Annotated in this window: 61 protein-coding genes (1 of these 61 only partly in view); 30 read left to right on the top strand and 31 right to left on the bottom strand. The window is 63.1% G+C overall.

Annotated features, from left to right (window positions below):
- Together puuE and uraD are read left to right on the top strand one after the other, a co-directional pair.
- On the top strand, positions 1–825 hold the 3' portion of the coding sequence (puuE, locus tag BM190_RS33125) for an allantoinase PuuE (protein WP_092261790.1). The gene continues 111 nt to the left of window position 1, outside the view; 825 of the gene's 936 nt are visible here — the last part of the coding sequence; the start codon falls outside the window, past its left edge; it ends in the stop codon at positions 823–825.
- Between the two features lie 6 nt (positions 826–831).
- Positions 832–1719: a 2-oxo-4-hydroxy-4-carboxy-5-ureidoimidazoline decarboxylase gene (gene uraD / locus BM190_RS33120; RefSeq protein WP_092261789.1), complete on the top strand. Its 888-nt coding sequence runs from the start codon at positions 832–834 to the stop codon at positions 1717–1719.
- A gap of 67 nt (positions 1720–1786) precedes the next feature.
- Here uraD and BM190_RS33115 read toward each other — a convergent pair whose 3' ends face one another.
- Together BM190_RS33115 and BM190_RS33110 are read right to left on the bottom strand one after the other, a co-directional pair.
- Positions 1787–4528 carry a molybdopterin-dependent oxidoreductase gene (locus BM190_RS33115; protein WP_092261788.1) on the bottom strand — a complete coding sequence of 914 codons (2742 nt, stop codon included), beginning with the start codon at positions 4526–4528 and terminating at the stop codon, positions 1787–1789.
- The gene (locus BM190_RS33110) at positions 4525–5352 is read right to left on the bottom strand and encodes an FAD binding domain-containing protein (protein WP_092261787.1); all 828 of its coding nucleotides are present in this window, start codon (positions 5350–5352) and stop codon (positions 4525–4527) included. The genes BM190_RS33115 and BM190_RS33110 overlap by 4 nt, the downstream gene beginning before the upstream one ends.
- 147 nt (positions 5353–5499) lie before the next feature.
- On the opposite strand from BM190_RS33110, the gene BM190_RS33105 reads away from it, so the two are divergent.
- A complete protein-coding gene (locus BM190_RS33105; RefSeq protein ID WP_177237441.1) occupies positions 5500–6849 on the top strand; it encodes an 8-oxoguanine deaminase in 1350 nt (449 codons plus the stop codon).
- Between the two features lie 94 nt (positions 6850–6943).
- On the opposite strand, the gene BM190_RS33100 is transcribed toward BM190_RS33105, so the two are convergent.
- From BM190_RS33100 to BM190_RS33085, 4 genes are all read right to left on the bottom strand, one after another.
- Positions 6944–8020, bottom strand: a complete 1077-nt coding sequence (locus BM190_RS33100; protein ID WP_177237440.1) for a BMP family ABC transporter substrate-binding protein — start codon at positions 8018–8020, stop codon at positions 6944–6946.
- A gap of 77 nt (positions 8021–8097) precedes the next feature.
- Complete coding sequence (locus BM190_RS33095) at positions 8098–9015, bottom strand: ABC transporter permease (protein ID WP_018319150.1); 918 nt, start codon at positions 9013–9015, stop codon at positions 8098–8100.
- A complete protein-coding gene (locus BM190_RS33090; RefSeq protein WP_092261784.1) occupies positions 9002–10093 on the bottom strand; it encodes an ABC transporter permease in 1092 nt (363 codons plus the stop codon). The genes BM190_RS33095 and BM190_RS33090 overlap by 14 nt, the downstream gene beginning before the upstream one ends.
- A complete protein-coding gene (locus BM190_RS33085; RefSeq protein WP_409362448.1) occupies positions 10077–11666 on the bottom strand; it encodes an ABC transporter ATP-binding protein in 1590 nt (529 codons plus the stop codon). The genes BM190_RS33090 and BM190_RS33085 overlap by 17 nt, the downstream gene beginning before the upstream one ends.
- Positions 11667–12213: 547 nt before the next feature.
- Here BM190_RS33085 and BM190_RS33080 point away from each other — a divergent pair.
- Positions 12214–13317, top strand: a complete 1104-nt coding sequence (locus BM190_RS33080) for a hypothetical protein (protein WP_092261782.1) — start codon at positions 12214–12216, stop codon at positions 13315–13317.
- Between the two features lie 134 nt (positions 13318–13451).
- On the opposite strand, the gene BM190_RS33075 is transcribed toward BM190_RS33080, so the two are convergent.
- Positions 13452–13937, bottom strand: coding sequence for a nucleoside deaminase (locus tag BM190_RS33075; RefSeq protein WP_092261855.1), 486 nt, complete (start codon positions 13935–13937; stop codon positions 13452–13454).
- Between the two features lie 361 nt (positions 13938–14298).
- Between BM190_RS33075 and BM190_RS33070 the strand changes: the two genes are divergently transcribed.
- Positions 14299–15558, top strand: coding sequence for an allantoate amidohydrolase (locus tag BM190_RS33070; RefSeq protein ID WP_092261781.1), 1260 nt, complete (start codon positions 14299–14301; stop codon positions 15556–15558).
- Positions 15559–15667: 109 nt separating this feature from the next.
- Entirely contained in the window at positions 15668–17041 is a 1374-nt protein-coding gene (locus tag BM190_RS33065) for a hypothetical protein (RefSeq protein ID WP_092261780.1), read from the top strand.
- 11 nt (positions 17042–17052) lie between these two features.
- Here BM190_RS33065 and BM190_RS33060 read toward each other — a convergent pair whose 3' ends face one another.
- Both BM190_RS33060 and BM190_RS33055 read right to left on the bottom strand, forming a co-directional pair.
- Positions 17053–18372 carry a dicarboxylate/amino acid:cation symporter gene (locus BM190_RS33060; protein ID WP_092261779.1) on the bottom strand — a complete coding sequence of 440 codons (1320 nt, stop codon included), beginning with the start codon at positions 18370–18372 and terminating at the stop codon, positions 17053–17055.
- Positions 18373–18574: 202 nt separating this feature from the next.
- Positions 18575–18796 (bottom strand): hypothetical protein, encoded by a 222-nt coding sequence (locus BM190_RS33055; protein ID WP_018319158.1) that lies wholly within the window; start codon positions 18794–18796, stop codon positions 18575–18577.
- A 352-nt stretch (positions 18797–19148) separates the two neighbouring features.
- Here BM190_RS33055 and BM190_RS33050 point away from each other — a divergent pair, with 352 nt between their 5' ends.
- Positions 19149–19331, top strand: coding sequence for a hypothetical protein (locus tag BM190_RS33050; RefSeq protein ID WP_092261854.1), 183 nt, complete (start codon positions 19149–19151; stop codon positions 19329–19331).
- Between the two features lie 19 nt (positions 19332–19350).
- Here the strand turns inward: BM190_RS33050 and BM190_RS33045 are convergent, their stop codons facing one another.
- The 3 genes from BM190_RS33045 to BM190_RS33035 form a co-directional block, all read right to left on the bottom strand.
- Complete coding sequence (locus BM190_RS33045) at positions 19351–20730, bottom strand: VWA domain-containing protein (protein WP_092261853.1); 1380 nt, start codon at positions 20728–20730, stop codon at positions 19351–19353.
- 5 nt (positions 20731–20735) lie between these two features.
- Positions 20736–21683 carry an AAA family ATPase gene (locus BM190_RS33040; RefSeq protein ID WP_177237439.1) on the bottom strand — a complete coding sequence of 316 codons (948 nt, stop codon included), beginning with the start codon at positions 21681–21683 and terminating at the stop codon, positions 20736–20738.
- Between the two features lie 163 nt (positions 21684–21846).
- Entirely contained in the window at positions 21847–22047 is a 201-nt protein-coding gene (locus BM190_RS33035) for a hypothetical protein (protein ID WP_018319162.1), read from the bottom strand.
- Positions 22048–22271: 224 nt separating this feature from the next.
- Between BM190_RS33035 and BM190_RS33030 the strand changes: the two genes are divergently transcribed.
- Entirely contained in the window at positions 22272–23246 is a 975-nt protein-coding gene (locus tag BM190_RS33030) for a quinone oxidoreductase family protein (protein ID WP_092261777.1), read from the top strand.
- 14 nt (positions 23247–23260) lie between these two features.
- Here the strand turns inward: BM190_RS33030 and BM190_RS33025 are convergent, their stop codons facing one another.
- Together BM190_RS33025 and BM190_RS33020 are read right to left on the bottom strand one after the other, a co-directional pair.
- On the bottom strand, positions 23261–23536 hold the full coding sequence (locus BM190_RS33025) for a hypothetical protein (protein ID WP_018319164.1): 276 nt from the start codon (positions 23534–23536) through the stop codon (positions 23261–23263).
- A gap of 111 nt (positions 23537–23647) precedes the next feature.
- Complete coding sequence (locus tag BM190_RS33020; RefSeq protein WP_018319165.1) at positions 23648–24256, bottom strand: S24 family peptidase; 609 nt, start codon at positions 24254–24256, stop codon at positions 23648–23650.
- Between the two features lie 164 nt (positions 24257–24420).
- Between BM190_RS33020 and BM190_RS33015 the strand changes: the two genes are divergently transcribed.
- Positions 24421–24951, top strand: a complete 531-nt coding sequence (locus tag BM190_RS33015; protein WP_092261776.1) for a GcrA family cell cycle regulator — start codon at positions 24421–24423, stop codon at positions 24949–24951.
- A gap of 42 nt (positions 24952–24993) precedes the next feature.
- Complete coding sequence (locus BM190_RS33010; protein WP_018319167.1) at positions 24994–25569, top strand: hypothetical protein; 576 nt, start codon at positions 24994–24996, stop codon at positions 25567–25569.
- Positions 25570–25615: 46 nt separating this feature from the next.
- Here BM190_RS33010 and BM190_RS33005 read toward each other — a convergent pair whose 3' ends face one another.
- Positions 25616–25972, bottom strand: a complete 357-nt coding sequence (locus BM190_RS33005) for a hypothetical protein (protein ID WP_018319168.1) — start codon at positions 25970–25972, stop codon at positions 25616–25618.
- Positions 25973–26566: 594 nt separating this feature from the next.
- Between BM190_RS33005 and BM190_RS33000 the strand changes: the two genes are divergently transcribed.
- Both BM190_RS33000 and BM190_RS32995 read left to right on the top strand, forming a co-directional pair.
- On the top strand, positions 26567–26752 hold the full coding sequence (locus BM190_RS33000) for a hypothetical protein (protein ID WP_028174427.1): 186 nt from the start codon (positions 26567–26569) through the stop codon (positions 26750–26752).
- A gap of 154 nt (positions 26753–26906) precedes the next feature.
- Positions 26907–27248 (top strand): phasin, encoded by a 342-nt coding sequence (locus tag BM190_RS32995; protein WP_092261775.1) that lies wholly within the window; start codon positions 26907–26909, stop codon positions 27246–27248.
- Positions 27249–27473: 225 nt separating this feature from the next.
- On the opposite strand, the gene BM190_RS32990 is transcribed toward BM190_RS32995, so the two are convergent.
- The 3 genes from BM190_RS32990 to BM190_RS32980 all read right to left on the bottom strand — a co-directional run bounded on the left by BM190_RS32990 (position 27474) and on the right by BM190_RS32980 (position 30893).
- On the bottom strand, positions 27474–27791 hold the full coding sequence (locus tag BM190_RS32990) for a c-type cytochrome (protein ID WP_092261774.1): 318 nt from the start codon (positions 27789–27791) through the stop codon (positions 27474–27476).
- A 320-nt stretch (positions 27792–28111) separates the two neighbouring features.
- Complete coding sequence (locus BM190_RS32985) at positions 28112–28942, bottom strand: alpha/beta hydrolase (RefSeq protein WP_018319173.1); 831 nt, start codon at positions 28940–28942, stop codon at positions 28112–28114.
- A gap of 154 nt (positions 28943–29096) precedes the next feature.
- Complete coding sequence (locus BM190_RS32980; protein ID WP_092261773.1) at positions 29097–30893, bottom strand: ShlB/FhaC/HecB family hemolysin secretion/activation protein; 1797 nt, start codon at positions 30891–30893, stop codon at positions 29097–29099.
- A 132-nt stretch (positions 30894–31025) separates the two neighbouring features.
- Between BM190_RS32980 and BM190_RS32975 the strand changes: the two genes are divergently transcribed.
- The gene (locus BM190_RS32975) at positions 31026–32231 is read left to right on the top strand and encodes a FecR family protein (RefSeq protein WP_092261772.1); all 1206 of its coding nucleotides are present in this window, start codon (positions 31026–31028) and stop codon (positions 32229–32231) included.
- A gap of 58 nt (positions 32232–32289) precedes the next feature.
- Positions 32290–35031, top strand: a complete 2742-nt coding sequence (locus tag BM190_RS32970) for an EAL domain-containing protein (protein ID WP_177237438.1) — start codon at positions 32290–32292, stop codon at positions 35029–35031.
- Between the two features lie 16 nt (positions 35032–35047).
- Here BM190_RS32970 and BM190_RS32965 read toward each other — a convergent pair whose 3' ends face one another.
- Complete coding sequence (locus BM190_RS32965; protein WP_018319177.1) at positions 35048–35308, bottom strand: hypothetical protein; 261 nt, start codon at positions 35306–35308, stop codon at positions 35048–35050.
- A gap of 261 nt (positions 35309–35569) precedes the next feature.
- Between BM190_RS32965 and rocF the strand changes: the two genes are divergently transcribed.
- Together rocF and BM190_RS32955 are read left to right on the top strand one after the other, a co-directional pair.
- Entirely contained in the window at positions 35570–36547 is a 978-nt protein-coding gene (gene rocF / locus BM190_RS32960; RefSeq protein WP_092261770.1) for an arginase, read from the top strand.
- 146 nt (positions 36548–36693) lie between these two features.
- The gene (locus tag BM190_RS32955) at positions 36694–36978 is read left to right on the top strand and encodes a hypothetical protein (RefSeq protein ID WP_018319184.1); all 285 of its coding nucleotides are present in this window, start codon (positions 36694–36696) and stop codon (positions 36976–36978) included.
- Between the two features lie 55 nt (positions 36979–37033).
- Here BM190_RS32955 and BM190_RS32950 read toward each other — a convergent pair whose 3' ends face one another.
- From BM190_RS32950 to BM190_RS32935, 4 genes are all read right to left on the bottom strand, one after another.
- Positions 37034–38326, bottom strand: coding sequence for an NRAMP family divalent metal transporter (locus tag BM190_RS32950; protein ID WP_092261769.1), 1293 nt, complete (start codon positions 38324–38326; stop codon positions 37034–37036).
- Positions 38327–38571: 245 nt separating this feature from the next.
- Positions 38572–38757: a hypothetical protein gene (locus BM190_RS32945; protein WP_020508701.1), complete on the bottom strand. Its 186-nt coding sequence runs from the start codon at positions 38755–38757 to the stop codon at positions 38572–38574.
- A gap of 580 nt (positions 38758–39337) precedes the next feature.
- Positions 39338–39964, bottom strand: a complete 627-nt coding sequence (locus BM190_RS32940; protein ID WP_018319187.1) for a hypothetical protein — start codon at positions 39962–39964, stop codon at positions 39338–39340.
- 25 nt (positions 39965–39989) lie between these two features.
- Positions 39990–40310, bottom strand: coding sequence for a hypothetical protein (locus tag BM190_RS32935; protein ID WP_018319188.1), 321 nt, complete (start codon positions 40308–40310; stop codon positions 39990–39992).
- Positions 40311–40638: 328 nt separating this feature from the next.
- Between BM190_RS32935 and BM190_RS32930 the strand changes: the two genes are divergently transcribed.
- The 4 genes from BM190_RS32930 (at position 40639) to BM190_RS32910 (ending at position 42655) form a co-directional block, all read left to right on the top strand.
- Positions 40639–40941 (top strand): hypothetical protein, encoded by a 303-nt coding sequence (locus tag BM190_RS32930; protein WP_244550801.1) that lies wholly within the window; start codon positions 40639–40641, stop codon positions 40939–40941.
- A gap of 338 nt (positions 40942–41279) precedes the next feature.
- Positions 41280–41507: a hypothetical protein gene (locus BM190_RS32920; RefSeq protein ID WP_091965624.1), complete on the top strand. Its 228-nt coding sequence runs from the start codon at positions 41280–41282 to the stop codon at positions 41505–41507.
- A gap of 496 nt (positions 41508–42003) precedes the next feature.
- Complete coding sequence (locus BM190_RS32915; RefSeq protein WP_018319193.1) at positions 42004–42252, top strand: hypothetical protein; 249 nt, start codon at positions 42004–42006, stop codon at positions 42250–42252.
- A 133-nt stretch (positions 42253–42385) separates the two neighbouring features.
- Complete coding sequence (locus BM190_RS32910) at positions 42386–42655, top strand: DUF6894 family protein (protein WP_092261767.1); 270 nt, start codon at positions 42386–42388, stop codon at positions 42653–42655.
- Here BM190_RS32910 and BM190_RS32905 read toward each other — a convergent pair.
- Both BM190_RS32905 and BM190_RS32900 read right to left on the bottom strand, forming a co-directional pair.
- Positions 42649–42855 carry a hypothetical protein gene (locus BM190_RS32905; RefSeq protein WP_018319195.1) on the bottom strand — a complete coding sequence of 69 codons (207 nt, stop codon included), beginning with the start codon at positions 42853–42855 and terminating at the stop codon, positions 42649–42651. The two genes, BM190_RS32910 and BM190_RS32905, sit on opposite strands and share 7 nt — an antisense overlap.
- On the bottom strand, positions 42852–43052 hold the full coding sequence (locus BM190_RS32900; protein ID WP_018319196.1) for a hypothetical protein: 201 nt from the start codon (positions 43050–43052) through the stop codon (positions 42852–42854). The genes BM190_RS32905 and BM190_RS32900 overlap by 4 nt, the downstream gene beginning before the upstream one ends.
- Before the next feature lie 330 nt (positions 43053–43382).
- Between BM190_RS32900 and BM190_RS40790 the strand changes: the two genes are divergently transcribed.
- Complete coding sequence (locus tag BM190_RS40790; protein ID WP_177237437.1) at positions 43383–43553, top strand: hypothetical protein; 171 nt, start codon at positions 43383–43385, stop codon at positions 43551–43553.
- A 159-nt stretch (positions 43554–43712) separates the two neighbouring features.
- On the opposite strand, the gene BM190_RS39940 is transcribed toward BM190_RS40790, so the two are convergent.
- The 3 genes from BM190_RS39940 to BM190_RS32890 all read right to left on the bottom strand — a co-directional run bounded on the left by BM190_RS39940 (position 43713) and on the right by BM190_RS32890 (position 44826).
- A complete protein-coding gene (locus BM190_RS39940; RefSeq protein WP_143109132.1) occupies positions 43713–43931 on the bottom strand; it encodes a hypothetical protein in 219 nt (72 codons plus the stop codon).
- A 209-nt stretch (positions 43932–44140) separates the two neighbouring features.
- Complete coding sequence (locus BM190_RS32895; protein ID WP_092261766.1) at positions 44141–44452, bottom strand: hypothetical protein; 312 nt, start codon at positions 44450–44452, stop codon at positions 44141–44143.
- A 158-nt stretch (positions 44453–44610) separates the two neighbouring features.
- The gene (locus tag BM190_RS32890) at positions 44611–44826 is read right to left on the bottom strand and encodes a dodecin family protein (protein WP_026202140.1); all 216 of its coding nucleotides are present in this window, start codon (positions 44824–44826) and stop codon (positions 44611–44613) included.
- Between the two features lie 342 nt (positions 44827–45168).
- Here BM190_RS32890 and BM190_RS32885 point away from each other — a divergent pair, with 342 nt between their 5' ends.
- Both BM190_RS32885 and BM190_RS32880 read left to right on the top strand, forming a co-directional pair.
- Positions 45169–45363, top strand: a complete 195-nt coding sequence (locus BM190_RS32885; RefSeq protein WP_092261765.1) for a hypothetical protein — start codon at positions 45169–45171, stop codon at positions 45361–45363.
- A 176-nt stretch (positions 45364–45539) separates the two neighbouring features.
- Complete coding sequence (locus BM190_RS32880) at positions 45540–45767, top strand: hypothetical protein (protein ID WP_026202141.1); 228 nt, start codon at positions 45540–45542, stop codon at positions 45765–45767.
- A gap of 66 nt (positions 45768–45833) precedes the next feature.
- Here BM190_RS32880 and BM190_RS32875 read toward each other — a convergent pair whose 3' ends face one another.
- The gene (locus tag BM190_RS32875) at positions 45834–46313 is read right to left on the bottom strand and encodes a GNAT family N-acetyltransferase (protein ID WP_244550800.1); all 480 of its coding nucleotides are present in this window, start codon (positions 46311–46313) and stop codon (positions 45834–45836) included.
- Between the two features lie 233 nt (positions 46314–46546).
- Positions 46547–46798 carry a hypothetical protein gene (locus tag BM190_RS39935; protein ID WP_143109131.1) on the bottom strand — a complete coding sequence of 84 codons (252 nt, stop codon included), beginning with the start codon at positions 46796–46798 and terminating at the stop codon, positions 46547–46549.
- Positions 46799–46995: 197 nt separating this feature from the next.
- On the opposite strand from BM190_RS39935, the gene BM190_RS32865 reads away from it, so the two are divergent.
- The 6 genes from BM190_RS32865 (at position 46996) to BM190_RS32845 (ending at position 52347) form a co-directional block, all read left to right on the top strand.
- The gene (locus BM190_RS32865) at positions 46996–47217 is read left to right on the top strand and encodes a hypothetical protein (RefSeq protein ID WP_026201980.1); all 222 of its coding nucleotides are present in this window, start codon (positions 46996–46998) and stop codon (positions 47215–47217) included.
- A gap of 828 nt (positions 47218–48045) precedes the next feature.
- A complete protein-coding gene (locus BM190_RS32860) occupies positions 48046–48231 on the top strand; it encodes a hypothetical protein (protein WP_092261851.1) in 186 nt (61 codons plus the stop codon).
- 584 nt (positions 48232–48815) lie between these two features.
- On the top strand, positions 48816–49004 hold the full coding sequence (locus tag BM190_RS40785; RefSeq protein WP_177237436.1) for a hypothetical protein: 189 nt from the start codon (positions 48816–48818) through the stop codon (positions 49002–49004).
- A 35-nt stretch (positions 49005–49039) separates the two neighbouring features.
- Positions 49040–49426, top strand: coding sequence for an ABC transporter substrate binding protein (locus BM190_RS41975; protein ID WP_502687015.1), 387 nt, complete (start codon positions 49040–49042; stop codon positions 49424–49426).
- Positions 49427–49669: 243 nt separating this feature from the next.
- Positions 49670–51256 carry a tetratricopeptide repeat protein gene (locus tag BM190_RS32850; RefSeq protein WP_092261762.1) on the top strand — a complete coding sequence of 529 codons (1587 nt, stop codon included), beginning with the start codon at positions 49670–49672 and terminating at the stop codon, positions 51254–51256.
- Between the two features lie 182 nt (positions 51257–51438).
- Complete coding sequence (locus BM190_RS32845) at positions 51439–52347, top strand: transglycosylase SLT domain-containing protein (RefSeq protein WP_244550799.1); 909 nt, start codon at positions 51439–51441, stop codon at positions 52345–52347.
- A 235-nt stretch (positions 52348–52582) separates the two neighbouring features.
- Here the strand turns inward: BM190_RS32845 and BM190_RS32840 are convergent, their stop codons facing one another.
- The gene (locus tag BM190_RS32840) at positions 52583–54316 is read right to left on the bottom strand and encodes an adenylate/guanylate cyclase domain-containing protein (RefSeq protein ID WP_177237434.1); all 1734 of its coding nucleotides are present in this window, start codon (positions 54314–54316) and stop codon (positions 52583–52585) included.
- Positions 54317–54773: 457 nt separating this feature from the next.
- Here BM190_RS32840 and BM190_RS32835 point away from each other — a divergent pair.
- The coding region (locus BM190_RS32835) for a hypothetical protein (protein WP_092261850.1) at positions 54774–55101 on the top strand (328 nt) is incomplete at its 3' end.

The following is a 55101-nucleotide window of genomic DNA, read 5'->3' as shown; positions in this document are numbered from 1 at the left end:
GAAGGCGGCGAGAACAACATCCTGCACGGCGACCGCGCCTCGGAAGCGTTCCTGTCCGACGTGCTCGGCGCGCAGCCCTGGCCGGGCCAGCGCCACGCCAATATCGAATCGATGTTCGAATATGGCTCGCGCGCCGGCTTCTGGCGGCTGTGGCGGATGTTCACCGCACGCAACTGGCCGACCACCGTGTTCGGTGTCGCCACCGCGCTGAAGCGCAACCCCGAAATCGTCGCCGCCATGAAGGAAGCGGGCTGGGATATCGCCAGCCACAGCCTGAAATGGATCGAGCACAAGGACATGACCGAGGCGCAGGAGCGCGCCGAGATCGCGGAAGCGATCCGCGTCCACACTGAGGCCACCGGATCGCGGCCGCTCGGTTGGTACACCGGGCGGTCCTCGATCAACACCAACCGTTTGCTGATGGAGGAGGGCGGCTTCCTCTATCTCTGCGACTCCTATGCCGACGATCTGCCCTATTGGGTCAAGAGCGCGGGCGGCAAGCAGCTCATCATTCCCTATACGCTAGACGCCAACGACATGCGCTTCATCAACCCGCAAGGCTTTGCCGAGGGCGAGCAGTTCTTCACCTATCTGAAGGACGCCTTCGACGTGCTCTATGCGGAGGGCGAAACCGCGCCGAAGATGATGTCGGTAGGTCTGCACTGCCGTCTCGCCGGCCGACCCGGCCGCGCTGCGGGCCTGATGCGCTTCCTCGATTATATCGGCAAGCACGAGCGTGTCTGGGTGCCGACGCGTTTGCAGATCGCCCAGCACTGGCACGACAAGCATGCTCATCTTGCGGCCGACGCATTCGAGATCGGTTGAAGGACGATGTCGCAGATCTCGCTCGCCGATCTCAATGCCGCAAGCAAGGCCGATTTCGTCGCGGCGCTCGCCAATGTCGTCGAATATTCGCCGTGGATCGCTGAGCAGCTCGCCGACAAGCGGCCGTTTGCGGGCGTCAACCAGTTGCACGCAGCGCTGATGGCGGCGATCCAGAGTGCCGAACCCGACGCCCAACTGGCGCTGATCCGGGCGCATCCCGATCTCGCCAGCAAGACCCAGCGCGCGGCGGGGCTGACGGCGGAATCGACCGACGAGCAGAACAGCGCCGGCCTCGACCGGTTGTCGGATGCGGAATACGCGGCGTTCGAGCGCGTCAACAGCGCCTATCGGGACAAGTTCGGTTTCCCCTATATCGTCTGCGTGCGTCGTCACACCCGGGATTCCGTGCTGCGCGACTTCGAGACGCGATTACGCAATATCGCCAAGACCGAGACGCGGCGCGCGATCGAGGAGATCGGCCGCATCTCCGCGCTGCGGCTGGATCAGCTCGTCATGGCCGACGACAGGCTGAAGGTGCACGGCCGGCTCTCGACCCATGTGCTGGACAACCACGTCGGCAAGCCGGCGTCCGGCATCCCGGTCGAGCTCGTGGAGCTCGCAAGCCTCGGCGAGAGCCGTGTAATCGCGCGCGCGGTCACCAATGCGGACGGCCGCACCGATCAACCGCTGATCGGCGGCCGTCCGCTGCCGATCGGCCGCTATGAGCTCAAATTCAGCGTTGCCAGATACTACGCCGAGCGCAACGTGCCGCTGTCGGATCCGCCGTTCCTCGACGAGATCCCGCTGCGCTTTGCCGTCAGCGAGCCAGAGGGGCACTATCACGTGCCGCTGTTGGTCACGCCATGGAGCTATTCGACCTATCGCGGCAGCTAAATGCGAGGCGCGCTCTTCACCTCTCCCCGCAAGCGGGGCGAGGGAGAACAGCGTCGCCGTGGTCGAGCTATCGCGTCCCAGTGGAGTCGCCAAACTTGTCGAGCAGCGCCGGAAACAGCCGGTCCGGCTTGAACGGTGGCGCGGTGAAGCGGATGCCGGTGGCATTCGCGATCGCGTTGCCGAGCGCGGCTGAGACCGGATTGTACGGGCTCTCGCTCATCGACTTCGCACCCAACGGACCGATCGTGTCGGACGTCTCGGCGAAGAACACTTCGGTACGCGGGACGTCGGCGAACGAAGGCAGGTGGTAGTCGCGGAATTTCGGGTTGGTGACCCGGCCGGTCGCGTCGATCACCATCTCCTCGTAGAGCGCGGCGCCGAGCGCCTGCGCAACGCCGCCTTCGACCTGACCGCGGCACTGCATCGGATTGGCAACGATGCCGGCGTCCGCGGCGTGGACGCTCCGGAGTATCCTGAGCTCGCCGGTGGCCTTGTTCACGGCGATGCGAAAACCCTGGACGTTGAAGCCGACCGAGCGCGGCGTGCCGGTGGAATTGCCGCTGCCTGCGAACGGCTGTCCGTGCTCGCGCGCGAGCTTCGCCAGCTCCGTAAACGGCATGCGCCGGACGCCGCTGACGACGGCATTGTCCTCGAGCACGCAGCTCCCGATGTCACAGAGCCACGCGCCGGCGGCGGCCGCCTTCAGCTCGGTCGCGAGCTGAATGGAAGCCGCATGCGTCGCCTTGCCGGCGACGAACATGCCTGCGCTGCCATAGGCGCCGGTGTCGTGGCCGCCATGGGCGGTGTCGGACTGGCGCAAGCGGATCCGGTCGACGGTGGTCGCCAGCGTGGTCGCGGCGATCTGCCGGTGCACGGTGCTGGTGCCGTTGCCGAATTCGGCGGTGCCGACGCTGAGATCGAAGCCGCCGTCGTCGTTGAGCGTAATCGTCGCGTCGGCGAGGTGGCCCGCCGGCGGCACGGTGTCGATCATGGTCAGCGCGACGCCGTCGCCGATCAGCCAGTCCGGCGACAGGTCCGGCTGCAGGCCGTCAGCCTGCATCGCGCGCTCGACGAGGTCGAGGCACTGGTCGAGACCGTAGGAGCCGTAAAGCACGTCGTGAAATTCGGACGGCGGCGGCGACAGCATGGGATCGCCGTCCCTCACGATGTTGCGCCGGCGCATCTCGTAGGGGTTGATGCCGAGCTGCTTGCCCAGCTCGTCGATCGCGGCCTCGATCGCGATCAACGTCTGCGGCAGGCCATAGCCGCGAAACGCACCCGCCGGCACCGTGTTGGTGTAGACGGCGTAGCCGTCGACCCGCTTGTTCGGGCAATTGTAGACTGCGATGGACTCCGACAGGGAGTGGAACATCACCGGGCCGGCGTGATTGCCGTAGGCGCCGGTGTTGGAGAGCACGTCGAGCTGGAGCGCGGTGAGCTTGCCGTCGGGATCCGCTCCGGCCTTGATGTGGACCCGCATCGGGTGCCGCGTCGAGGTCGCGATGAACTGCTCCTCACGGGTGAGCTCCAGCTTCACCGGACGTCCCGTCTTGAGCGCAGCGAGCGCCAGAATGTCCTCGACGAACATCTCCTGCTTGCCGCCAAAGCCGCCGCCGACGCGCTCGCAGAACACGCGGACCTTGTCGGGCGGGAGCTTGAAGATGTCCGACAGCGCGCGCCGGGTCAGGAACGGCACCTGCGTCGAGGTGCGGACATTGAGCACGCCGGAAGTATCGAGCCAGGCGAGGCCGCCATGGGTCTCCAGCGCCGCATGCTGGACGCGATGACTGTGGAAGGTGGCCTCGTAGGTGACGGCAGATGTCGCGAGCGCCGCCGCGACGTCGCCGAACTCGCCATGTGTCTCCGCAGCGAGGTTGCGCTGGGCGTCGGCGATGCGGTTCGCGGTGGTGCGGTCGGGATGAATGATGGGCGCGCCGGGCGCCATCGCCTGCTCCGGATCGATCAGCGCAGGCAAAATCTCATAATCGAGCTTCAGCCGGCGGCAGGCCTCCTCGGCGGCGGCCTCGCTCTCGGCGACGATGGCGGCGACCCTCTGGCCGATGAAGCGGACGACGTCGTCGAGAACGCGGGTGTCCTCGGGGTCCATCCAGTCCATCTCGTGCCGCGCGGTCGAGATCAGCATGGAAGGTGCGTCTTCATGCGTCAGCACCGCGTGCACGCCGGGAACCTTCAGCGCTTCCGACTTGTCGATCGCGACGATCCTGGCGTGGGCATGCGGCGACCGCACCAGTTTGACGTGGAGCAGTCCGTCGATGGCAGTGTCGAAGGTGTAGCGCGCCTCGCCGCGCACGATGTCGGGGCCTGCGGGCGCCGGCAGGCTGCGGCCAAACGCGGCTCCGGCCTCGACGCTTGCCTCGACATTGGTGTTGCCGAGCAATGCGTCCTCGATCGAGCGATAGCCGGTGCAGCGGCAGATATTGCCCTTCAGCGCCGCGCCGAGATCGGTGCGCTGCGCCTGGTTCAGCGAGGCGCAGGTCAGGATCATGCCGGCCGTGCAGAAGCCGCATTGAAAGCCCTGCGCGTCGAGGAAAGCCTGCTGCATCGGATGCGTGCCGTGGTCTCCGCCCAGACCTTCGATCGTGGTGATGGCGCGTCCCTCGGCCCGGAACGCCGGGATCAGGCAGCTGTGCACCGGCTCGCCGTCGAGCAGCACGGTGCAAGCGCCGCAGTCACCGGCGTCGCAGCCCTTTTTCACGCCGAAATGGCCGAGCTCGCGCAGGAACGTGCGCAGGCACTGGCCGGCGCGCGGTTCCTGCGCAAACGGTTTGCCGTTGATCTCGAAGCTCATGACGGCATTGCCCCCAGCAACTCGCGGCGAACCTCTTCGGCGAGCCGCAATGTCATGTGCTTGCGCCAGAGCGGCTGGCCGTGGATGTCGGTGTGGTACAGGTCATCCGTGATCTGCTGGACGATCGCGTCACGCAGCACGCTCGCGTCCGGGGCCCGGCGAAAGGACAGCTGGATCGGCCGCGCCGTCGATGCGGTGACCGTCAGCGTCAGCGTGCCATCGGCATCGAGGCTGCCGATCAGGAGCGCCGCCGAGCGGCCGACCGGCGCCAGCGAGATCTGGCGATATGCCGTGCGGCGCTTCAGCGCGGCAATCGGAATATCGATCTGGCGAAGCAGGTCGCCCGGCGTCAGGCGATTGCGCTGGTTGCCGGTGACGAAGTCGACAACAGGAATCTTCTGCTCGCCGCCGCCGGCCTTCCAGATGGTGCAGACGCCGCCCAACGCTGCGGTGAGCGAGATCATCGGTCCCGCCGGCAGCGACATGCAGAGATTGCCGCCGACGGTTGCGGTCTTCCAGATCTTGAACGAGGCAAGGAAGGCGCGGCAGCACTGGTTGATCAGCGGCGCGGCGAGCCAGTCGGACGGGCAGGCAAGTCCGTCGAGCTGCGCGACCGTGCAAGTGGCGGCGATGGAGAGATGGCTGTCTGTGATCGTCAGCGCCGGCCATTTCAAATCGGTCAGATCGATCAGCCGCTTCAGATGGACCTGCGGCTCCGAGAACAACCACGTGCCGCCCGCGAGCCAGGCGTCGCCTGCCGTCCAGGCCGGCAATTGTGTCCGTGTTTGCGGACGGGCCACTGTCGTGATGGTATTCAAATCCATGGCTGCGCCAAAGCTTCCGCCGGTGAATCGTGTCGATGATTCTTGCAAGACCGGAGCCAAGTCGCAACAAGCAAGTCGTGGCGCGAAGGTGATCGAGCCAGCGTTTACTCGGCTGGCCTGTCAGCGGGTATGAGGAGAATCGGGATCATGAGCGACACAAAGCCGATCTGGATCAGGGATCCCCTGGCCGTCCTCGCCGACGGTGCCGAGCGCGGGGTCGTCGTGACGGACGGCCGTATCGTCGAGCTGGTGCCGGCCGGCGCCACGCCTGCGACCGCCGACGTCGCGGTATTCGATGCGAGCGCACATGTCGTGCTGCCGGGCCTGATCAACACCCATCATCATTTCTACCAGACCCTGACCCGGGCGCTGCCGGCGGCGATGGATCGGGAGCTGTTCCCCTGGCTCAAGGCGCTCTATCCGGTGTGGGCGAGGCTGACGCCTGAGGCGCTCGAGCTCGGCGTCACCGTGGCGATGTCCGAGCTGTTGCTCTCGGGCTGCACCACCACGACGGATCATCACTACGTCTTCCCCGCTGGTCTCGAGGACGCCGTCGATATCGAGGTCGGCGTCGCAAGTCGTCTCGGCGTGCGGGTGCTGCTGACGCGCGGCTCGATGAACCTGTCGCAGCGGGACGGTGGCCTGCCGCCTGACAGCGTCGTGCAGGACGAGGACACGATCCTCGCCGACAGCGCGCGCGTGGTGGCGAGGCACCACCAGCGCGGCGCCGATGCGATGGTACAGATCGCGCTGGCGCCGTGCTCGCCGTTCTCGGTGACGACGTCGCTGATGCGCGCCACCGCCGATCTCGCCGACAAGCTGGACGTGCGCCTGCACACCCATCTCGCCGAGACCGAGGACGAGAACAAATTCTGCCAGCAGATGTATGGCTGCCGTCCGCTCGACTATCTCGAGCAATGCGGCTGGCTCAATGCGCGGACCTGGCTCGCCCACGGCATATTTTTCAACACCGACGAGATGAAGCGGCTGGGCAAGGCGAAGACGACCATCAGCCATTGCGCGTGCAGCAACCAGTTGCTGGCGTCCGGCTGCTGCCCGGTCTGCGAGATGGAGGAGGCCGGCGTCGGGATCGGGATCGGTGTCGACGGCTCGGCCTCGAACGACGGCTCGAACCTGATGCAGGAGGTGCGGGCTGCGTTCCTGCTGCAACGGGCGCGTTATGGCGTGGCCAAGGTCAGCCACAAGGACGCGCTGCGCTGGGCCACCAAGGGCTCCGCGGCCTGCGTCGGCCGGCCGGAACTCGGCGAGATTGCGGTCGGCAAGGCCGCGGACCTCGCGCTGTTCAGGCTCGACGAATTGCGCTTCTCCGGCCATGGCGACCCCTTGGCCGCGCTGGTGCTGTGCGGGGCGCATCGGGCCGACCGGGTGATGGTGGGGGGACGATGGGCCGTGATCGACGGCGCGATCCCCGGCCTCGATGTGGCAGACCTCATCCGCCGCCACAGCTCGGCGGCGCGGCTCATGCGGATGGGATGAAAGAGGGGGCGACCACAAGTGCCGGGTGCTTCTGGCCACCCCCTCCGAACCTCCTCCGGGAGGAGCAGGTGATCTAGCCTAAGCAAGAAGCGTGCTACTTGCCCGGCAGCTTGTCGTCGATGCCTTTGACGTAGAAATTCATGCCGAGGATCTGGCCGTCGTCGAGGTGATCGCCGCCTTTGCACTCGACCGGCTTGCCGTCCTGCCCAACGATCGGGCACTTGAACGGATGTAGCTTACCTGCAGTGATCGCGGTCTGGGCATCCTCGGCGAGCTTTTTTACCTCGTCGGGCATGTTGGTGTAGGGCGCCATCGCGAACATGTGACTGTCGAGGCCGCCCCAGCTGTCCTGGGACTTCCAGGTGCCGGCAAGCTCGGCCTTGACCCGCTCGATGTAATAGGGGCCCCAGGTGTCGAGGATCGAGGTCAGCTGGGTCTTGGGCCCGAACTTGATCATCTCGGAGTCCTGGCCGAAGGCGAGCTTGCCGCGTTCGCTGGCGATCTGCATCGCGGCGGGCGAATCCGTGTGCTGCATGATCACGTCGGCGCCCTGGTCGATCAGCGCCTTGGCGGCGTCGGCCTCCTTGCCCGGGTCGAACCAGGTGTTGGCCCAGATGATCTTGACCTTGATGTCAGGCTTGATGGTCTGCGCCGCCAGGATCGTCGCATTGATGCCGGAGACGACCTCCGGAATCGGGAACGAGCCGATATAGCCGAGCACGCCGGACTTCGACATCTTGGCGGCGATCAGCCCCTGGATGTAGCGGCCCTGATACCATCTGGCCGAGTAGGTCGACATGTTCGGATTGCGCTTGTAGCCGGTCGCGTGCTCGAAATGAACGTTCGGATATTTTTTCGCGACCTTCAGCGTCGGATCCATATAACCGAACGAGGTCGTGAAGATCAGCTTGTTGCCGGCACGGACGAGCTGCTCGATGGAGCGCTCGGCGTCCGGGCCTTCTGGCACGTTCTCCAGATAGGTGGTCTCGATCTGGTCGCCCAATTCCTTCACCAGCGCCTGCCGCGCCAGATCGTGCTGATAGGTCCAGCCCAAATCTCCGATCGGACCCAGATAGATGAAGCCGACCTTCAGCTTGTCGGCGGCGGAGACTGCACTGACGCTGCCGGCGAGCAGGAGTCCGGCGGCCAGCGCAAGAAGTGATTTCCTCATCATCGATCTCCAAACATCAGGGGAAAGCCACGATCCGCAACGTGCGCGCCCCATCGCGCGCGCCGCGGAAATGAAATTCAGCGGTCCGGCACGAACACGGTGCCGAGCGCGGCGGGTGCGGTCGAGCCGCCGCTGCGCGCGCGGGAGAGCAGGACCAGCACGATGATCGTCGCAAGATAAGGCAGCGCCGACATGAATTGCGAGGGAATGCCGATGCCCCAGCCCTGCGCATGCAATTGCAGGATCGTCACGGCCCCGAAGAGATAGGCGCCGATCACGAGCCGGCCCGGCCGCCAGGACGAGAACACCACCAGCGCCAGTGCGATCCAGCCGCGGCCCGCGGTCATGCCGGGAATGAAGAACGGCGTATAGGCGAGCGGCAGATAAGCGCCGGCAAGGCCGGCGCAGGCGCCGCCGAACATCACGGCGAAGGTGCGGATACGCAGCACGGGATAGCCGAGCGCATGCGCGGAGACGTGGTTGTCGCCGCAGGCGCGCAGGATCAATCCCGCCCGCGTGCGGTACAGGAACCACCAGACGCCGACGACGAGTGCAATCGAGAAGTAGACGAAGCCATCCTCGCCGAACAGCACGCGCCCGACCAGCGGGATGTCGGTGAGGCCCGGAATGGCGAGATGGACCGCCGGCGTGATGCGCTCGCCGACGAAGCCGGCGCCGATCAGTCCGGACAGCCCGACGCCGAGGATGGTCAGTGCGAGTCCCGTCGCCACCTGGTTGACGGCGAGCCCGAGGGCCATCAATGCGAAGATCAGCGACATCATCGTGCCCGCGATGATGCCGAACAGCGCGCCGACGAAGACCGATCCGGTGAGCCAGGCGCCGGCAAAGCCGCAGGCCGCGCCAACGATCATCATGCCCTCGACGCCGAGATTGAGCACACCGGAGCGCTCGGTCACGAGCTCTCCGGTCGCAGCGATCAGGAGCGGCGTGGACGCGGCGAGCACGGCCAGGATGATGGCTTCAATGAGTTCCACTGGCCACCTGACGGTTCGGGAAGCTCAGCTTGAAGCGATAGAGAATCAGGGAATCGCAGGCGAGCACGTAGAACAGCAGAATGCCTTGAAAGACCTTGGTGACATCCAATGGAATCTTCATCGCGATCTGCGCCTGCTCGCCGCCGATAAAAGTCAGCGCGAGGAAAAGGCCTGCAATTAATATTCCAAGCGGGTTCAGCCGGCCGAGGAAGGCGACGATGATCGCAGTAAAACCGTAGCCGGGTGAGATGCCGGGCTGGAGATGTCCGACCGGACCTGCCACCTCGATGATGCCGGCGAGCCCTGCGAGCGCGCCTGATATCGCGAAGGTCAGGATGATCAGTTGATTGGCGTTGAAGCCGCCGAACCGGGCCGCGCGGGGCGCTGCGCCGACGACACGAATCTCGAACCCCTTGATGGTTCGCCCGAGCAGGATTGCAGCCGCGGCGACGACTAGAAGCGCAATGATCGAGCCGAGATGCAGCCGGCCGCCCTCGATCAGCAACGGCACCGTCGCCACCGGATCGAACTCGGCCGTGGTCGGGAAGTTGAAGCCGTTGGGGTCGCGCCAGGGGCCGCGCACGAGATAATCGAGGAAGAGGTCGGCGACATAGACCAGCATCAGGCTGGTCAGGATCTCGCTGGCGCCGAACTTCACCTTGCAGATCGCCGGGATCAGCGCATAGAGCGCACCCGCAGCGGCAGCGAGGACGAGCATGGCCGGCAGCACCCAGGCGCCGGCGTCGGTGCCTTGCGTCTTCACCGCGATCCAGCTTCCCGCAACCGCGCCGATCAGGAATTGACCCTCGGCGCCGATGTTCCAGGCATTGGCGAGATAGCACAGTGACAGGCCGATGGCGATCATCACCAGCGGCGTTGCCTTCACCGCGATCTCCTGCAACGAATAGCCGTCGGTCAGTGGCGCGATGAAGTAGGCGTGCAAGGCGAGCAGGGGATTCTTGCCGAGTATCGCGAACAGGATGACCATGGTCACGACGGTGAGGCCGATCGCGATCAGGGGCGAGACCAGCGCGATCGTGCCCGAGCGCTCGGCGCGCTTCTCAAGCACCAATTGCATGCGCGACCTCCTTTGGCTCGAGGCTGCTGCCACCCATGAGAAGGCCGAGATTTTCGCGCGTTGCCTCGCGGGTCGCGAGCGGTGCCGACAGCTTGCCGTGGAACATCACAGCGATGCGGTCGGTGATCTCGGCGAGTTCGTCGAGATCCTGGCTGGTCACGAGCACGGCGGCGCCCGCGGTTGCCAGATCAAGCAGCGCCTGGCGAATGACGGCGGCGGCGCCGGCATCGACGCCCCAGGTCGGCTGGCTCACCACCAGCACAGCGGGGTTGCGCAGGATCTCGCGTCCCACAATGAACTTCTGCAGATTGCCGCCGGAGAGGGATGCGGCTTCCGGATCGCGCTTGGCCTTGCGGACGTCGAACGTCTCGGTCGCGCGGTCAACGGTCTTCAGCGTGGCCGCGGTATTGATGAAGCCGCGATGGACCATGCCGCTCGCGGCATGTCCGGTGAGCAGCGCGTTCTCCGAGAGCTTCATGCGCGGCGCGGTGCCATGGCCAAGCCGCTCTTCGGGAACGAAAGCTGCTCCGAGCCTGCGTCGCTGCGTGATGGAGAGATGGCCGGCGGCAATGCCTTCGATCACCACGGTACCGGGGTCCTTCGACGACCGCTCGCCGGACAGCGCGGCGAACAACTCCTCCTGGCCGTTGCCGGCGACGCCGGCGATGCCCAGGATCTCGCCGCCCTTCAGCTCGAACGAGATGTGCTCGAGCCGGACGCCATGCGGCTCGCTCGGCGCGAGCGAAAGATCGTTGACGACGAGCCGCGGCACGGTGGTTGTCCGGCCGGATGCCGCCTTCACTTCCTTGATCTCACCGCCGACCATCATGCGCGCCAGCGAAGCGGCGGTCTCGCGCCGGGGATTGCAGGTCTCGACCTTCCTGCCGCCGCGCAGGATCGTGGCGGTGTCGCAGAGCCGCTTCACCTCCTCGAGCTTGTGGCTGATGTAGAGGATGGCGCGGCCTTCGGCCTTGAGCCGCTCCAGCACGACGAACAGCTGATCGGCTTCCTTTGGCGTCAGGACGGCGGTGGGCTCGTCCAGGATCAGGAATTTCGGATCCTGCATCAGCGCCCGGACGATCTCGATGCGCTGGCGCTCACCGACCGACAATTGCCAGACCTCGCGCTTGGGATCGAGCGGAAGGCCGTAAGCCTCCGATACCTGCTCCAGTCGCGCCGACATGTCCTTGAAGGATTCTCGTCCGTCGAGGCCGAGCGCGACGTTCTCGGCGACGGTGAGATTGTCGAACAGCGAGAAGTGCTGGAACACCATGCCGATGCCGAGGCCGCGTGCTTCCGAAGGTCCGGACAGCAGGATTCGTCGGCCCTGCCAGCGAATCTCGCCAGCGCTCGGCTGGATCAGCCCGTAGATCGCCTTGACCAGCGTCGACTTGCCGGCGCCGTTCTCGCCGAGCAGCGCGTGGATTTCGCCTGGCCAAATATCGATGTCGATGGAATCGTTGGCGAGGAAATCGCCATAGCGTTTGGTGAGTCCGATCGTCCGCAGCAGCGGGGACTCGCCGGAATTCAGGCCGTCAGGTGTCGAATCCAACATTCGCTGATGCGCTTGCATGGTGAAATGCCCCAATAGTGGGCCAGTTTGAACCCCGGCGTAAGGTGGGAAAATGCGTCATCCCTTGCTCAACGCTTTGGCAGGCAGCTTGTGGCAGCGCGCCGGCTCTCGCCGGGACGAAGCCCCGTGTTCAGGCGCCCGCACATTGCCTTACGGGCGCGGCTTCCGCGGGCGCCTGTTGCAGATTTGTGACGGTTCAAGGCAAATCGGAACCCGCTATGCAGCCTTGACGTCGCAGTGAGCAAAGTTGCGCCATCGCGTTTATGCATTGCGGATCGACGCAACATTGGCTCCTGACCGTCCGTCTCCCAACATCCGCTCGACATGAAAGAAGAGCGAAATCAGACGGGAATGTCCGGCAATAGCCGGCCATGCGGGCCACATGCCCGCTGCAAGAAAACTTCCTAAATCCCCCGAAGAAACGCCGCCCCTTGCCAAAACAAGCGGCACGCCTTGAAAAAAGTTGAGGCTTCTCCCTCCGGGAGATCGGCGCAAGTCTCGCACCCAAGGGCGTTCATTGACGTGTCCAAACTTGGGGGTATTCAGGATGTCGTTTCGTTTCAGGGCAATTGCAGCAACGGCGCTGTCACTTGCCACGCTGGCCACCGGTGGCCTGGCTTTCGCGGCGGATCTGCCGGTCAAGGCTGCCAAGAAGGCGGCGGATCTCCCGTTCTTCCTGGTGATCGATAACCGCGTCACCTTCTCCTACATCTTCAACGCCTCGCAGCCCGGTGCGTGGTCGTTCCGGCCGGATGGATCGATCGACAGCAAGACCACCAAGCAGGTTTACTCGTTCACGCATTTCGATCTCTGGGCATACGGCACGAACTTCTTCACCATCTCGATGTTCAAGTCCGACCACAATGACCCGTCTGCGCCCTGCACCAACGCGGACACGATCTTCGGCGCGCCGGCAACGTGCGCCGGTGCAACGGAGATCTACGGACTGTTCCGCTCGACGTTCGGCTGGAATGAGCTCTTCGACACCAAGGCCTTCACCGCGGGGCCGCTTCACAACATCTCGTTCGAGGTTGGCATGGATGCCAACACGGAAAACCGGTATTTCGGCGCGGCCAAGCGCGACGTCGTCGGCGGTCTGCAGTTTGCGTTCGATCTGCCCTACAAGGGTTACATCAACGTCGCGCCGCTGGTGTACTGGGAGTTCGCCAATCACAACTCATTCAGTCAATGCGGACTGTTCGGTGCGGGCGTTCCCGGCGTGACCTGTCTTGCAGACGGCAACACCTCGTTCAAGCCAACCTGGGCGGTCGAGGTCAATTACTACATGGATCTCGGCTTCCTGCCGCCGAACATGCAATATTTCTCGATCAGCGGCCGCGCCGGCTGGTATGGCAAGAAGGGCACCGACACCCAGCCGCTTCCCTACAGCCCCGCGAACGGCGTCTACAACACGGCGGTCGAGTTGAACTCGGAGCCGATCCGCCTGACCTTCGATGCCTCGAAGGCCGCCTGGGGTGACAAGTATTCCCACTTCGTGGACGTCTGGGTGGCCTACCGCTACTGGCAGAACAAGTTCGGTCTCGATCACAACCTTGCCGTTGGCTGTACCACGGCGGTCGGTGGCCGGACGGTGAGCACCGGGTCGTGCACCGAGTCCTCGCTCTACTCCGGGATCACCGTGAAGTTCTGACTGCTTGACACGTGGCAGCCGTAGGGTGGGCAAAGCGAAGCGTGCCCACGACTTCTGCTGCCGTAGCAATCCGATGGTGGGCACGGCGCAAGGGCGCCTTTGCCCACCCTACAGATCCGAACTTGTGGTAACGCTTACTTCGTCCAGACGCCGTCGTGCAGCGCTTCGGCTTCGTCCTCGAGCAGCGGACCAACGACCTCGGTCGGCCGCTGGCCGCTGGCAAAGACCTCGCGGCACGGCAGGTCGAGGGTCGGGTTGTCAGGATGGTTGCCGGTGACGCCGCGCAGGCGATGCTCGCTGAGCCCATAGACGACGCGGCCGATGCCAGCCCAGTAGATCGCGCCGGCGCACATCGCGCAGGGCTCTGCCGAGGAATAGAGCGTCGCGGTCGCCAGCACCTCGCGGCCGAGTGTGCGGCAGGCCTGGGTGGCCGCGAGACGTTCGGCATGCGCGGTGCCGTCTTGATCCGGCATGTAGCCGTTCTCGGTCTCGATCAGCACCCTGCCGTCCGCATCGACGACGATGCAGCCGAACGGGTGGTTGCCATGCGTGAGGGAGCGGCGCGCGACCGCGAAGGACAAACGCAGAAACTGCTCGTCACGCTTCGATGCGCCGGCCATCAATCCTCCGCGGTCAGTGCCCGGCCATGCGCGGCCGATCGCGGCGAGACCGGTTTCGCTGGCCCATCCTTCATACACGAATTCGCCGTGGAACATCTCCACCAGCCGCCCCCGGCTTATTGACGGTATATTCCGGATAAGCGATTGAAAATATTGATTATGCGGGCGGTTCGGGTCCTGTTATTGGGTGAACCGTTGCCGCGCCTGTGCATGACCGGCGCGACGCAGCCTGCCGCGCACGCGCATTCATGCTAACCACGCGGCGGTTGGGACGGGCCGGTGCGTGATTTGCCGCCGACCGTGTACCGATTGTCGCCAGGACAGCCGCTGCCGCGGTCCAGAGAAGAGAAAGCTCGTCGAGATGGGTGCCGCCAACGCCGTTCAAAATGCACCGCTCGGCGAAGAGATCGTGCGTCGGATCAACGATCTGGCTGCGATCTCGGAAGCAGGCGACAACCTCACCCGCATCTATCTCACCAAGGAATTGCGCGAGGCGGCGGACCTCCTGCTGAGCTGGATGCGCGAGGCCGGCATGAGCGCGCGCCTTGACGCGATCGGCAATGTCTGCGGCCGCTACGAAGGCCAGCGGCCCGGCGCGCCCTGCCTGATGCTCGGGTCGCACTACGACACCGTACGCGATGCCGGCAAATGGGACGGGCCGTTGGGGGTGATCACGGCCATCGCCTGCGTTGCCGATCTCAATCGCCGTGGCAAGCGCCTGCCGTTCGCGATCGAGATCGTCGGCTTTGCCGATGAGGAGGGCGTGCGCTTCGCTTCGACCTTGCTCGGCAGCCGTGCCGTGGCCGGCACCTTCGACGAGAGTGTGTTGCACGTGCGCGACCGCGACGGTGTGTCGATGCGCGATGCGCTCGTACAGTTCGGCCTCGATCCCGATCATATCGGAGCAGCCGCGCGGACGCGGCGCGAGCTGCTTGCCTATCTCGAATTGCACATCGAGCAGGGGCCGGTGCTGGAAGCGCAGGACCTGCCTGTCGGTGTCGTCACCGCGATTGCCGGTGCGACGCGGCTTGCCGCGCGGCTGACCGGCATGGCGGGGCACGCCGGTACCGTGCCGATGGCGCTGCGCCGCGATGCGCTCACGGGTGCGGCCGAGTGCATCGGCGCGATCGAGCATTTTTGCCGCACCGACGAGAGCGGCCTTGTCGGCACCGTCGGCTACATCCAGGCGAGGCCCGGCGCCACCAACGTCATTCCGGGCGAGGTGTCGTTCACCATCGACATGCGCGCGCCGACCGATATGCACCGCAAGCGCGCGGTCGCCGATATCGTCCGCCAGATCGAGGCGATCGCCAAGCGCCGGCACCTGGCCCTCCAGCTCGACGTCACCCACGAGAACCGCACCGCGCCTTGCGCGCCGTGGCTCAAGGAGCAGATCGCGCAGGCGATCGGAGCGGAGGGGTTCTCCGTGTTCGAGCTGCCGAGCGGAGCGGGGCATGACGGCATGGCCATGATCGACATCGCCGATGTCGGCATGATCTTCGTCCGCTGCCGCGGCGGCATCAGCCACCACCCGGACGAGCATGTGGAGCTTGCCGACGCCGACGCCGGTGCGCGGGTGCTGCTGCGGGTGATCGAGAATTTCAGGCCGCGGGAAGGCTAGCCCGATCAGGTCGAAGGTGCCTCGCTGGAAGCCGGTACGTCATCTGGAGGAAATACGAATCAGCCATGCTTCGGATGGTGGCCGCACCATCGGAGTGACCTCGCCACATATGAATAGTGATATCTCGTTGCCCTCAGATCGCGGAAACCGATTTTACCAAGGCGTGGCCGCGACCTTTTTCGCCAACGCCCTCCAGGCGGTCAATTTTCTCGGTGATCGATTCCTGAGGAAGTCACACCATTCGTTGTCGGCCATCGAGGACCTTTACCGGCACTCGATGGACAGCGCCTTTTCGGTCACCGAGGCCTTCCTTGTCACGGGCGCGCCGCACGCATCCGCCTATTATCCCCGTGACTTCGCCTGGTTCTATCCTGATGTTCTCGACCCCGAGACGATCATGGATGCGCAGGACGCAGTGCGGCGGGCCCGGCTGCTCGACAAGAGCATCCGTCTGTTGCTGGAGGCGGTTCGCGCCGACGTCGTCACGACCACCATCGTCCCGGCGGGGCGCGGTCGGTACCTCGGCGTGAACTATTTCTCGCAGCCCTCGGATACGCTGCTCGGCATTCTGGCCGGCCTGCAGCAGATGATCTCGGCCGATCAGAGGGCGCCGTCCTATCTGGCGATGTCGCAATGCGCGCATGCCGGCCGCCTGCTGCTGGCAGAATATGGCGGTGATCTGAAGCGTGCGATCCTCCGGCTCGCAAGCGAGCTCGAGCCGTTCGACGATGACGGCACCAGGTATTTGCTGTGTGATGCCCGTGGCCCTCGCTCCGCTGCAACGGATACCCGTGCGGAACGTAGGCGTTTTGTCACCAATGCCTGCGTCTACACGACCTTCGTGTGGAGCGTGCAGCTCGGCATCGTCGACGAGAGCGAGCTGAAGCGGCTGCTCGGACGCGGCCTCGCACAGTACAAGAAAGACCTGCTCCGCCTGTTCGGCAAAGACGGCTACATCAGGCATTCCCTGGATGGTCCGAAGGGCCCGCCGGTGTCCTCGGTTGCGCTGGACTTCGTCGGCGTGCATCGCGGCTTCTGGGACATGACCGATGCCGGCGAGCGTGCACTGTTCGCGGCCACGGCGGATCTGATCATTGCAGAGCCGCGCTTCCGCATACCCTCGACGTTCCACTTCCTGGTGTCCGCGGATAATCCGCGGAACAAGATGATCCACAAGATTGCGGCTCCCGCCTATCAGGGGCGCTCATCCTGGCCGACGTTCAACGTCGAATTCGCGGACCGGATGCTCGACTACGACGAGGTCTCCGGCGGTGATCGCTACCGGGCCTGCGCGCAAGGCATATTGAAGGACATTCGCACCGCGACCGAAGTGCACGGCGGATATCAGGAGCTGATCTCGGAACGGGGGCTGAAGTATCGCACCTGGGCTTACAAGGGCGCCGTGGCCCATTCCTGGTTTCCGCGCTTCCTGTCGGTCTGGAGGAGGGCGTATGGAACGCCGCTCCTGCAATGGAATGACTGACCGCGGGGACGCTATCCCGCCGTCACGTCCACCAGCTCGCCGCCCTCCAGCACCTTGGCCGCCTTGGTGCGATCGAGATCGCCTTCCCAGGCCGCGACCACGACGGTCGCCACGCAATTGCCGACGAGATTGCCGAGCGCGCGGGCCATGCCGATGAACCAGTCGACCGACAACACCAGCACGAGGCCGATTGCAGGAATGCTCGGCACCGCATTGAGCGTCGCGGCCAGGATCACGATGGCCGAACCCGGCACGCCATGCGCGCCCTTCGAGGTGATCAGGGAGACGCCGAGAACCAGCAGGAGATCGCCGAAGGACAGCGGCGTGTTGGTCGCCTGCGCGATGAAGACGACGGCCAGCGTCAGATAGATCGAGAAGGCGTCGAGGTTGAAGGAATAACCGGTCGGGATTACGAGACCGACCACGGAATCCTTCACGCCCATCCGCTCGAGCTTCTTCATGATCTGCGGCAGCACGGCATCGGAGGAGGCGGTCGCGAGCACGATGGTCAACTCTTCGCGCAGGTAGGCGAGGAATTTGAGGATGTTGATCCCGGCGAGCGCCATCACGCCGCCGAGCACGCCCAGCACGAAGATGCCGACCGAGACGTAGAACAGCATCACCAGCGACACGAGCTGCTTCAGCGAGCCGACGCCGTATTTGCCGACGGTGTAGGCGACCGCGCCGAGCACGCCGAGCGGGGCAACGCGGACGATCAGCCCCATGACGCGGAACAGCACGGTGGAAGCCGCATCGATCATGCTGGTGACGAGCTTGCCCTTCTCGCCGCCGACGAGCGCGAGGCCGACGCCGAACAGGACCGCGAAGAACAGCACCTGGAGCACGTCGTTGCGCGATAGCGCATCGAAGGAGGTGGTCGGGATCACGTTCATCAGAAAGGCGCCGATGCCGCCGCCGGACAGCTTGTGGGCATTGTCGGCATAGGTGTTGAGCGCTTTGGCATCCAGCGTCGAGGGATCGATGTTCATGCCGTGGCCGGGGCCGAAGAGATAAGCGAGCAACAGGCCGACGACGAGCGCGACGGTCGTCATGATCTCGAAATAGACCAGCGCCTTGACGCCGACCCGGCCGACCTTCTTGAGGTCGCCGGCGCCGGCAATGCCGTGCACGACGACGCAGAACACGATCGGCGCCACGATCATCGAGATCAGCTTCAGGAAAGCGTCGCTGAGGAGCTTGAGCCCGATCGCGAAATCCGGGACGGCCATGCCCAGGATGACGCCAAGCACCAGCGCTGCCAGGACCTGCACGAACAGCGAGGCGTAGAGCGGCTTCGGCTCGGCGGCGGGTGCCGCGGTGATGGTCGACATGGTGGATTCCCCCGGTTTGACGCGACGTGGACGTCAAACAGGAGCAACAACCGTGCCAGATTGTCGCGGGGGATCCGGAAAGCGACGCAGGACGTCGCTCTGATATTGCGGGAGCGACGCAACGCTTCTTGCGTCGTCTGCTGCGTCGGGAGCGCGGGACCCGCGGTCAGCCGTTATGCCTTCGCCAAAACGAAAGGCATCGTCATGCCGCAAGATCCAGCAGCCGGCATGATCCGCGCACGAGCGCCTTGCGTCCGGTGGGCGTCATCACGGGTACGCCGTCATTGACGACAACGAGGCCGAACTTGACCAGACTTTCGATAAGATAGGCCTTGGAGAGGCGACCGCCCGACACGGGGTTGCGAAGTGTGCGCAGAGCTTCCCACTGGTCCGGCGAAAGATCGAAGTCGACGTCGTTGCTCATGTTGCCTCAAGCGATAGTACCATTCGCGCGCCTCTGTTAGCGGCGCTGCATGAAGACCATGCGACGACAATGAGTCGGGAATTCGGTGCGCAGTTTAGAACCTCTCTTCACGAATTGCCGCACTTCATTGCGCCACAAGAGTAAAGATCGTTCGACCGCGAATATCGTCCCGAGCTTCGATCACATATTGATGATTTTGGATTGATGTTGCACCGCAAGTTACCGCGGTGCACGGGAAGCGCTGCTGTCCCATTCTGCGTCGCAATATGCACAGAAATCGTGAGGCGAAAGGTTGAGGACTCTGTTACGGTGATTCCCGGGGAATGACTTCACGCTGCCAGGAGTGGAGTGCATGAACAGGCTGGTCGAAATTCGCAGTCAGGAATCCCTGTGCCGGGAGCGTGCCGCGCTCGATTTCAATCGCCGGGTTTTTTGGCTCGCGCAAGCCGAGGAATGGGAGCAGCGCGCGCTCGACGAAATTGCCTATCACTTCCGGGAGTGTAACGTCGGCCAAGTGGAGCTTGCGCGGATCTGACGTTAGCCGCGGGCAAAACCTACTGATAAGTCGCCACGATATCTGACACCGCGCGCTCGAGCTGCTGAGCGGTGGCGCATTGGCGCACGACCGTACAGAAGGTCGCATAGCGCGGCATCTCGGAATCACCAAAGCCCCAGGCGAGCCGTCCTTCGGGATTGAGCCAGACCAGCCGCTTCGAGCGTTCGGAGATGCGGCGCAGGATGTCGGCACGCGGGTCGAGATTGTTGCTGCGGGCGTCGCCGAGCACGATCACCGTGGTTTGCGGCGTCAGCGTGCCCATGAAGTCCTTTTCGAAATCGACCAGCGAAGAGCCGTAATCGGACGAGCCGAAGCCGACCTTGGACATGATCTCGGCCATCGCCTCTCCCGGCGATTTCTTTTCCAGGATCTCGCTGACCTCGATCATGTGCGAGGAGAAGGCGAAGGAGCGGACGTCGTCGACCACCTCGTGCAGCGAGTGGATCAGCAGCAGGAAGAAATCGGAGACTTGCGCGACCGAGCCGGAGACGTCGCATAGTGCCACGATCTTCGGCCGGTCACGATGCTTGCGCTTCCATGCGGTGAGGAAGGGCACGCCGCCCCACGCCGCATTGCGGCGCAGTGTGCGGCGGACGTCGAGATGACCGCGGCGCTGACGCTTGCGCGGCTTCGAATAGCGCTCGCGCAGGCGGCGCGCGATCTGGCGGATGAGGGCGCGCATCTCCGCGACCTGGCGCCGCTCGATGCGGGCGAGCGGCGCGTTGCGCAGGATCTCGTTGCGGAGATTCTCGGCCTCCTCGCGGGCGTAGAGTGCAAGCCCCTGCGAGACGGTGTCGCGCACGGCTTCGCGCAAGGCGTCGAGCGCGGCGCGCAGACGTTCGGCCAGTGCCGGGTTGCTCGCAGTCAGCGCGTCGAGATCATCGCGCAGGCGCTGGAGGCCCATGGCGTCGAGGATGCGGCTGGAAAAGATCCCGCGCTGGGTGGAATAGCGGATGTCCGACAGGGAGGCGGCGCCGGACGCGCCGGCGATGGCGGCTGCGATCGCATTGCGGTCCTGCGACAGCAGCATCTGCGCCAGCGGACCCAAGCCCTCGGGAGGCTGTCCCTCGCCCGCTTCGCTGGCCGAGCTGGAGGAGGGCGACTGATCTACGTCCTGCGAGGCGCTCTCCTCGCTGTTGGCTTCGGTCTGATCCTGTCGCGGCTCCGGCTGGCTGAAGAACAGATCAAAGCAGTCGCCGAGCGCGAGCTTCTCGTCCTGCGACTTGGCGAGCGTCAGCAGCAGCGCATCGCGCAGGAGGGCGCGGTCGGAGATGCCGACCTGTGCGACCGCGCGCATCGCATCGATGCTTTCGGCCGGCGAGACGTGAACGCCGACGCCGCGTGCTGCCCGAAAGAAACGATGGAGGTTCTCGCGCATCGGCGTCAACCGAAGACGTTGGACCGGGCCGCCTTGGCAATGAAGGTCGTCACCTGCGGCGATGCGGCCTCGATGTCGGCTTCGTATTTCAGGAGCACGTTGAGCGTGTCCTTGACGATCTCGGTGTCGAGTTCCGTGGCCTGGAGCAGCACCAGCACGCGCGCCCAGTCGATGGTCTCGCTGACCGAGGGCAGCTTTTTCAGATCGAGCGAGCGGATTTCGTGGATAAAGCCGACCATTTGCCGGCGCAGCGCCTGCGCGATGCCGGGCACCCGGCTTTCGACGATACGCTCCTCGAGCCGCTGCTCGGGGAAGCCGATATGCAGATGCAGGCAGCGCCGCTTCAGGGCATCGCCGAGGTCACGCTCGCTGTTGGAGGTGAGGATCACCGTTGGCGGTGTGATCGCCGAGACGGTGCCGAGCTCGGGGATCGTGACCTGGAAATCGGACAGGATCTCCAGCAGCAGGGATTCGAATTCGGCGTCCGACTTGTCGATCTCGTCGATCAGGAGCACGCAGCCGCCCGGCTGCTCCAGCGCCTGCAGCAGGGGGCGCGGCTCGACGAATTCCTTGGAGAAGAACACGTCGCCGAAATCGTGCAACTGGTTGAGCGCGGCGTGCAGCGTCTGCGCGCCGCCGAGGACTTCGCCGAGCTTGTCCTTGAGGATCTGCGTATAGAGAAGCTGTTTTGCGTATTTCCACTCGTAGAGCGCCTTGGCCTCGTCGAGACCCTCGTAGCATTGCAGGCGGATCATCTTCATGCCGCGCCAGGCCGCGATCGCCTTGGCAAGCTCGGTCTTGCCGACGCCCGCGGGGCCCTCGACCAGGATCGGCTTCTCGATCTGCTGCGACAAATAGACGGCGGTCGCGATCTGCCGGCTCGCGATGTAGCCCTGCGCGGCGAGGCCGCTCTCCACTGCCTCGATCGAGGTCGAGGCCTTCTGATCAGCCACGAAAGGGCGCTCCCAAAGGTCTTGCTTGAGGCTTGTTCTGCCTGCGTTCCCGGCAAAGAACAAGCCTCGTTTGGGAGGCATCAGACCCGCACGGACGGCGCTTTTTCCGCTCGACGCAAATACGTGTCGGCGCGGATATTTGCGCGGCCCGCCGTTCGCGCGATCAGTGCCGCAGCAACTCCGGCTTGCGGATCGTCTGTCTGACCTCGGCGCCGCAATCGGCGCATTCATAGACAAAGTCGATCTTGGCGAGGCTCCAATGCGGTTCGACCTCGCGCACATACATCGGCAGGAACCCCATGCACGTCGGGCAATTCACAGGCGCGATTTCGATGTCCTGATGATGCTGTACATAAGCTGGCATCTCGGCTCTCCTTCGCAGGCGACAACCAAACCCCGCGCAGAAGCTACTGCCGGCCGCTCCAGGCGCATCATCAACTCTTTCGAACGGAGATGGAACGGCGGACGTTTCTCGCGCGCTGTGACATTCTTGTTACGTGTCTGTACTGTAACGGGCGGACCGAATGCCTATTTCTGCGGCCAATCCGGTTTTTTCGGCCCTCAACCAACGATAAGGGAGCAACGCCCATGACGCATGCCATTCGTTTTCACAAGACCGGCGGTCCGGAAGTCCTGGTCTGGGAGGAGGTCAGCGTCGGAAAGCCCGGGCCGGGGGAAGCGCGCATCCGCCACACCGCCGTCGGCCTCAATTTCGTCGACATCTACAACCGCTCCGGCTTGTATCCGGCGCAACTGCCGAGCGGGCTTGGCAGCGAGGCGGCCGGAATCGTTGAGGAGGTCGGGTCCGGTGTCACCGATCTGAAGCCGGGCGATCGTGTCGCTTATGGCGCCTCGCCGCTCGGCGCCTACTCCGAGGCGCGGCTGATCCCCGCGGACCGCTTGCTGAAGCTGCCCGATGGCGTCGACGACAAGACCGCGGCGGCGATGATGCTGAAGGGTCTCACCACGCAATATCTGATCCGGCAGACCTACCGGGTGAAGGCCGGCGATACCATCCTGCTGCACGCCGCGGCCGGCGGCGTCGGTCTGATCCTGGGCCAGTGGGCCAAGCACCTCGGCGCGACCGTGATCGGCACCGTCAGCAACGACGAGAAGGCCAAGCTTGCCAAGGCGCATGGCTGCGACCACGTCATCATCTACACCCGCGAGGATTTCGTGAAGCGCGTGGACGAGATCACGGGCGGCAAGAAGGTCCCCGTGGTTTATGACTCCGTCGGCAAGGACACGTTCCTGAAATCGCTGGATTGCCTCGCCCCGCTCGGCGTCGCCGCGCTGTTCGGCCAATCCTCCGGCGCGGTCGAGCCGCTCAATCTCGGTCTGCTGGCCCAGAAAGGCTCGCTCTACGTCACCCGCCCGACGTTGTTCACCTACGCCGCCAAGCGCGAGAACCTCGTGGCGATGGCCGGCGAGCTGTTCGACGTCGTCAAGTCCGGTGCGGTCAAGATCGAGGTGCACCAGACCTATCCGTTGAAGGACGCCGCCAAGGCGCATGCCGATCTCGCCGCACGCAAGACCACGGGATCGACCGTCCTTCTGGTGTAACGTCCGGGCCCGCGTCACGTCCGTTCGTGCTTGCGCAGATCGTGGGCGTGATCGAGGCGAATTGCCTGGAGGTCGACGTCTTCGGGCGGGATCCGGGGCAGGGTGGCCTCTGTCAGGATCGCCTCGGTGACGTCTTCGACTGAACTCCCGGCGATCTCGTGGATGAACGAGACATTCCGGTATTCGCCCGAGGCGATGCGGGAGATGACCTCACGCCTTGTGATTTCGGGGTCGACGACCGCCTCGCGGCCTCGCCGTCCGTAGTCGATCATCACGACGAAATATTGCATCAAATACGACTCTGCCGCGCCTCATTGCGGGCGCGCGGCAGATTATTTCCGAAAAACAGAATCAAGTCAAGAGCGATTTCGAAAAAGCGAAATCGCCGGCCGTGCGAGGCCTTACTTGCCCTTCTTGCGGGGGCGCGCCGACTTGGCGCGCAGTCGCTCGAGCTGGCCCTTGGGCATGGAAAGGCAGATCTCTCCCACCCAATCGAGCTTCACGCCGACGATCGGCTTGGCGTTGAAGCTGGTGAGATTGACGAGGGACGGGCTTTTCCCCCGCTCGATCGTCTTCAAATAGCGTTCGCCGGTCTTGAGCCGGACGACGGCCTCTTCGCCGTAGAAACTCGACAGCGGATGGCGCTGATCCTTGTAGACCACGATCACGTCGCCGCTCTCGTATTTGGGCAGCATCGAATCGCCCACGATCTCGAAGGCGACGGTCTCTTCCATGATCGGGAAGGGCAGCGCGATGTCGCCGAGACCCTCCGGGGGGACCTGCTCGTAATCCGGCTCGATCACGGCGCCGGCACCGACGCGGCCCATGATCGGCGCTAGATTGAGCTCGAGATATTCCATGATCGGAATGATCTCCGAGGCCTTCACCAGGCGTTCGCCGCCGAGGATCTCCGAGACCGCGCCGGGCCGCACGCCCATGGCCGCCGCGAGGCCGCCCTTGCTCTTGCCCGTCTTCTCCAGGCCCCGCTCGATCATTGCAACGTCCAACATGGTGATTCCCTCGATTACCCATCGTCTCGCTCTTGTAATCCGAAATTCGGAATTATTGCAATTATGAATATCAGAATTATCGCTTGACTTTGGCTTCGGAATACCGGAATGTCCGTTTCGCCCCCGGTCGTGCGATCGGAGGAGGCGCATCACAGGACAGCAGCATGGAACCGGGCCATTGGCCGTCGGAGCACTCCGACGCGCTTCGCGACTATTTTCTCAAAGGCATGTCTTATGCGGAGATCGGAAGGCAGATTAACGCAAGGTTTGGAACGGCTTACACGCGCAATGCGGTGATCGGCCGCGCCAAGCGGCTCGGGCTCGTCATACCGGAATGGATCGTGAGCCCATCGGTCGCGCCATATTTGCCCGGTGAAGCTCCGGTTTCGCCGCGCCGCGCGGTGCTACCGAATCTGAGCGTGCCGCCGAAGTCCGCAGTGAAGCCTGCGGTGCAGGTGAAGCTGCGCTGCGTCGGCGTTCAGCCGCGCCTGATCCAACTGGTGGACCTCGATCCGGCCGACTGCCGCTATCCCTATGGCGGCGACAAGGACGGGGAGGAGATCGGCTTCTGCGGCCATCCGCGCCAGCCGGGCTCCAGCTATTGCGCGCCGCATGCGGGCCTGACGCGTCGCTCCAGGGCGGCGTCCGCCCGTGTCCCCGGTCCCGTCGTGCTGAAGCTGGTCTTCGCGGCCTGAACTCTCACCCGTTCCATCGTCAATTTCGCAAGGAGTATCCGAGTGGCTCGTGCACGACGCAATAAGTCCTACAAATTGGCGCAGATCTACGACCGGCGGTCCCGCGATGTGCCGTTCAATGCCGAAGTGGCGGAGGTCGAGGTCGACAATCCGCTGGCGCTCGATGCCGGTGAGAAGATCGTGGCGATCCGGTCGATCCGCGGCGATCCGCTGGGACGGCTGCACGCACACCACCAGATCGACGAGGCGCAATATCTCGGCGGGCGCGCCTTCCAGAACGATTGGGAGAAAGCGGAGCGGGGCCCTCAGGCGATGGACCCGACCCGCGAATATGTCGATGGCGCGCGCACGCGCGAGCCGGTGACCGAGAGCCAGCGCCAGGCGGTGCTGCGGCTGAACCAGGTCGAGCGCGAACTCGGGACCGATGGCGCTGCGCTGGTGCACGACGTGCTGGTGCTGGGCCTGACCATGGATCAGATCGGGCAGCGTCGCGCCGTCCGTACGCAGCGCTGGAACGACTATTTCGCGCGACGCTTTCGCGAGTGCCTGGACCGGCTGGCACTAATCTACGGCTTTGCGACGGAAACTGGGAAACAGCAGGCAGGGCGGCGCAGATGACGATGGCATGCCCGCGGTTTTGGCCGCGGGCGTGCCGGTCTGCCGCTCACGGATGCGGTACGATCTGGTAGGGTGTCGTATAGGGCTCGACGCGGAGCGAGGCGTTCGCCAAAAGCCCGATCCTGGCGGTCGGTGCCTGCTGCAATTCGCCGTTCGGGCCGCGATGCACGTTATATTGCCAGACCGTGAGATCGCCCTTCTGCGCCAGCGCGTGCGCAACCGCGCTCGCATCATTGCCGCCGAGCGCCTGAAGCTCCTCCGCCGACAACCCGACCACGATTTCGTCCTTGACGGTGACGATCTTGAACAGGTTCATCTTGGTCTCCTGCGCCCATGCGCCTTGTATCGAGAGGGTGAAAAGCGCGACCGCGGCGCCCTTGATGAGATCGCAGCGAGAAAGCATGCCGTCGTCCTTTGGTGCTGAGGCGCGCCCGAATCGAAGAGTTTTCAGCCATGGCGCCCGTTGTCTGCGTGGCCGTGTCGCAACGGCTTGGTCGTTCGTTCATGGACAACGGTTCACGCGGAAACATATCCGGCTTGCGAGATCGATCGTTATTTCGCCGTTAATACAACCGCCGAGGCCGCACTCAACAATTACGTGTAGGCGCTGAGAAGCTCATTCGCAGCCGAATGTCCGTCATCTCGGAAACAAGCGGAAACGTTGTGCCGATTGATGGCGATCAAGGCTGTGTGTGTGATTGATGACGCTTCTTGACGCAGGTGGGTGACTGCGGTCGATATACCTGTTATCCGGAATTGCCGTGGTGCGATGCAGACGAAGCATCGCTATAGCTACTGTTGGGCTTGCCGGACGGGTTGTTCCTTGACATAATTGCAACCAGCCGGTTGAGCTAGTCGTTTGGACATGTCGTTCGGCGTGCCAACCTGCCGGGGCCACCCGGCCGAGAGTTCGTCGCCATAGGTCCGGTTATGGCGTCTTGTTATGGCGTTCGGTTCTTGAGCGGGTCACGAAGCCGATGCTTGTCATGGGTGCGAGATGAAAAACCTCAATTTCGCGGCTGAACTGCACCTCAAGCTCGGCGCGCCCGCGAGCGGTACGGTCGAAAGCCTGCGCCTGCTCCGCGCGTTCCTGAAGCTCGCGCCACGACAGCGTTTCGAGGTCATCAAGCTGGTCGAAGACCTCGCCACCGAAGAGGTTCTGCCCGAGCACCCCTTGTCCTGAGCCCGGCCACGCGCCGGCCTTACGCCGTCTCTTTCATTTTCCCGTTCGTTTTCCCGCCGGAGCCGGACTGCCGGCGACGTTTCCACGCGGCTGGCCGCTGGAAGGCGATCCGGCAAGTGTGGTATTCAATTGGGAAAACGGGAGGAGTGCGACCATGATCGAACCGAAGCTCGAAGTTCCGGCCGAACTGCGCGACCTGGCCGAGAAGACAATTGATCAGGCGGAGAAAGCATTCGGCATGTTTTTCGACGCCGCCACCAAATCGATGTCGTCCGTTCCAGGACCGGGGACGGAGGTGTCGAAGCAGGCGCTGGTTTTCACTGAGCAGAACATGAAGTCGGCCTTCGAGCATGCGCGCAAGCTGGTTCATGCCACCGACCTTCAGGAAGCGATGCGAATCCAGTCCGATTTCCTGCGTAGCCAGTTCACCAGCGCCGGAGATCACATGCGCCAGATGACCGGCAGTCTCATGCAACCGGGCAAGGGGAAGTCCTGATTCTCTGAGTGCGCACCGCAGGTCGATGACAGGCCACCGAACGACCACATTCGTCGTCCGTCATCCCTTCTGCTGATCCCTGCCGGTCCTCCGGCAGGGATTTGCATTTGCGGCAGCGTCGTGCCCGGCGCGCGACCAATGCGCGATGCGATCAGGATGTATCGCCATCGCGCTGTTCAAGCTGATCTTTTCGGAAAACCGCTGCGCACTTTTCCGGATGACGCTTTAGCGCAGCGATGCGATGTAGGCCGCGATGTCGCCGGCTTCGGTTCGGCTCAGGGGAAAATTCGGCATCTTCGGATGCGGATCAAGCAGGAAGAAGGCGAGCCTCTCCGGACTGAAGTCCGGCCTGCGCGCGACGGAGATAAAGGAGGGGACGTCGGCGCTCGCCTGGGTCTGGCCGTTCGCGACGACATGGCAGCTTGCGCACCAGCGCTTGGCGAGGTCGGCACCATGACCGGCGTCGGCCGCGAAAGCGGACGACGTGCCGAAGCTCGAGGTCACGGCAAGCAGCAGGCAAATTCGTCTTAAATGCTGGTGCATAGGGCAACCTTCATGCATTGATTGGCGGCCACCATGCTTATCCGCAGCACGATCCCGGAAATTGCGAGAGATCAATGCGGGCGATGATCGACCGCAGCAGCTTGCAGACCGAACGATAGAAATGCCGTACGAAAGCCGGCATCCTCGCCGCGGGCAGGCCAAGATCTTTCGTAACGAGACTTCTCGTACCGAGACTTCTCGTATCGAGACCTTTCGTATCAAGACTTTCGATATAGTGCGACACGTGTCTCTCCGAGGCCGTATCGCCCTTTTATCCCGGCGCCTCGGAGCCGCCTTGATCTGTCGCAAAGCGTTCCCGGCTAATAGTCGCCCGGGTTCATGATCATCGGGGTTTTCGTATCAGCCGGCGCGAGCGCGCTGCTGGCGCTGTCACGCAGGAAGCGGTCGAGCGTTTCCTGGATCTTCTCCTTGACCGCGTTGGGACCGCGATCGCTCATTTCCGTGTGCTGCGCGCCGGTGTGAACGATGTCGATACCGCGCGCCTTGGCTTCTTCCGGCGTCGGCAGCACGCCGGGATCGGTCACGAAATGCGGGTCCTTCGACCGGAACGACAGGATCTTCATGCCGTCGCTGAGCACGAAAGGCACCCGCAGATTGTCGAGCGTGATCACCTTCGACACCAGCTCCGGATGCTGATGGGCCACATACATGGAGACATCGCCGCCGTTGGAATGGCCGACGAGGGTGACGTGGTCGTAATCGACGTTCTCCTGCTGCTTTTTCAGCTTGTCCAGCACGAAAAGAATGTTGGCTTCGCAGCGGATATAGACCTCGCGCCGGCCGACATATTGCTCACCGACATGGGTCATCAACGGCGGATCGCTCGGCAGATCCTGCTGGATGCTGGCAACCAGATAGCCGCGCGCGGCGAGCACGTTGGCGAGGAAGGAATATTCGGTGGCCTTGACGGTGTTGCCGTTGCTGATGATGGCGAGTGGGAGTTTCCAGAGGCCGAGATTGGCCTTGGTCTCGTAATCGCGCCGCACCGCCAACTCGACCGAGATCGGCCGCTGCCGCGCGGCGTCGTACAGGGTCAAAGTCTCATGGCGGATCGCGAACCGGCTGACGACAAAATATTCCCCGACGCCGAGGACACAGAGAAACGCCAGGATTGCAAACACCCTCGTCATGATCTCGTCTCAAATCACGTTTGGCTGAACATGGTCATTGGGAACTCCCGGATCGAGCGACCGTGAGCAGGTTACGGGATTAAATTTAGGCAAGTCTGTGAACAAGGCCGCAAAAAGGGCTGCACGCCGGCTTACCGCGCGAACGACCGGGCGGCTAGAGACAGCCGGACTTGCCGCGTTCGGGGCAGAGCCGGAACGCGCTTGATAGGGTCAACAGGAAGCGCGGGCTGCGGCGCTCGTTGTCCGGCGCCCGGTAGCTCAGGGGCACGGCCACGCCGAGATCGGCCTGGAGATCGTCCGGCAGGAAGAAGCGCACACCGGCGCCGGCCGAGGTGAGCGACAGGCCGTCGCTCAGGCGGTAACCGTCGTTCCAGACTGCGCCAGCGTCGCCAAAGGCATAGAGCTGATAGCCGGTCCAGTAGCGGAAGTTGAGCTTCTGGTCGAAGCGCAGTTCGAGCGAGCCGGCAAGACCGTTGTCGCCGCTGATCTCGGCTGCGCCATAGCCCCGGCCGAAGGCCGCGCCGCCGAGATAGAATTGCTGCGAGGTGAACAGCGGCCGCGATGCCGTCTGGCTCGCTGCGGAGAGTTTGAGCGACCAGGCGTCATTGAGCGTCTGATAGCGCGTGAACCAGAGGTTCAGCACCGAAAAGTTCGAGGATGCGCCGTCGCGCGACAACAGGTCGTCGTCGAAATGCGAGGCGCCGAAGATGTCGAGGCCCTGACGGTAGGTCAGTGTCGCAAGATTAGTGCCGCCGAAGCGATCCTGCAGCCGGTAGTCGGCGGTCAGGCTCGCGGTCCTGATATGGTCATTGTACCAGGGGCCGTAGAGGTCGTGCTCGGACACGTTGCTGAACGTCGTCGCCGCGGTCAGCGCTAGCGTGGAGGATTGCGACTGGAGCGGGACGATGCTGGCCCGCACCTCGAACGCCTCGGTCGTGGTGATGTCGCTGTCGAGGCGGCGGGCATCGCCCGGCCGAACCGCGCTGTACAGGACGGAAGCGCCGAGGCGCACGCCGTCGACGCCGACGGGCGCGTCATAGGACAGCCGCGCAAAGCCGAGCTGGCGTGGGTCGTTGGCAATGGTCGACAGGTTGACCGCCAGCGTGTCGCCGGGCGTGAGGTAGGAGTTGAACGCGCCGGTCGCGTAGGTCTGCCACGGGCCGACCGAGGATGATCCGAGATTGTCCAGGCCGAACGAGGAGAAGACGTGCCAGGTCTTCAAATAGACTGTGAGACGGAAGTGGCCGGTCGCGCCACCGATCTCCTCCAGCGCAGTATCGGTGATCCGGACGCCCGGCCTGCCGTTGATGAGGAAGAGCTGACGTTCGAGGGTGGGGAGGCGCGACGGCCGCTCGGCCAGAACCGGTCCGAGCATCGGCCTTACGCCGAATTGCTCGGCGCCGTTGCCTTTCAGCTCCGCCTGCACGATGGCGCCTTCGATCACCTGGATCCGGACGCGGCCGCCGGCAATGTCCTGCGGCGGGACGATGGCCCGGCTCAGATGGAAGCCGTCGGCGCGGTAGAGATCGCTGATCGCGCCGGCGATCGCGGCGAGATCCGCCTGCGAAACCTGCTTGCCGAGATAAGGCTGATAGACCGCGGCGATGCGATCTTGGGAGACGGCCTGGGCGCCGCTGACATTGACGCCGCGCAGCACGAATTGCGGCTTCGTATCCCCGCCGGTGTTCGGCTGTCCGACGCTCGGAAGCTGGACCGGAGGCCGGCTCAGCGATTCCCGCTCGCTTTGGTTATCGAAATATTTCTCGGGCTGGCGCGGATCGAAACCGGGCTGGTTCGCCTGTTGTGCGAACCCCTGGGAAATTCCCGCAAAGATCGGTACCAGCACTGCCAATGCGGTAATGAGATGCCGCTGCTCGACGCACGTCGCGAATCTGCCTCCGTAGTTTGACGGAGACTTTGCGATGGGGCGGTAAGGGTTCGTTATCCGCATGATTTTTCATAGTTTTTTATGGTCAATGATTGGTTAATGCTGCCACTGCACTGGCCGCTTCCCGCTAAGCCTCTCTTGAGTGATTTCGGATTACCCCTCAGGGCCCGCGCGTAACGCGGACTGAGGATCGTCATGCTTGGCAGAATTGGAATGCGGTGCGCCTTCGTGGCGGCGCTGACCCTTGGAACGGCTTCCGGTGCGTTCGCCGCGGAGGATGGCGTCTGGTCGGTCAGCAAGGCCACCGGTGAGGTGTGGATCGCGACCGAGGGCGCGCAACCGGTGTCGCTGAATCGGGAAGAGACGCTCAAGCCTGGCAATACCATCCGCACCGGACGCAACGGCCGGGTGCTGCTCGTCCGCGGCGAGGAAACCATTCTGATCTCTCCCAACTCCGTGGTCGGCTTGCCGTCGGAGAAGAAGGAAGGGCTCACGACCACCATCATTCAGCGGGCGGGATCGATCCTGCTCGAGGTCGAGAAGCGCAACGTCAAGCATTTCGAGGTCGAGACGCCCTATCTCGCCGCCGTGGTCAAGGGAACGCAGTTCAGCGTCACCGTGGGAGCTGATAGCACCAAGGTCGGCGTGCTTCGCGGCCAGGTCGAAGTCTCCGACTTCAAAACGGGACAGATTGCCCAGGTCATGCCGGGACAAGCGGCCACCGTGTTTGAGCACGGCAAGCCCGGTCTCAGCTTGAGCGGCGCGGGGACGTTCAATCCTATCGAGCATGGCAAGCCGCGCGCCTCGACGATCGAGCGTGTCCCCGTCCCGAAATCGGGCCTGTCGGCGCCGCGCAATGCCGCGAGCGGCCATGCGATCCATGCGCTCGGTCCGATCGACAAGGGGACCAAGGGGGCTGGCGCGCCAAAGGCATCGCATCAGGCGGCTGGAGGTCATGTCTCCAAGGCCGGCGTCGTGCGCATCTCGAGCTCGCTCGGCGAGGTCAAGCTCAATGTCCACAAGGTCACGAACGGGCTCGCCCACGGCGCAGTGGCACCCGGACAGGTGCGCAACGCCAACGCCAGCACGGGTGCCGAGACGGTCTGGAGCGACAGCAAGTCCAGCACGGCAGCGTCCAACAGCGCCGTCCAGACTGCAGCGACGACAAGCGGTGCCGCAACGGCTGGCAGCAGCTCGTCGAACCCAGGCGCAGCGATCGCGGCAGCTGCCGCCAACAACGGAAACGCCGGCAGCAACGGCAATTCCGGCAATGGCAACAACGGCAATGGCGCCGGCAACGGCAACAGCGGCGCCACCGGCAATGGCTGGGGCAACAATGGTAACGGCAATGGGAATGGCGGCTTCAACGGCAGCAATGGCCGTGGCCACAACAGACATTAAAGCGATTTTCTAGGGGATGAGGGGCGTACCTGCAGAAGCGGGTGCGCAGGAGGGTGGATTGAAACGCTATCGGCCGCATATTCTCGTCGTGATCGCGCTTGCGATCGTGCTGTCCACGGGATGGCATGGTGCGCTTCGCAACGCGCTCACCGATCTGCGGTTCAGCTGGCAATCGCGTGCGGCCAGCGGCAATGTCGTCGTGGTGGCCATCGACGCACCGTCCATCGATCAGATCGGCGTGTGGCCGTGGCCGCGCCGGCTCCACGCGGAGCTGTTGCGCAGGCTCGAGGTGGCGGGCGCGGGGGACATCGCCTTCGACGTCGATTTCAGCACACCTTCGGATCCGGCTTCCGACGAGGCCTTCGTCCACGCCCTTCGCGAGGCCGGCGGCTCGACGATCCTGCCATCCTTCAAGCAGCCGACGCCGAATGGTGGCGCGGCCCACGTCAATCGTCCCCTGAAGCCGTTCAGCAACCAGTCGTGGCCGGCCGTCGTCAACGTCGCTGTCGAATCCGACGGACTCGTTCGCCGCTATCCGTTCGGCGAGAAGCTCGGCGATGCCTTGATGCCGTCGATGGCCGTGGTGCTGGCCGGGCAGGACGCCAACCGGCGGCCGCCCTTCTTGATCGACTTCAGCATTCGTGCGGCCTCCATTCCGAGCATCTCCTATGCCGACGTGCTGCGCGGCGATACTGCGGCTCTCGACAAGGTGAGAGGCAAGAAGATCATCGTCGGCGCCACCGCGCTCGAGCTCGGCGACCGGTTCAGCGTTCCCAACAGCAAGCTCGTCTCGGGGCCGGTCCTGCAGGCGCTTGCGGCAGAATCGATCCTCCAGAGCCGGATGCTGCACTGGACATCCGATATCGGCATGATCCTGGGCCTGGGTCTGATCTGCCTGCTGATGATGTATTCGTGGCGCCGCTTCGCACCAGGAATTCGCGTCGCAGTCCTGATCGCCTCCGGGGCTGCTATCGAGCTGGTCGCGGCCCTCGTGCAGGCAAGATGGCCCTTCGTCATCGACACATCGCTATTTCACATCGCGATCGTCGCCTATCTGGCTGCGATTGCGTTGGACGAAATCGATTTCCGTAGTCTCTTGGGGCGCATCGCCGAGAGCCGCTTTCATCGCATCGCGATGTCGCTCGGTGACGGTCTCGTCTGCACCGACGAGGATCACCGGATCACCGTCTGGAATCCCGGCGCCAGCGCGATCTTCGGCTACGCGCCGGCGGAGATGATCGGCCGTCCGTTCGAAACGCTGTGCGCCGTGCCGGCGGACGGTCACGCGAGGCCGTCCATGCATGACGCCGCGCGCCAGGCGCTGCTGGTCCCGGGCGGAGCGGTCGTCGTCGAGTTCGAGGGCCGGCGCAAGAATGGTGAAACCTTCGCTGTCGAGGCGAGCTTCTCGGGCTGGCAGGGAACGGAGGGTTTTCAGTACGGCGCGATCCTGCGCGACATCTCGGTCCGCAAGCGCGAAGCCGAACGCGTCAAATATCTCGCCGAACATGACGCACTGACCGGCCTTGCCAATCGCAACACGCTGCATGCCGGCCTGGCCGGCATGGTAGCGGATGCGGAGCGACGGCCTCGCGAAGTCGCGTTGCTCGTCATCGGGCTCGACGGCTTCCAGGGCATCAACGACACGCTGGGGCATTCGGCGGGAGATCTGGTGCTGCAGGCGGTCGCCATTCGCCTGGAGGGCCGGGCCGGAGACGGGGCGATCGTCGCCCGGCTCGGCGGAGATGAATTCGCCATTGCGCGCGAAGCCGCGGATGGCGGTGAGCCGGTCGCGAAGTTCGCCGAGCGGATCGCGCGTGCATTCGAAACGCCGCTCGCGACGGGTACGCGCCAGCATCGTGTCAGGATCAGCATCGGCGTCGCGGTCTATGGCGAAGGCGGACAGGGTGCCGACGAACTTCTCAGCAATGCTCATCTGGCGTTGAGCAAGGCAAAGATGACGCGGCGCGGCAGCCATGTGATCTTTGAGGCTGCGATCAGGCAGGAGCTGGAGAACCGGCTGACGCTGGAGAGCGCGTTGGCGCTTGCGGCGGATCGCGGCGAGTTTGAGCTGTTCTACCAGCCCCAGGTCCGTCTGATCGACGGCAGCCTTGTCGGGGCCGAAGCGCTTATCCGTTGGCGGCATCCCGTGCGCGGCTACGTCTCGCCCGGAGAGTTCATGCCGGTGGTCAACACTTCCGCACTGTCAGAGCGGATCGCGAACTGGGTGATGGAGACCGCCTGCCGTCAGGCGCGCGCCTGGGAGCTGTCCGGCAACGGCGTGCGCGTCGCGATCAACCTGTCGCCCTCGCAGCTTCACTCCGGCGATCTCGCGCATTCGGTCGCGGCGTTGCTCGAAGCGACGGGGCTTACCCCGTCACTGCTCGAAATCGAGGTGACCGAAGACATCCTGATCCATGACGAACGCCGCGTGCTCGACATGTTCAAGCGAATTCAGGAGCTCGGGGTGCGCGTCCTGTTCGACGATTTCGGCACCGGTTATGCGAGCCTCAGCTATCTGAAGAAGTTTCCGCTCGACGGACTCAAGATCGACCGGTCCTTCGTGCTCGATCTGCTCGCCGATTCCGACGATGCCGCGATCGTCGGCTCGACCATCGGCCTCAGCAAACAGCTCGGCCTCACGGTCGTGGCTGAAGGCATCGAGAACCGCGCGACGGCCGACTTTCTGGTCAGCATGGGATGCGCAGAAGGGCAGGGCTATTTCTTCGGCCGCCCGATGCCGGCCGAGGCATTTGAAAAGCAATTCCTGGCGGCCGAGCTCGACGCGGTCAGCGCTGCCTGAGCAGGGCGGCTTCGTTCTATCGCCGCCGCGCGACCGCGACCCCGAAGAGGAAAGCGACGAACAGGCTCGCAAGCGGCGCCTCGCGCGTGATCGCTGCGACCGTCGCGAGCGCCCCGCCGGGCTTTCGTGCTTGCTCGATTGCAGAGGTGAGACGATCGACCGCTGCGTGCAGGCCTCCGGCGACTTCACCCACCGTGCGGGAAACGTCCGCCGCGGTATCGATGGCACGTTCGGCCATGCCGGGTTGCGAGGTGGATTGCGGTATCTCCGTGCTCAAGTGCGCGACCTCCAGACCTGACGATGGGCCGGCACCTTTGGCTATCCGCGCGAGCGCTCGTTCTGAACAGCGGGTCTTGATGACCTTTGGCTATCCGCGACAGGCGCCGTGGTTTACGGCGGGTGCCGGCCTTGGATGGGCAATTCAGCGCGCGGGATTTTGTTCCGGACGATAGGACGACCACGGCGGATCTTCCCCGGGAAACGACGGGTGCGAATCTCTGTTAGGCTGGCGGTGGCTTGCTGATGTCAGGAGACAGCCGTGACCGATCGGACCATGACGGATCGAGGCCGGCACATCGCCTTGCTCGGCGCTCCCATCGACATGGGGGCTTCGCAGCGCGGCACCTTGATGGGCCCCGCAGCGCTGCGCACCGCAGGCCTTGCGACAGTGCTCGAAAGTCTGGATTTCGAGGTCGTCGACTACGGCGATCTTTCCGTGGCCGAAGTCGGGGACCTCACCGACAGGCCACCGGAAAGCGCCAATCACTACCGCGAGATCCAGCGCTGGACGCGCGTTCTGAGCCGCAAAGGCTATGAGGTTGCGAAGACCGGCGCGCTGCCGATCTTTCTCGGCGGCGATCACACGCTGTCCATGGGATCGGTCAATGCCATGGCGCGTCATTGGCGGGAGCGTGGACGCGAGCTGTTCGTGCTCTGGCTCGATGCCCATGCCGACTACAACACGCCGCAGACGACGATCACTGCGAACATGCACGGCATGTCGGCCGCGTTCCTGTGTGGTGAGCCCGGCCTTGACGGCCTGCTCGGCGACGATCCGCGCGCTTCGATTACCCCTGACAGGCTCGATTTGTTCGGTGCGCGCTCGATCGACAAGCTCGAGAACGAATTGATGCGCGCGCGCCGGATCAGGGTCGTCGACATGCGCCAGATCGACGAGTTCGGCGTCGCCGTCTTGATCCGGCGCGTCATCGAGCGGGTCAAGGCGAGCAACGGCGTGCTGCATGTCAGCTTCGATGTCGATTTCCTCGACCCGTGCGTGGCGCCGGGCGTCGGCACCACGGTGCCGGGTGGAGCGACCTATCGCGAGGCACACCTGATCATGGAGCTGTTGCACGATTCCGGCGTGGTCGGATCGGCCGACATCGTCGAGCTCAATCCCTTCCTGGACGAGCGTGGCCGGACCGCGCGTACGGCGGTCGAGCTGATCGGCAGCCTGTTCGGCCAGCAGATCACCGACCGACCGACGCCGAGCAACGCGATCGCTCCGGGCGAGTGAATCGGTGGACAGCGCTTGTGCGCTGCAAGGCGTCTCTACTGCAGCAGGAGAGAAGGCGCCCCAGTGGAACTTGCAGGAGGGATGGTAGGGAACCGGGAGGGGCGCCATTGAATTAACCCTGCATGAGGACAACAGCGGATCTTTCGATGACAAATACTCGTTTCGCGAGCTCCATCTCTGCCGCCCTCCGCCATCCCGGTGTGATCGCGCTGATCGTGGCTGGCGTGACGATTGCGGCAATGCTGATTGTCGATCACGGCCCCTGGAGCCGCGCCAAGACCCAGCCGGCCCATATTGCGATGTATGCGACCACGGGAGAAGCGGCACGGGCGGCTGGTGCCGCGGTACTCCCGACCAAACCGAAATCGCCGATCGAGCCGTCGCGGCCGGGGCCCAAGACGTCGCCGACCGTCAACCCCGTGACGCCGTAACTTCGCTCACGATGAGTGGAGCCGCCTCGCAGATCTCGGTGGCGTTGTCGCCGCTCTAGCCTCGACCGATCACCGACGAGCCGAGCAGAGCGAGCACGGCCAGCGCCATCAGCGCGGTGCCGAGCCAGCCCAGCGCGATCAGCCATGACCGGGCCCTGAAGCGGCCCATGATCGCGCGGCTCGACACGATCAGCATCATCATCGCCATGATGGGCACGGCGACGATGCCGTTGAGCACCGCGCTCCACACCAGCATGTGGATGGAGTCGATGCCGGTGAAGCCGAGGCCGAAGCCGATGAGCGTTGCCGCGGCGATGATGGTGTAGAAGCCGACCGCTTCATCGGGCTTGGCCTCCAGCGTGGCGCGCCAGCCGAAGATCTCTGCGACGCCATAAGCGGCCGAGCCCGCCAGCACGGGGATGGCGAGCAGGCCGGTGCCGATGATGCCGAGCGCGAACAGCGCGAAGGTGAAGTCGCCGGCGAGCGGCCGCAGCGCTTCGGCCGCCTCCGTCGCCGAACCGATGCTGGTAACGCCGTTGGCGTGCAGGACCGATGCGGTGGTGAGGATGATGAAGAAGGCGATGCCGTTGGACAGCAGCATGCCGGAGATGGTGTCGGCCCTGATGCGCGCGAGCTCCGGGCCGGCGCCGCGCTTGACGTCGCGAAGCGGCTTGTCGCGCTTGCCCTGGTTCATCTCCTCGACCTCCTGCGAGGCCTGCCAGAAGAACAGATAGGGGCTGATGGTGGTGCCGAGCACGGCGACGACCATCAGAAAATAGTCGGCGCTGACATTGGCCTTCGGCCACACCGCGGCGAGCAGCGCCGTGCTCCACGGGATCTCGACGGTGAAGGCGGTAGCGACATAGGCGAACAGCGCCAGGGTGAGGAATTTCAGCACCGGCGAATAGCGGCGATAGGGCAGGAAGACCTGGAGCAGGGTCGAGCCCGCCGCGAAGATCAGCGCGTGCTCGTGGTTGAGGCCGCCGATGACCAGCGAAAGCGCCTCGGCCATCGCGGCGATGTCGGCAGCGATGTTGAACGTGTTGGCGGCAACGAGCATGGCGACCAGCGCCAGCACCGCCCAGCGCGGCGCGATCTGCATGACGTTGGCGGCGAGCCCCTTGCCGGTGACGCGGCCGATTTGCGCGCTGACGAGCTGGATGGCGATCATGAACGGCGTGGTCAGAAACACCGTCCACAGCAGCCCGTAGCCGAATTGCGCGCCGGCTTGCGAATAAGTGGCGATGCCTGAAGGATCGTCGTCGGCAGCTCCGGTGATGAGGCCCGGCCCCAGCCTTTGCAGCAGCGTCGGCGCGGATTTCGTCGGCGTGAGAGCGCTGTCGCTCATGAACGGGGACCTCGTCGGGGCGGGTGCTTTTATGCAAATGCTAATCGGGAAACGAAAGTTCCTCGCCGCGCGGGCGTCCTATCGATTTCTGATAATGCTAAGTCGACTTGACTGTCGGGCAAAACAGGTGTAGATTGCCATCATCGCAAAAATTCCCGCAGCCCAGATTCTCGCAAGTTAGTCCGCGAGGCTGCTTGTGTCGGCGGCGGGACTTTGGATGTCGGGGATGAAGGACGTCGGCCGCGCTACTTGACGCTGACGAACATGCCCCAGGCGGCGGCCAGCGCCGCGCCGGAAAAGACGATCAGCGGGTTATCGCAGAACGCGCCGCCATAGCTGCACATGGTGACGCCGAACGAGCCGATCTCGTGATGGCTCGCGGAGTAGAACAGTCCCGACAGCACCAGCAATGCAGCGGCGACGTAGTACATGGCAATCTCTCCGACGCTTTCACGATAGCATTCGCGCAAGCACATGTCCCAGCATGGCGCGAAGAGATTGCATCCTGCCGAATTCGGTAGGTTGCATTTGAGTCAAATGTCGGAAAACGGACAGATCGCCTTGTTCCGGAGCAGGAACAGGCATTCGTTAGTGCGGTGCACCTTGCTGAATGTAAGTGCGCGCCCCCGCCGGAATTGCCAGAATTTCCCGGTCCAGCGCTGGGCCAAATCATGAAATACCGAAAACGTGGGGACCGACAATGCATCCCTTTGTCTGCGCACACGATGTCGCACTTCTTCATGAACGAGTTGAAGTGCTCATTCTACAACTCGCTGAGCTGGAAGAATTGCGCATGCGAGTGCTTATAGCCGAGCGGGTGATGAAGAGAACTGGGGCGGGCCCACACGGTGAAGCGCCTGAACAACCGCCGACTGAAGCGGTTGAATGGCAGGAAATGTCTCGCGATTGCTACTGCCCGACTTGATGCGTAGCATCGATATGAGGATCGGCTCTCGACAGGAAAAAAGGCCCCGCACCGCGGGGCCTTTGTCGTGCCGGGTCTGGGCTGCTCTATCGCCGCGTGCCCACGCCGTAGAGCTCGCGCTCGCGGCCGATGTCCTCGGGAGACAGGGGCGGGCTTGCGGCATCGAAGTCGGTCCAGCCGGCTTTCTGCCAGGCCGCGCTGCGGTCCTGAAGGTTCACGGACTTATCGTGGAGAAGCGCATCGAGGCGTGAGCGGTCCTGGTCGGGCACCCTTGCGGACACCAGCGTGCCGCCGCGGCGAATGCCCTCGGCATAGCGCGAGGCATCTTCCCTGGAGACGCCGGCCTGCGTCAGGGCGCCGACGATGCCGCCCGTGGCCGCGCCGGCAGCCGCGCCGACAGCGGTCGAGGCGAGCCAGCCTGCCGCGACGACCGGCCCGAGGCCGGGGATTGCCAGCAGGCCGAGCCCGGCGAGCAGGCCGGCTGCGCCGCCGAGGCCGGCGCCGATGCCGGCTCCGGTCCCGGCGCCTTCAGCGCGATCGTCGACGCCGTCGCGATCGCGGTCGACCTTGCCGGACCGCGAACCGTACCAATTGTCCGAATTGTTGGCGACGATGCTGATATCGGAATGCGGCACGCCGGCGCCTTCGAGCCGGGTCACGGCACGTTCGGCATCGGAGTAATTGTCGTAAAGACGTGAGATGGTGACTGTCATTGTTCGGTCTCCTCGTGATTGCTTGTTACTTGGTGGGGTTCACGTTGCCCTGGAAGTCGACGCTGACGTCGCTCTTGCTGCCGGCCTTGTCGGCCTTGCCGCGCCAGACGCCTTCGTTGTCCTTGTGCAGGCCGGAGACGTTGGAATAACCGGCATCCTCGATCCGCGATTTGGCCTGCCCCTCGGTGAAGCTGTTGCGGCCGGCGACCGGCTTGTTCGAGTTGTTCTGGTCCGAGCTGTTGACGGCGTTGTTGCCCGGCCCACTCTGGGCAGGCTGCGATTGCGCGCTGGCGGGCACCGCTCCGAGCAGCAGCATGGTCGTGGCAAGTAGAGTAAGACGTCGCATTTTTTTGTCCTCCAGCAGGTGAAAGTGCCGGCGACAACAAGTGAGATTCGAATTGGTTGCTTCCGTTTGCAGATGCCGAGTGCCGCAGCCTGTCTCGCGCGAAATGTGCGTGTGCATCGAACCAGATTAGGAACGTCTGCCAGTTTGTCCCGTTTATGCGCGCCGTGCGGTTGCCGTTGGCAGATTTATTTCAGCCGCCGCATCAATTGATACGGCACGAAGGCGTGAGGGGCGGATGATGGCCGGAGCGCGCGTTGAGTTGGCGCGCTGGCGGCCCCGGCATTTTCGCTCCCCACGTCCAGCCCCGGAGGTGCCTGGGGTCGCTCCCATGCGGCTTAACTGGTTTTTCGCCTTCGGAACTTCAACTGCTCCGGCCCATTGTCGCCGGGAAATCGAGACGGCTCCCATCATGCAATCTGGCTACCCGCTGCTGAAGAAATGGACGGCGCAAGACCACGAGCGATTGAAGGCATTGGCCGACGCAGGCCGGCGGCCGAACGAGATTGCAAGCGAGCTCAATCGAAGCGAAGCGGCGGTGAGAGTGCGTGCGTGGCAGCACGGCATCGCCTTGCGGCTTGTCATTCAGAGGCGCAAGCCAGTGAAATCGGCTGGTTCGAAGGCCCGCATGTGATTGAACGGCGGCCACGTCACTTCGACGATTGTGCGTCGGCTTGCGTCCTGGCGGGCTCCCAAGGTGCGGGAAGGATGACGCGGATCGGACGAGCCTCGGCGGAGCCTTGACCAGCAGGCCGGGCTTGATCCCTGGCAGGTTCGGCCAGAGCCACGGACAAGAGTGCAATCAGCATCGCCAGCGAAGTCGTGACAAGTCTCATATCCAGCATCGAGGCCTCCAGTTTTCGCACCAACGCTGGCGGCGGCTGTCGGTTCAGGCACGATCGGGAACAAGTGGTAATTTTGTATGTTTGAAGAAGACAGATCCGGATGACCGGACTGCTGGAGGAGGACACGATGAACATCAAGACCATCATTGCCGCTGCCGTGTTGACGTCATTTGCGGCTCCCGCATTCGCGCAGTCGTTCTACGTGGTGCAGGACGTCAAGACCAAGAAGTGCACGATCACGGAGGCGAAGCCGACGACCACGGAAACGACCGTCGTCAGCGGTGACACCGTGTACAAGACCAGGACTGAAGCCGAGGCCGGCATGAAGACCGTCAAGGTCTGCACGTCGAACTGAGAAGGACAGATGCCTGTACTTTTGCTTTGGCCGTCCCGGCCGTGATCGTGCTCGGTGGCGGCGTTTATCTGATTGGCCACATGCACTGAGAATGGATGCCGAGGGTGCCTGGCGCGTCCACGGCCCCCTTGCGAGTGAGGTTGCGCAAGCGTCAAGCAAAAGCCCGCGTGGAGCGATCCGCGCGGGCTTGTTGTATGTGACGCCTCGTCCGCTTGCCGCGCAGACGACCTCGCGGTGACCATGTTCAATTCTGTACACAAGCAGGCGGCACCCCGAGCCCCTCGTCCGACGAAACACGGCTGAAACATTGCTGAAACCAGATCGTCCTGAACTCCGCGCCCGCTCGTCCCGACCAACGGAGCGAAGAGGAGAGACAGTCATGATCCAGATCGGTTCGAAGGAAGAAGTCGCGTTCCTGCTGGCGCTGTTCGGCACCCACACCCAGCCGGTGCAGCGGCCGAAGCCGAAATCGCAGCAAAGGTGAGAGGCTGAACCCATGCCAGGTTTGGCCGAATGCCAGAGCCTGCTCAGGCTCCTGATCGCCAGGGGCGATCCCAAGGCCATCCCGCTCGCCAAAGGTGCCATCGATCAGTATCTGAACACGGCGCCGCTCAGCGCCCGCGGGCGCGGCCTGCGCGTGCTCCAGCGCGACGCACTGGACCAGCACGATGTCGCGGTCGGCGTGCAGCGCTCGTTCGCCGAGACGGTGGATGCCTATATCGAGCACAAGCTTGCGGAGGAATAGGGGGCTGCAAAGTCCCCCGTCCTGCCGGATCGACCTCGGCGGCGTTCCCGGAACCCGTTGATCCCAAGCGAATTTTTCGTCGCATTTGGAAACCTTTGCCCGTCCCGGGCCTATTAGGGCAAAGGATGCAACGATGCCGCGTTATTACTTCGACCTTCGCGACCACCAGGGAATTGCGCTCGACGAGGAAGGGCTGGAATTGGCCAGCCCGCGCGCCGTTCGGGCCGAGGCCGCCAAGTCGCTTGCCGACATGGCACGCGATGCCGTCATCTCCGCGCCGCCCACGGGCGGCAGGCAGACGATGGCGATCGACGTTCGCGACGCCAGCGGTCCCGTCATGCAGCTGACATTCTGGTTCGAGATCGAGACTCCGACCTCGCGATCGCCATCACGCGATCATTGACGCGTCAACGCGTCCGGCGGCGACGGCTCGGGATCCAGCACGGCGATCTTCCGGCCGAGCTGCCACACCTCGACCTTGCCGTGACGGGTGTACTGTCGTGCGAAGCTGAGAGCGGAGGAATCCGACGGAGCCTCGAACGCTTCGGCGGAGCGGAAGACCCCGTTCTCGCCGACGAGATAAGCGCGATATTGCTGCATCATGTCGGTGCCCTCAGGCCGGGGGAGCGCAGCCAGGCCTCGATCTGCATGGCCGTTTCGTCCTGCCGCGCCCGGCGCAGCAGCATCTCCCGGCGGCGCCCCGGCGCGAGCGCGCGCGCTTCCTCGCGACAGCGCGTGGCTTCGTCGGCGAGTCTTTCGCTGAGAGTCCTGGTCTGTTTGAAACGACGCCGCGTCAGCATGGCGCATCTCCCTGTTCGAGGAGGCGGGAGCGCAAACTGGCGTTCTCATCACCGATAAATGCCACGAGCCTTGCGGTGATGAATTAACGCTACGCCGCCGGCGGCGCCGAGTCTGTATCATTTGGTATGTCCGCAAATTAAATTTTCGGGTGCAAGTTCAGTCATTTGAGCCACTTACTCATCTTGAGTGCGACACGAGAGCTAAGTTCACTTTTGAACCAAAGCGACCTCTGGTCGTTTGCAAGACATCACCGGCCAAGGATTTGTTCGTAGGCGTCGGTGGCTGAGAGACCCAGCGTGCTCCCGCCTGCAAAGCGAAGGAGCATACCGATGCGGGTTTATCGGCCGTTGCCTGCCGATCATGAGCAGGCAGAATACATGCGACAGCTTTTGCGCGAGGCCCGCGAGCTGCTGAACCAGTTGCAGCCCGATACGTTTCTGGGACGCAAGACAACAGAAGCGCCTCCGAAAAAGCAGGAGCCGGACGCGGATACCGGCTGACGCGTGGGTGCTTGTCGAATCCGGCCACTGATGCCCGCTCTGAATTTACTTCCGCTTCCGGCGGCACAATGGACATCGCTGGACTTGCTGTCGGTCTGGTCCCGTCGCGAATGACCCAACTGAGACATTGACGCTGAGCTTCTGTCCCGCGTTTTGCGTTCAGGACCACGGCGGCTCTTCGCTCGCCCCGGCTGCCTCGTGGCGGATCGTGACATCCGCCGAACGCAACCCGGTCAGCAATACAGTTCTGACAGAGGCAGCATCAAATCCAATATCCTTGGCATTTGGTGGATGTGCCTCGCTGTTCTTCAATCGGAGCGCAAGGTGCAATTGCTCGCAAAGGTGCTGAACGACGAGATTGACCTGATCGTCAGTCATGATCGGCTTCTCCTGCGGCCATTCTGCTACAAAACCAGGTAGCGCACTTGATCGGACGGTATGCGATGGGACCGCTCCATGGGATCACCCTGTGCGATGACCATGGGCGGATGAATGAGACGCATTCCGTTCGCTACAACGCGAAGGGTTCGAAATTCGACGACATCAGCAAGAGGGCGGCGCTCCCACGCAACTGGCGGCGCTTGCGGCTACTTTATGCCCGAGGACCCATTGGGCTCCATGTGCACCAAAACCTCGCCGGTCGTGATTTCGGGAACTCCAAGATCGAGGTCAGGCAGACTTGCCTGAACAAACGCGAGTATCTTGGCATTCGCTGCATTGGCGCTTTCGCAGTCGTCAAATATCATCACAGCGATACCAACACCGTCGCCCGCATCCAGCACATAGTAAGATTTGAATCCGTGCGATTGCCTCAGGATCTCGCCGACGCCGCTCCTGGCGCGGCGAGCAGCGTCCGCGACCGAACGAACCTTGGCGTACTTGCGAATGACCATGTACATGGGGCCACCACGCGCTACACGCCCCCACGCATCAAAGCACATCGGCCCTGGTTGGACTAGGGCCTCCTCCGGATGGGTCACACCGACCGTTGGGCCCGGGCAACGCGCCTTTCCAATCAGCCATCCTCGCCCCGCAAGTGGGGGCCGAGGTGCTGGGGCTAGGAGCCCTCGAACTTGAACGACACGTTGAGCTTGGCGCGATAGGCCTCAACTTTTCCGTTCTCATCCAGTTGCATGTCGAGCTTGATGACCTCTGCAACGCGAAGATCCCGGAGAGATTTCGCTGCTTGCTCGACCGCATTGGCGGCCGCCTTCTCCCACGAGTCGCTGCTGGTACCGACCAGTTCTATGACCTTGTAGACGCTATCAGCCATGTCGTCCTCCTGTTCGGTATGACCCAGGAAATCTAGCATCAGGATCTCGACGCTGATACCGTTTCGGGCGGAGCCGAGAAGGGACAAACTGCTGGCGGAGGGGCGGCTCTTGGCTCCGAATGAACTGCCGGACCGACGCCATCGTGTCCGCTCATGGCGGATCGACGGAAATGCGTCCGATTGGCTGTCTCTTTTCAGTCTGCCCCGGACCGGAAGGCAGCACGATCCGAGCGCGAAAGATGGCCCCAAGGACGCTCTGGCTCGCACGCGAACCATCTCGGTCACCTGCCTCGCCGAAAAAGGGGTAAAGTGCCCCAGGGCTCACATCCGAGGAGCAACAACATGACCCTACTCCCCGAGCTCGTTCCCGCCAGGATCGACTGGCATGTCTTCGCGGTGATGGGCAACGCGATGCCGCCTCGAGATCCTGATGACGACGGAGAAGATGACGACGAAGAGGATGAGGATGAAGAGCAAGACGAGGAGGAGAACCAAACCGACGAATCGCCGGTCGTGCGCGAGCCGGACGAAGACTAAGCGGGATGCTTGGAGGTAGCTTGAGCTTCGGTGAGTGGGAGCCCTGCCTGCGTGCGGCGCGCTGGTGCGTCCGGCGGCTTTCAAGGTCGGTCTAATTCCGAGAGCCGCGGATAGACGCTGAATGGACCGAGTTTCCGGCGCAGCACTATCGGCCTTCACGGGTAGAGGAGGTGAGCATGACCCTCATATGGCTTGGTGTGCTGCTTGTTTTCGGCGGCATACTCCAGATGGCGTTTCAGCCCATCTGGCGAGGCCGATTCAGCGGTGGAAGGTGGCTTCGCTCCGGGCGTGACACGCTGGAGCCTGAAAGGCCGGGTGGCGGCTTCGGCATCAAATCGAACTGGCCTGGACTTGTGATGGTCGCACTTGGCGGCACTTTCTTGCTGGCCGGAGCTGCCATCTGAGTTGAATGTCTCGCGAGCGTCGTCCGTTATCTGGCCGCGCCAATGTGCTGGAGCCGTGTCTCGTCCTCAACCCCATCGCGTCATTTTCGCTGCGATGAGATATTTGATCGCGACCAGAGCACAGCGGACTCTCGCGGGCCATTGACTGGGCCGCTTTATAGGGTTCGGCCCAAGCCACGACCCTCGGAAACAGGCCAACGCCTCGCGTTGCAGCGCGGCGTCCGCGCGCCGGCTCAGGCGTGAAGCGCAAGGTGGAGGAATTGATTGAAGGCGCTCGCCGGCGAACGCCTCGCCATTGACGAAGCCGCGCTTGCGGTACAGCGCCAGCGCCGGCTCGAACGCCGGGCCGCTTCCGGTCTCCAGGCTCAGCCGGGTCAACCCGCGCGCCTTGGCCTCGCGCACGATGTGGTCCAGCAGCAGCGCCGCGACGCCGCGGCGCAGATGATCGGGGTGGGTCCGCATCGACTTCACCTCGGCGCCACCATTGCCCAGCTCCTTCAGCGCGCCGATGCCGACGACGTCGTCGCCCTCGCGCACCGACCACACGGTGACCCCGGGGCACCTGCAGCCCCGACAGGTCGAGCGCGAACACATGGCCCGGCGGCGAGCTCGCATGCATGCCGGCGAGATGAAGCGCGAGCAAGCGGCGGGTCGGTTCAGAGGTGAGATCGTCGGGGTGGATTGAGAACATGGGGACCGTTTGGGAGCTGTGCCGCCACTCGGATTGCGCCCGCACAATATGAAACACAGACGCGCTGGTCGACAATGTTCCCGTTGTTCTAGACGCTTCGGAGGATCCGCCAAAGCGCCGACACAAATTTCAAGAGTGGCCGGGATGACGCATCGTCCTGTCGATCCGGCGCGGCCGATGGTGCGGCGCTGTCCAATTCGGTCAGCCGCTCCACCATGCCTTCCAGTCGCAACGGTAGCGGGGCGAGATCGTCCGTGAGGGTGCCGCGAAGTCGCTCACCAATTTCGTTGCAGATCGCCCGGCGATGCTCCACGGGCGCGGTCGAAGGGGTATCTGCCATGGCTGCCACCGTTGGCCTTGACGTGCACCGCCTCCTTGCCGTGCACGGATATCCTGCCGCCACCGTAGTAACGAGCGACACGCCACCTTGATCCCGGCTTCGCACAAATACCGCTGCTCCGAACGTCCAAAGTTCTCAGGTCGCCAACCGGGTTCCCATGCTATCATGTTCGCCCGCGTGGGCTTAGGAGGCAAGAAATGTCTACCTACCTGCGATTACAAACCGTCGATTTAAAGCCGGAAATGGTCAGCCGCATCACCGCAGCTTACGAGCAGGCGCTCCATACGCTTTGTGTCCAGGATCGCGACGACCCGCTCACGGAAATGGTCGCAAGCAAGATCATCAAGATCGCGCAAACGGAGGTCCTTGCCCCGGCACAAATTGCGGCTTTGGCGATCAAGGAACTCGAAATGCGTTAGGCATCTTTGCTTAACGCGCTTGGAACTGAAACATTCCCGACTTCGGCAGGTTAGCTATTAGGCTTCGGGGCTTCGCAATATGCGAGGCACGCTATGACGCCTCTACCACCGGGCGAAGCAATTCTCACTGTCGGCATCATGAGCCTCACTGTCCTAATCGAGGTTGCGCTTTTCGCCTCGATCGGGATGTTCTGATAGACGCGCGCGGCGGGTTGGCCGGGAGGACAACTCAATCCCGGCCAAAATTTAATCCCGGCCAAAATTTTTGCATCGTTCCCGCAACCACGGACCTACCCGCAACGGAACCAATTTTCATCGAACACAATTGTCTTGTCGTCAGCGATGGGAGGATCATCGCCATGAGGATCAAATATCTCTCCGCGATTGTAATAGCTGTTCTTGCCGCTGGTACCGGGATGGCCGTCAATTCTCTCGGTTCGCTGCCTACCGAAACGCAGTCCGCCGAACATGCAAGTGGCAGACCGACTAGCTGCCTCGGTTGATCCATTCTTGCTTCGGTACGGTGGCTAATAGGCGGCGTTGCAGCCAACGGTGCTTGCATCCATTGGTAATTCATTTCGCGCTGTGGTTGGATTTTTATTCGCGCAGCAGCGATCTTGAGTTGTTTGACGAAGTTTTGCTGAAACAGAAGGCTGCTATGCTAGATTTTAGGTAATTAGCCCTGTTCCGTTTTTGCACCGACAAGCAAGTTAGCTGATCATCCTTTGAAGTTTGACGCAGCTTGTGGATGGGCTCACATCGGGCAGCATCGCTGGGGCTTAGAAACTCGGAATATCTCATAGCGATACTCAAACGATGGGGGCCCCCATGCCCGCCATATTCGACCTGCTCTATCGCGAATACTGCCGCGCCCGCCTCGCTGAAATGCGGAAACAGCTTCTGATTGCCAGACAAAGTCCTGAAGGCCTGCAAGCCGATTATGTTCGTGCTGATCAGGATAGCGTTGGCAGGACAGACACGCAGCATGAAATCAATTACGGCGCGCCGAATTGAAGCGGCCGCGAGACATTGGCTTTTCTTTGCGGCGGTTGGGTTGTTCCTTGCCCTTTTTGTTTTGATGGCTCTCGGGGGTTGGTAGGCGGCGCACGGGTGCGGCGCTTGCGTCGTGGCTACGCTGGCTGCGCTTGGGCACAGGCAAATGCGACAGCCGTGAATTTCAAGTATGTCCTTAGTCCCGCAGAGGCGCGGAGACGATACGCTGGCATGGAAAGCACTTGTAGACCCGTACAGCCTGCCGATCCACGATTGCGCGCAACGCTCCTACCAGTACCATTTCACGTCAATTCTCGCAGACAGGAGGTGGCGGGGCGTTGCAGTCGGCTCGATTCATGCGACTAAGCGCATACCCGAAGCCGGGACCGGCGAACACTTGGGAAAATACGGGTGGCAGAAGCCGCGGTTGGCACTTCAGCTATTGAAGGGAAACCGGACGGCGGACGCCGCTTGCTTTTGCCGCCGCTTTTTGACCCCAAGCGGACCTTGCTCGCTGCCGCCCCGCAAATGCAGCTATGCCGCTCACACAGTCATATGACAAAGTGATAGATTGTTCGCGCCCCCGCGTGATCCTTGGAGGGCACATGCGACGGCGGGAGTACGTCGCGGGTACGGCGATCACCGCAGCCCTGAGCTTCGAAAAGCCTGTTTACGCTCAGACCGATGCTCGGTCGCCGGGCATAAAACGGATCGCGATCGTCCATACCGCCGAAAAGCCCGAGGGAATGACTATCAACGGTCGCCTGACGTTCAAAGCTATTTTGGGGAGTTGAAGAGGCATGGCTATGTCGAAAGACAAAACCTGCTCGTGGACCGGTACTCGGCGCTCGGTCGGTCCGAACACTATGGAGACTTGGCTCGCACAATCATTGCCAGTCATCCTGATTTGATCATTTCGCTTTCCGGCCCGATTGCACGCCAGTTGAAGCCCGTGACCACTACAATTCCAATATTAGTTAGCAGCGGTGATCCGGTCGCCGGCGGAGTTGTGACGAACCTGGCCAGACCGGATGGAAATATCACTGGAGTGAGTGTTGATGCGGGATTGGGAGTATACGACAAGCGTCTGCAATTCCTTAGCGAGACGGTGCGAAACCTACGCAATGTGCGGGTGCTCATTCCTTCATCTGCGACGATGTTTCGAGACGGCAGGGGTAGCGCTCAGGTTATCGGCCATGTTGACCTCCTCAGCTAGTGACAGGGCCGATTTTGACCCAAACCTGACGTGACGCACCGCAATTTGACTGCGCCAACTGGCATAACGGGTTCTGCGCTTCGACGACGAGCTTTAGCGCGGGTCCAATGTCAGGACAACTGACATGCCACACCGGCCAGGTCCGTCTCTGGCTCTTCTCCGAAACGAAATTGCATGGTTGGCCTGAGTGAACAGGCTTAGATTGCGCGCCTCGCAAAGTTAGTTCTCGCGTGGAGGCAGGTCATGATCAAGACGCCATTCGCAATCGCGGCTACGGCTGTGTTGGGCCTTTCGTTTGCGCAACCTTCGTTGGCAGAATCGGACGGCGATCAGCTCGGTACGGTGCATTTCGAAACATCGTGCAAGCCGGAAGCGCAGAAGCATTTCGATCGCGGGATGCTGTACCAGCACTCGTTCTGGTACCGCGCGTCGCAGCACGCGTTCGGAGATGCTCTGAAGGCCGATCCGGAGTGCGGCATCGCATACTGGGGCATGGCCCTCAGCCTCTTGTGGAATCCCCACGTTCCCACCCCCACGAAAAACCTCGCCGAGGGTGCTGAGGCGATCGCAAAAGGAAAGCTCATCGGCGCCAAGACCCAGCGCGAACGCGACTACCTCGATGCGCTTAGTGCCATGTACGCCGACTATAACAAGGTCGATCATCGTACGCGCATGCTGGCTTACTCCAAGGCCATGGAGCAACTTGCGCAGCGGTATCAAAACGATGACGAAGCGCAGATCTATTATGCACTAGCCCTCAACACCTCGGCGTCGCCGGCCGACAAAACTTACACCAACCAGCTCAAGGGTGCGGCAATCCTTGAGCCGATCGCAATACGGCAGCCCCAACATCCCGGCGTAGCGCACTACTTGATTCATCTTTACGATTATCCGCCAATTGCCGAAAAAGGGCTCGAGGCTGCGCGACGCTACGCCAAGGTTGCACCAGCGGCAGCCCACGCCCAACATATGCCGTCCCACATCTTTACCCGCGTCGGATACTGGAGGGAGTCGATTGCTTCCAACATCGAATCGTCTCGTGTGGCGAGAGCGGACAAAGAGGGCCACGATCAGCTGCACGCAATGGATTACCTCGTCTACGCCTATTTGCGACTCGGGCAGGACGAGAAGGCAGCAGCCGTTGTCGACGAGATGAAGGGGGTCACAGGCTTCACCGAGACTTTTATCGCCGGGCCATACGCGCTTGCCGCCTCTCCGGCACGCTATGCAGTGGAGCGCGGCGATTGGAAGGCTGCTGCGGCGCTTGAGGTTCGTCCCAGCCTGCTGCCTCACGTGCAGGCGGTAACCTATTTCGTGCGGGCGCTGGGCGCGGCCCGTGCAGGCGAGCCAGAAGCCGCGAAGGCCCACATCGCCAAACTCGCCGAACTGCGCGACAAGCTACGTGCCGCCAAGGACACCTATTGGGCGGAACAGGTCGAAATTGAGCGGCAGGTTGCGACGGCTTGGCAGCTTTTCGCCGAAGACAATCGTGACGCTGCGCTGAATGCCATGAGCGCCGCCGCCGCTGCCGAGGACAAAACGGAGAAGCATCCGGTGACGCCGGGAGTGCCTAAACCGGCGCGCGAACTCTATGGAGAAATGCTGCTTGAGAGCGGCAAGGCAAATGAAGCGCTTGGGGCATTTGAAGCAACGCTGCGGAAGGAGCCAAACCGGCTCGGCGCTTACGTAGGCGCAGCCAAGGCGGCGGAAAAGTCCGGCGAATCCAACAAGGCTCAGCAATACTATAAAAAGGTCATAGCGATCGCTGATGCAGCTGATAGCACCCGAACGGAAGTTGCCGAGGCGCGGGCATTTCTGATGAAGCGCTGAGAAACGGGCGCGAGAGGCATGGGAGCACACGTGAAATCAATATTGCTGGCGATCGTTCTGGGCGTTGTTGCGAGTGCGGGAAACGCTCAATCGCTCGAGGTTGTCGGATATTCCGGTCACCTCGGCGAATGGGAGTTGACAGCCACCGTCACGGAAGCGGCCTCCGGCCACGTCACGCGAACATGACGGCTCCTGCGAACATGGTGACGCCCGCCTTGTACGCCGAGGCATCGGCCAGACTTGCGATAGCGCTTCGGGCAGAAAGAGCCGAGCTGGGCTCGGTGACGTCAGCAGGTTCCGGGCCGTTGAGCACCGGAGCGGAGATCGTCGATGAACCCGTCGCGACCAAATTGGCGTCGTTGGGACAGGATATCGTCCAACCGCCGCCGGCAGGACGCGATGCGTCCAACGATGCTCCGAAAGCGGCGTCGACGCAGGATTTCCGTTATCTGGTTTACTACGTCTGGTCTGAACTGCCGCCCGCCGAGAAACCGGCGGAGATCGTCTTGCGTTCGTTCAAGGACATCCCGGTCGGAACGCCGGCCGAAGAGATCAAGCGCGCTTCCGACGCGTTTGGTCTCGATTTGAATTTCATGATGGCGGTTGCCAAGATCGAATCCGGTTTCAATCCCAATCAACGCACCGGGTCGTATATCGGCCTGTTTCAGCTGAGCCAATATGAGTTCGGGAAGTTCGGCTTCGGGCAGATTCGCAGTCCGCGGGATAACGCCGTTGCGGCCGCCTATAAGGTCATTACCGAAGGCATCCTTTTCGAGTGGATCACGCATCGGAAGCCGGACTTGAGCGATCTTTACCTGATCCATCAGCAGGGCTGGGAAGGCGCCGCTGAGCACATCAGCCAGCCCGCTCGCATCGCTTGGAAATCCATGTGCGCCACCAGCGAAGGCAAGGAGAAGGGCGGAAGGTGGTGCAAACGCGCTATCTGGGGCAATGCACTTCCAGCGTTCAAGCGTACTTGGAAATCGGTGGACAACGTGACTTCAGAGGCGTTCGTCGGTATGTGGCGCGGCCGGGTCGCCGAATTTTACACGAAATATGTGGCGACTGCCGCTGCGGCGGCAAGCCAATAAATTCGATTTCGGCAGGCCCTGCCAACGCTTGCGGGCTAGACCAAGTCCGCTCATGGCCCTGAGCCGAACAACGAACGCGCCGTCGCCACGTCTCCGCTGTTTGAGGGAGATCTGACCTTGCGCGATGAGACGTGGTGAGCAGCTTTTGACCCGAGCCGACGTTTGGCAATCCGCGTGCGGGAACGTCGAACGGCTCGCTGCAAACAGACGGGATGGCCCGCAGTTCAATGCAGCCTCACCCCTTCCATCCGGCCTTACCCAGACCGTCGACGAGATGCGCGTGGTCTTCTGGACGAAACCACGGAGCTCTGTTGCGGACATACATATCTAATGCCCCCGGTGCGCGCGAGACGGCCTTTTCCAGTTCTTCCTTCGCTTCCGCTATGCGCCCAAGCTGGCCCAGCGCCGCCGCGGACCAACGGTAGATCATCGGAAAATTCGGATACGACCGGATCAGGCGTTTTGCGGCCTCGATCGAAGCTTCGTATTCGCCGCAGAAATATAAACCGCACGCAATGTGCAACAAGCGGACTGCCAGATAGGGATCGCGGGGATCGAGCCTGATACACACGTTGAGAGACGTGACCCCCTCCTTGTGCCGTCCGGCAAAGATCAGCGTCGCGCCTCGATGGCCGTGCGCGATCGCCAGATTTGGACTCATAGAGAGAGCTCGCTCGATCTCCGCCAACGCATCGTCAGCCTCGCCGCGTGCTTGTAAGGCCCAGCCAAGGCACGAACGGGCTTCGGCATCGGCACCATCGAGCGCGACCGCCCGGCGGGCCAGGGCCTCCGCCGAATGTTGCGCGTCTCGCAGGCCTATCTTCTGGTAGAGCGCGGCCGCTTGCAGCTGGTACAGAGCGAGCGCGCTGTAGCTGCCGCTGAAGGTCGGGTCGAGATCGATCGCCTGTCTGAAGAATTTCTCGGCGCTCTCATCGTCCTCTGCGGTCGCTTTGCTCAGATCCCACAGGCCGCGCTGATAGGCGGCCCAGGCATCAAGGCTGCCCGGCGGCCTGCGCATGGCGCGTCGGAGCTCGGCGTCTGCAATGGCGGGGGCGAGCGCAGTCGTCAACGCCTCGGTGAGCTCATCCTGCACGGCGAAAATATCTGCGAGATCGCGGTCGTAGCGCTCGGCCCATACATGATTGCTGGTCGCCGCCTCTATGAGCTGCGCGGTCACGCGGATCCGGCTGCCGGCCTTGCGCACGCTACCTTCAAGCACGTAGCGGACGCCGAGCTCGCGCCCGACCTGTCTCACATCAACCGCTCGCCCTTTGTAAGTGAACGACGAGTTCCGTGCGATGACGAACAATGAGGGATAACGCGATAACGCCGTGATCACATCTTCGGCGATACCGTCGGAGACGAATTCCTGCTCGGGGTCGCCACTCATATTGGTCAGCGGCAGCACGGCGACAGATGGCTTGTCAGGCAACGCGAGCGCCGGAATCTCGCGTTTGGGCGTCGCAGTCCGCAGGACCGGGTCGATGATGATGCGGTAAACGTGGACGGGCCGGGCGATGTTCTTCAGAGTTTGCTCACCCGCTTCCTCAACGTCGAACGGCACCTTGTCGCGCGCGTGATTGAAGACAGTCTGAGAGATACAGATGCCGCCGGGTTCGGCGATGCTCTCGAGCCGGGCCGCAATGTTGACGCCGTCTCCAAAGATGTCATGGGCTTCGACGATGATATCACCGATATTGAGCCCCACACGGAAGAGAATGCGCCTGTCTTCCGCGTCGTCGCAGGTAAGGTCGTTGATGCGGGACTGAAACTGCATGGCAGCCCGCACCGCTTCGACCGCACTTGGAAACTCAGCCAAAAACCCGTCGCCGGTGTTCTTCACGATGCGGCCGCCGTGCTGCGCAATTGCGGGCTCGACACCTCCGGCGAGAAGGGCCGTCAGCTTGGCGTGTGTCGCCTCTTCGTCATTGTGCATGAGCCGAGAATAGCCGGCCACGTCGGCGGCCAAGATCGCTGATAATCTTCGCTCGACCCGGACCCGCTCTTGCACCATGGCCGCACCAGGCCCCACCCAACCCACTATACTCTAAACGGATCAGAGCGCAGCGCCAAACGCGCTTCGACTTTTGAGGTATGCGCTAAGTTGAAACGTCAACTGTGCTGACCGGGGTGCGTCTGAGCTGACCTGCGGTGCGCACCAAATAGAGATCGAGTCCGGACCGCCAATGTCGCCTTCTGGCCCATAGCTGACTAATACGTCGATGCCCGCTGAGGGCCGCTTCTGACCCGAAGCGGACCTGATGCTTTAAGCTTCCGAGGCCACTCGAGCAGCAATGTCCGAGTCAATAGTTGTAGATCAGGCGACCTTTTCTTGTGAACCTACAAGTTCTCTCCTGCGACAGATGTCGCGAGGTCTTGGTGCCCGGCTGGTCTCAAGTCCGATAGTGTACGCCGGAGAGATTAAAATGAATTGGATCGGACCGGTCATCGGCGGGGCGCTGTTTGTAGCTGGTTTGCTAACATCAGCGGGACCGGGGCTGGCGGCAGGGAGCGATGACGGTTTCGCAACGTTCTGGACGCAGTTCAAAGCTTCAGTCGGCAAGAGCGACCAGAAGGCCGTATCGGACATGATTAAATATCCCGTCCTCTACCAGGATCTGCGGCGAGCAGCGGAGTTTCCTGTGATCTGGAAGGGTGCTTTCAGACCTGCGCATCGGGCGTGTCTTGCCAAGCAGAAGCCTGTCAAGGACACATCCCCCAAGGGGGTGGTTACTTACTCTGCCTTTTGCGACT

Origin of the sequence: Bradyrhizobium sp. Rc3b (assembly GCF_900114915.1) — a bacterium.
Taxonomy (GTDB): Bacteria; Pseudomonadota; Alphaproteobacteria; order Rhizobiales; family Xanthobacteraceae; genus Bradyrhizobium.
The sequence above is the reverse complement of the archived record's forward strand: the minus strand, read 5'-3'. Positions and strand labels throughout refer to the sequence as shown.

Bases quoted from the DNA above. Each gene is read 5' to 3' on its own strand.
- uraD (WP_092261789.1), top strand. From the start codon at position 832: ATGTCGCAGATCTCGCTCGCCGATCTCAATGCCGCAAGCAAGGCCGAT.
- BM190_RS33115 (WP_092261788.1), bottom strand. From the start codon at position 4,528: ATGAGCTTCGAGATCAACGGCAAACCGTTTGCGCAGGAACCGCGCGCC.
- BM190_RS33110 (WP_092261787.1), bottom strand. From the start codon at position 5,352: ATGGATTTGAATACCATCACGACAGTGGCCCGTCCGCAAACACGGACA.
- BM190_RS33105 (WP_177237441.1), top strand. From the start codon at position 5,500: ATGAGCGACACAAAGCCGATCTGGATCAGGGATCCCCTGGCCGTCCTC.
- BM190_RS33100 (WP_177237440.1), bottom strand. From the start codon at position 8,020: ATGAGGAAATCACTTCTTGCGCTGGCCGCCGGACTCCTGCTCGCCGGC.
- BM190_RS33090 (WP_092261784.1), bottom strand. From the start codon at position 10,093: ATGCAATTGGTGCTTGAGAAGCGCGCCGAGCGCTCGGGCACGATCGCG.
- BM190_RS33085 (WP_409362448.1), bottom strand. From the start codon at position 11,666: ATGCAAGCGCATCAGCGAATGTTGGATTCGACACCTGACGGCCTGAAT.
- BM190_RS33080 (WP_092261782.1), top strand. From the start codon at position 12,214: ATGTCGTTTCGTTTCAGGGCAATTGCAGCAACGGCGCTGTCACTTGCC.
- BM190_RS33075 (WP_092261855.1), bottom strand. From the start codon at position 13,937: ATGGCCGGCGCATCGAAGCGTGACGAGCAGTTTCTGCGTTTGTCCTTC.
- BM190_RS33070 (WP_092261781.1), top strand. From the start codon at position 14,299: ATGGGTGCCGCCAACGCCGTTCAAAATGCACCGCTCGGCGAAGAGATC.
- BM190_RS33065 (WP_092261780.1), top strand. From the start codon at position 15,668: ATGAATAGTGATATCTCGTTGCCCTCAGATCGCGGAAACCGATTTTAC.
- BM190_RS33060 (WP_092261779.1), bottom strand. From the start codon at position 18,372: ATGTCGACCATCACCGCGGCACCCGCCGCCGAGCCGAAGCCGCTCTAC.
- BM190_RS33055 (WP_018319158.1), bottom strand. From the start codon at position 18,796: ATGAGCAACGACGTCGACTTCGATCTTTCGCCGGACCAGTGGGAAGCT.
- BM190_RS33050 (WP_092261854.1), top strand. From the start codon at position 19,149: ATGAACAGGCTGGTCGAAATTCGCAGTCAGGAATCCCTGTGCCGGGAG.
- BM190_RS33045 (WP_092261853.1), bottom strand. From the start codon at position 20,730: ATGCGCGAGAACCTCCATCGTTTCTTTCGGGCAGCACGCGGCGTCGGC.
- BM190_RS33035 (WP_018319162.1), bottom strand. From the start codon at position 22,047: ATGCCAGCTTATGTACAGCATCATCAGGACATCGAAATCGCGCCTGTG.
- BM190_RS33030 (WP_092261777.1), top strand. From the start codon at position 22,272: ATGACGCATGCCATTCGTTTTCACAAGACCGGCGGTCCGGAAGTCCTG.
- BM190_RS33025 (WP_018319164.1), bottom strand. From the start codon at position 23,536: ATGCAATATTTCGTCGTGATGATCGACTACGGACGGCGAGGCCGCGAG.
- BM190_RS33020 (WP_018319165.1), bottom strand. From the start codon at position 24,256: ATGTTGGACGTTGCAATGATCGAGCGGGGCCTGGAGAAGACGGGCAAG.
- BM190_RS33015 (WP_092261776.1), top strand. From the start codon at position 24,421: ATGGAACCGGGCCATTGGCCGTCGGAGCACTCCGACGCGCTTCGCGAC.
- BM190_RS33005 (WP_018319168.1), bottom strand. From the start codon at position 25,972: ATGCTTTCTCGCTGCGATCTCATCAAGGGCGCCGCGGTCGCGCTTTTC.
- BM190_RS33000 (WP_028174427.1), top strand. From the start codon at position 26,567: ATGAAAAACCTCAATTTCGCGGCTGAACTGCACCTCAAGCTCGGCGCG.
- BM190_RS32995 (WP_092261775.1), top strand. From the start codon at position 26,907: ATGATCGAACCGAAGCTCGAAGTTCCGGCCGAACTGCGCGACCTGGCC.
- BM190_RS32990 (WP_092261774.1), bottom strand. From the start codon at position 27,791: ATGCACCAGCATTTAAGACGAATTTGCCTGCTGCTTGCCGTGACCTCG.
- BM190_RS32985 (WP_018319173.1), bottom strand. From the start codon at position 28,942: ATGACGAGGGTGTTTGCAATCCTGGCGTTTCTCTGTGTCCTCGGCGTC.
- BM190_RS32980 (WP_092261773.1), bottom strand. From the start codon at position 30,893: ATGCGGATAACGAACCCTTACCGCCCCATCGCAAAGTCTCCGTCAAAC.
- BM190_RS32975 (WP_092261772.1), top strand. From the start codon at position 31,026: ATGCTTGGCAGAATTGGAATGCGGTGCGCCTTCGTGGCGGCGCTGACC.
- BM190_RS32955 (WP_018319184.1), top strand. From the start codon at position 36,694: ATGACAAATACTCGTTTCGCGAGCTCCATCTCTGCCGCCCTCCGCCAT.
- BM190_RS32950 (WP_092261769.1), bottom strand. From the start codon at position 38,326: ATGAGCGACAGCGCTCTCACGCCGACGAAATCCGCGCCGACGCTGCTG.
- BM190_RS32945 (WP_020508701.1), bottom strand. From the start codon at position 38,757: ATGTACTACGTCGCCGCTGCATTGCTGGTGCTGTCGGGACTGTTCTAC.
- BM190_RS32940 (WP_018319187.1), bottom strand. From the start codon at position 39,964: ATGACAGTCACCATCTCACGTCTTTACGACAATTACTCCGATGCCGAA.
- BM190_RS32935 (WP_018319188.1), bottom strand. From the start codon at position 40,310: ATGCGACGTCTTACTCTACTTGCCACGACCATGCTGCTGCTCGGAGCG.
- BM190_RS32930 (WP_244550801.1), top strand. From the start codon at position 40,639: ATGCGGCTTAACTGGTTTTTCGCCTTCGGAACTTCAACTGCTCCGGCC.
- BM190_RS32920 (WP_091965624.1), top strand. From the start codon at position 41,280: ATGAACATCAAGACCATCATTGCCGCTGCCGTGTTGACGTCATTTGCG.
- BM190_RS32915 (WP_018319193.1), top strand. From the start codon at position 42,004: ATGCCAGGTTTGGCCGAATGCCAGAGCCTGCTCAGGCTCCTGATCGCC.
- BM190_RS32910 (WP_092261767.1), top strand. From the start codon at position 42,386: ATGCCGCGTTATTACTTCGACCTTCGCGACCACCAGGGAATTGCGCTC.
- BM190_RS32905 (WP_018319195.1), bottom strand. From the start codon at position 42,855: ATGATGCAGCAATATCGCGCTTATCTCGTCGGCGAGAACGGGGTCTTC.
- BM190_RS32900 (WP_018319196.1), bottom strand. From the start codon at position 43,052: ATGCTGACGCGGCGTCGTTTCAAACAGACCAGGACTCTCAGCGAAAGA.
- BM190_RS40790 (WP_177237437.1), top strand. From the start codon at position 43,383: ATGCGGGTTTATCGGCCGTTGCCTGCCGATCATGAGCAGGCAGAATAC.
- BM190_RS39940 (WP_143109132.1), bottom strand. From the start codon at position 43,931: ATGACTGACGATCAGGTCAATCTCGTCGTTCAGCACCTTTGCGAGCAA.
- BM190_RS32895 (WP_092261766.1), bottom strand. From the start codon at position 44,452: ATGTACATGGTCATTCGCAAGTACGCCAAGGTTCGTTCGGTCGCGGAC.
- BM190_RS32890 (WP_026202140.1), bottom strand. From the start codon at position 44,826: ATGGCTGATAGCGTCTACAAGGTCATAGAACTGGTCGGTACCAGCAGC.
- BM190_RS32885 (WP_092261765.1), top strand. From the start codon at position 45,169: ATGACCCTACTCCCCGAGCTCGTTCCCGCCAGGATCGACTGGCATGTC.
- BM190_RS32880 (WP_026202141.1), top strand. From the start codon at position 45,540: ATGACCCTCATATGGCTTGGTGTGCTGCTTGTTTTCGGCGGCATACTC.
- BM190_RS39935 (WP_143109131.1), bottom strand. From the start codon at position 46,798: ATGGCAGATACCCCTTCGACCGCGCCCGTGGAGCATCGCCGGGCGATC.
- BM190_RS32865 (WP_026201980.1), top strand. From the start codon at position 46,996: ATGTCTACCTACCTGCGATTACAAACCGTCGATTTAAAGCCGGAAATG.
- BM190_RS32860 (WP_092261851.1), top strand. From the start codon at position 48,046: ATGCCCGCCATATTCGACCTGCTCTATCGCGAATACTGCCGCGCCCGC.
- BM190_RS40785 (WP_177237436.1), top strand. From the start codon at position 48,816: ATGCGACGGCGGGAGTACGTCGCGGGTACGGCGATCACCGCAGCCCTG.
- BM190_RS32850 (WP_092261762.1), top strand. From the start codon at position 49,670: ATGATCAAGACGCCATTCGCAATCGCGGCTACGGCTGTGTTGGGCCTT.
- BM190_RS32845 (WP_244550799.1), top strand. From the start codon at position 51,439: ATGACGGCTCCTGCGAACATGGTGACGCCCGCCTTGTACGCCGAGGCA.